The sequence below is a fragment of the Elizabethkingia argenteiflava genome, assembly GCF_009904105.1.
GTDB lineage: Bacteria > Bacteroidota > Bacteroidia > Flavobacteriales > Weeksellaceae > Elizabethkingia > Elizabethkingia argenteiflava.
The window spans coordinates 1-43,569 of the sequence record NZ_JAAABJ010000629.1; the positions used below are offsets into that span (position 1 = coordinate 1).

Here is a 43,569-nt window from a genome sequence, read left to right on the forward strand (position 1 = left end):
GCCTCTTTTTCCTTTGCTTAAATGAGGTAAAATCCATCTTTCTATTTTATCTTTGCTGATGAGTTCCAGATTATTATTTATTTGATTTGTAATACAAAATTGCTAATTTTCTCGGAACTCTTTTTGTGTAAATAAGTTTAAACAACTTCAATATTAATGAGTCCTCCATTTCCTTCTGCATCATATTTAGCAGGTGGGGTGGTGATAATTTCTATACTTTTTATATTATCGGAAGAAATAGTCTTTAAAAAATTTGTTAAATCGTCCCCCGAAAGTGGTATTATTCTATCATTTACCATTACAGAAACGTTGTTTTTGCCAACAACTGATATTTTCTCATCGATCACCCTCACACCAGGCATTAGACTTAGTGCTTGCATAGCATCGCCACCAGCAGCCGAAATCGAGTTTTCAACATTAAAAACCAATCGATCTATTTTTCTTTCAATCAATTTTTTCTTGGCAATGATTTCAACCTCTTCAATTTGTTTTCCTATCATTTTATTGATTGAATCTTTTTTTTCTTGAGCGAAATAAAAAATAGGGAGTACAAAGCCAAAGCATAATAATACTTTTCTCATTTATTGTGGTTTTTAATAGCACAAAAATTATGATTATTATCAATTTACGCAAAAGTATGATTCCAAAATTGATAAATCTAGACAAATTTTATTGCTTCGATATCTTGAGATAATAAATTAGATTCTGTGAATAGTTTAATTAAAACAAGGTCAATACCATGCTCTGTGGGGCAAAATGCATTTAATCCCAACCTATTTCTTATTTGTTTGACGTTGTGATTTTAAATGGAAGAATGATCCTACTGAGCTTATAAAGTTATAGAATGCCTATATCTATTTATATTTTAGGCCAAACACTTCTCACCGAAGCTATTCTTACTATTTGTTTTAGCTATCAATCCAGCTATTAATATTTAAATTATGTATTAAATTCATCAGATGTTTTTTAGAAAAGATCATATCTTTGTGCTGTTTCTTGATTAAGATGGAAAAGAAAAAAAGTTTATCAGACGTAGTCACCTGTAGGTTACAGGAAGATATCCAAAGCGGAAAATATGCTGTAGGAGATAAACTTCCGACCGAAAAAGAACTGATGGATCTCTATAAAGTAGGACGTTCCACTATAAGAGAAGCGGTGAAGCTATTGTCCATGTCTCGTATGCTTACCGTGCGTCAGGGATCAGGCACTTACGTGAATAAACGCCAGATACTAAACCCTCCGGATATACTCAATAAAGCAAAGTTTGATGAAATTAATGATGCGAGACGTTTGCTGGAGGCTGACTTGGTCTTACGGGCTTGTCGTTCTGCGACAGACGAACAGTTAAAAGCGATTGAAGCGAGTATCCAAGAAAAGAAAGATGCCATTCTGCTTGAGAGCAAAGAAGCCTGTATCAAATCAGATATTTTATTTCATCTTCGTATTGCTGAGGCAGCCAATCATAAAGTTTTATTCTGGGTTTACCAGAGTTTTACCGATATGATTACTGATTTTTTCAGGCTGAGAGAGCCTCATGGTATCAGTTGTTTTGCCATGAGCTATTATTTGCATGAAAAACTCTACCTAGCTATTAAAAGTAAAAAAGAAAAACAAGCTATAAAAATACTTCACAATATCTTAAATAATAATTTTTCTTTATGAGCATTCTTATTTTCTCTATTATACTCCTAGCAGGAGCTTATGTGGCTGGTCTGTTGGGATCTTTAACCGGTTTAGGAGGTGGTGTTATTATTATTCCGTTACTCACCTTGGGATTTCATGTAGACATACGATATGCCATCGGAGCGGCATTATTAGCTTCTATAGCGACTTCATCAGGAGCGGCCTCTGCCTATGTAAAAGAGGGTATTACCAATATCCGATTGGGTATATTTTTGGAAATTGCCACCACCATAGGAGCTATTATTGGTGCTTTTATTGCGATCTATATGCCCACCAATGCTATTGCTATTATCTTTGGGGTTGTACTGATCTTTTCTGCTGGTATGACCGTCAGAAAAAGGAAAGAAAAAGTCTTGTCGCAAGGGAGTAAGTTGTCCGAAAGACTCAAGCTTAATAGCAGTTATCCAGTTGATGGACAAAAAGTAAATTATCAGCTGACGCATGTGGCGGGTGGTTTTTCTTTAATGACACTTGCAGGCGTACTATCTGGTTTATTGGGAATAGGCTCGGGTTCTTTAAAAGTATTGGCTATGGATAGTATCATGAAGATTCCGTTTAAGGTGAGTACGACCACCAGTAATTTTATGATTGGCGTAACGGCAGTCGCTTCTGCTGTGGTCTATCTACAAAGAGGGTATATGGAACCAGGTATGGCTTTTTCAGTGGTCCTAGGCGTATTGGCAGGTGCGCGTACCGGAGCCAAAGTATTACCTAATATCAACGCGAGAATTTTGCGTATTATCTTTGCTGTAGCAATAGCAGGAGTAGCTTTAGAAATGATAATAAACGGCCTTAATCATAAATTCTAATGAAAAAATATTTTTCACAACAGTACTGGAAGGACCAGGATATACAGTTATTGGTAGGGAAAATTTTACGTGCAGGAGTGAGCATAGCTTCCCTCATTGTTTTAGTAGGAGGCATTATGTATCTCATTTCTTATGGAGGGGAGACATTGCCTGATTATAGTATTTTTAAGGGTGAAAGCATTGGGTATACCAATCTTAGTGGTATCTTCTTAGGTGTATTTGATTTAAAGGCCGTCGCTGTTATTCAGTTAGGGGTAGTGGCCCTTCTAGCGACTCCTATTTTTCGGGTGTTTTTTTCACTTATAGGTTTTCTCCTGGAGAAAGACAGGCTCTATATTGTTATTACGGTGATGGTGTTGGGGATTATATTTTTCAGTATTTTCAGTGATATAAAAGCTTAGCAGTAAGAAAAACAATAATCCGTATAAGAAACGGAGAGCGCTACAATAGATAAAATATTGAGAACATATAAATCAATAAAAAGCCTGCTAAAAGCAGGCTTTTATGTGATTATTAAAAGACTTAATTGAACAAATCTTTTACTTTTTCAAAAAAAGTTTTCTCTTTTCCCGTAGGTTTCGGGATCATTTCTTCGGAATTGATTTGCTCTTCAAAAAACTTTCTTTGTTCATTAGAGAGTTTCTGAGGGGTCCATACATTGATATGGATAAACATGTCACCTTTGCCATAACTATCGATACTCGGCAGTCCTTTATTGGGAAGTCGGAGTATTTTTCCCGATTGGGTGCCTGCATCGATTTTAACTTTTACTTTACTGCCTACAGTAGGTATTTCTTTAGAGGTTCCCAAGGCTGCTTCAGCAAAAGAAATATAGAGTTCCTGGTGTAGATTGTCTCCTTCTCGTTTGATGTGGCCATCTTCCTCTTCTTCTATCACCACTAATAAATCTCCCGGACTACCTCCGAAAGGAGCATCATTTCCTTTGCCGCGAACATTCAGTTGAATGCCATCTCTGGCACCGGCTGGAATATTAATGCTTATTTCCTCGTCATCCCTTATAAGACCTTGCTCATTGGCACCTGGTGGAATTTTGTCCGCTACTTTACCTACGCCATTGCAATTTCCACAAGTGGTTTGGGTTTGCATTTGTCCCAGCATGGTGTTCATTACCCTTACTTGTACACCGCTTCCTTGGCATGTAGGGCAGGTTTTAGCGCTTACACCAGGAGCTAATTTCATTTTTTTTACCTTGATGGTCTTGGTGGTACCGTTTACCATCTCTTCAAGGTTTAGTTTTATTCTGACCCTAAGGTTGCTACCTTTAGATTGTCGATTACCTCTGCTACCGCCAAAGCCGCCGAAATGTCCACCAAAGATATCTCCAAATTGACTGAAGATGTCTTCCATATTCATTCCTCCACCAAAGCCACCACCAGCGGCGCCAGCTCCTACACCTGCATGTCCGTATTGGTCATATCGCGCTCGTTTATTGTTGTCGCTTAACACTTCGTAAGCCTCAGCAGCTTCTTTAAATTTTTCTTCAGCCGCTTTATCACCCGGGTTTTTATCGGGGTGATATTGAATGGCCATTTTGCGATATGCTTTTTTTATCTCTTCAGCGGAAGCGGATTTGCTAATACCCAGTATCTCGTAGTAATCTCTTTTTGTCATTTTTTTTCTTACTTCAGAATTTAATTTAGATTAGGCTCCTACTACTACTTTGGTAAAGCGGATTACTTTGTCATGCAGCATATATCCGGTCTCTATAACGTCTACTATTTTAGTTTTGAGTTCTTCCGAAGGTGCCGGAATTTGCGTGATGGCTTCATGTTTATCCACATCAAAGCTATCCCCGGTTTTTACCTCAATAGTATTTAGTCCTTTTTCTATCAATTTATTTTTAAATTTTTGGTAAATAAGCTCTATCCCTTTAAGGTCTTCTTCATTACCGCTTTTTGAGAGTTCTTTTATCGCTCGCTCAAAATCATCCAGTATAGCAAGCATGGACACCATCAAATCCTGGTTGGCATACTTATAAAAGTCCATTTTCTCCTTACTGGTTCTTTTTTTATAATTTTCGAACTCAGCATACAGGCGGATATAACGATCTTTTTCCTCTGCCAGTTGGTCTTCTAGAGAGGGAGTTTCTGTCAAATTTTCAGTAGATGTTGTTTCGTTGTTCCCTATATTTTCATTTTGAGCGATATCCTCAGCTTGTATTTCTTTATTTTCGTCCATTATTGAGATATTTTTTAATCATCCTCACAAAGATGAAGCCAAAATATAATTTAGGACATTTCGTCATGTTTTTCTTTTTTTAGAGGGTAATAAAGCGTACATATCAGCAGGCTGAGAAAACCGATAATGCCTAGTATATTTAAAAGTTTGCTCTGAGGTGACAAATGCTCAAAGCCCTCCATAGAGTAGGACACTAGCCAGAAGAGGTTTAAGCCGCAAATGATTGTAGCTATGGTCCAGGCCGCGATTTTCATAGGTGTTTTTATCCTGAAATGATGCATGATTTTTTTTGAACTCACGCTAAAAATGAGTGGAATAATCGCGAAGCTCAATTGTAGGCTGAGTACTACTTGCGAGAACACCAGTAGGGATTCTGACTTGTCATCGCCATAAATAATAATGACAAAAATAGAGGGAATGATCGCCAGTAATCGGGTGATAAGCTGACGTAGAAAAGGTTTGATTTTAATATTCAGGTAGCCTTCCATTACAATTTGTCCTGCTAAAGTTCCTGTTACTGTCGAGGATTGTCCTGCTGCAATTAAAGCTATGGCAAAAGCGATAGGTGCAAACTGGTTGTTTAGAATGGGTGCCAGCATCTTATAGGCATCTGTGATGGAGCTCAGTTCTTGATTTCCGGAGTTGTGAAAAGTGCTTGCTGCGAGAATAAGAATAGCGGCATTTACCAGGAAAGCGAAGTTTAAAGAAATCGCGGAATCCCAAAAATTGTATTTAAGTGATTCTTTTATGCTTTCGTCATCATTATCAATCTTACGAGATTGTACTAATGAGGAGTGTAAATATAAATTGTGGGGCATTACTGTAGCGCCTATAATCCCTATAGAAATATACAGCTCTTCTGTACTCAGTTTTTTGGGTACTAAACCACCTGTTATAGAGCTAATGCTGGGTTGGGAGAGAAGAAGTTGGAAAATAAATGCGCCGGCAATAATAAAGATGAGACCTAGTATAAAACTTTCAATCTTTCGTACTCCCAATTTTTGTAGATAGAGAATTAATAGAGTGTCAATAAAAGTAATGAGCACCCCCCAGATCAGGTCGATTCCAAATAACAATTTCAGACCTAAAGCCATGCCTAATACCTCTGCTAAATCGGTGGCGATAATGGCAATTTCAGCCAACAAGTATAATATAAAGTTAATCTTTCGCGGATAAAGATCTTGATTAACCTGGGCAAGGTCTTTCCTGCCTACAATACCCAATTTGGCAGAGAGATTTTGTAACAGTAATGCCATAAGATTGGAGAGTAAAAGGATAAATAAAAGCTTATATCCAAATCGAGAGCCTGCTTCAAGATCGGTAGCCCAATTCCCAGGATCCATGTAGCCGATGCTCACTAAGAGTGCCGGGCCAAAAAAGCTGAATATCCGCCGCCAGCCAGTCAGTTTTTTTGTGTCTATAGTCTCGTGAATTTCATGAAGAGATTTATCTTTTATCATAAAAAGTTAGTTATATCTAACAAAAGTAATAAAATTAACCTAAATTAGGATATGTTTCATAATAAAAACCGCTCCTTTGGAGCGGTTTTCATGGCTTTAATACAACAATTATAAGATTGATTATTTAGCGAATCTTATTTTCATTACTCTGTCTACAGCTCTTTCTTCATTAGAAGCGCTAGCGTCTGTTGTCGCAAATTTGCTACCATAACCTTCAGCTCCTACAATCTGGTCCCCTACGCCTAATTTAGTCAATTCGGCTTTAATAAAATCAGCTCTGGCTTGTGAAAGTCTTAGGTTATTTTCTTCATTTCCTGTCTTATCAGTGTAGCCACCAATTTTAATTTTAACATCAGGATAGGCTTTTAAAATAGTAGCGATATTTTGAATTTGCTCTTCAGATCCAGCTTCTAACTGATCTGCCTTACCGATTACAAAACTAATATGGTCGAAACTGTACCAAGTGCTTTTCAAAGCTTCGTTGTCAGTGGTAGCATATTTTCCTGATTTTAAAAATTCTACCATTTTTTCTTCCATACCGCCTTTATAGCCTTTTAGTTGTATACCGTTTAAATCTATAGAGGTGGTCTCCTTAATGACTGCTGTAGCGCTATCTATTTTATCAGCTACTTTATTCACGCTATTGGTGATGGCTTGATCAATCTCTCCTTTGTTAGGAGGTGTACATTGTTTCCAGATAAACCAAACTACCAAACCTAATAAGATAAGTGGAAGGAGCCATTTCCATACTGAACTGCCAGTGTTTTTAGGATTGGGAGGGGTATAGCTAGTCCCAGGTTTGTTGGTTTTTCCTTCAGAACTTGAGAATGCGTGTTTTAGATCTTCTATTTTATCCGTTACCGTTTCTTTAACGCTTTCAGCTTTATCTCCCAAACCACTAAATATACCGCCTAATCCTAAAGCACCTAAGGAAAGCCCTGCAGGTAATAAGTTGCTCACCCAGTTTTTTTGAGTAGAGAGTAAATTTGAAAACTCAGATTCATTTAGATTGTTTTCTGTGGCATACTTACCAATTGTGCCCAAAGTAGCTGCTGAAGTCAGTCCCAATAAAGAATGAGCAGAGGATTCTTTAATACCTGCAAAATTAGATATTGAAGAGGCTATGCCGCTTATTTTATTTCCGAATAGAGAAGAGGTGATCCCTGAAACGACTGAATCATTTCCCGTGATAGATGAAGTTAGGTTAGATAGAATTCCACCTGAAGCCAATCCTTTTAATTGACCCAATAGTCCAGGGGATGTAGCTTTATCTGCTACGCTGCCTACTAGAATAGGAAGGAATGCACTAATCGCTTTTGATACGCCGGCTTCGCTTTCCCCAAGATGGGTAGCAGCTTGAGAGACTACAGAGGGGGAAAGATAGTTTTTTACAAGATCAATAATGTTTACAGACATAATAGTTTAGTTTAAAAATTATTAAACCAAAAATAAACATTTTTTTTAATATAAGCCCCCAAAGATGAAATTTTAAGATTTTTTTGAAGAGAAAAATACAGTTTTTTTTGAAAAAGCCCGTCTGTATGGATTTTTTCCAAAAAAAATAATATTTAATATTCACTAATAATAAAATATGGTGAATATTTTACTATTTTAAAGAATAAGTATTGGCTGAGAAATGTATAAATTAGGGAATACTATTTTGTTCGTGGTAAAAAAAAGCATAAAGCGCTCTTTATATAAAGAGCGCTTTATGCTTTGTAGATAGTTTTCTTAGTAAGCTTTGGCGAATAATACTCTTCTTTTAGAGGGTTTTCCAGTGATAAGAGAGGAGCCTTCCTCCTCCTCTCCATCAAGTGGAATACATCTAATCGTAGCTTTTGTTTCTTCTTTAATTTGAGCTTCTTCTTCAGCGGTGCCATCCCAGTGTGCTGATAGGAAACCTCCCTTTTCTTCCAATAAAAGTTTAAACTCTTCGTAAGTATCCACTTTTGTAATATGTGCATCTCTGAAGCTTTTTGCCTTATTGAAAATATCATGCTGTATTGTTTTAAGTAGATTTCCAATATAATCGGCTAATCCTTCGATGGGCACAATTTGTTTATTCATCGTGTCTCTTCGGGCAACCTCTACGGTTTTGTTTTCCAGATCTTTCGGTCCAATAGCTATCCTTATTGGTACTCCTTTTAGTTCATATTCGGCAAACTTCCAGCCGGGTTTATATTCATTCCGCTGATCGTATTTCACGTAGATTCCTTTGGATTTTAAATCGGAGATCACCTCATCGGCCACCCTTCCAATTTCAGTCAATTGCTCATCATTTTTGTGAATAGGAATAATCACCACAGGAATAGGAGCTAAATTGGGGGGTAATACCAGGCCATGATCATCCGAGTGTGTCATAATCAGGGCACCCATAAGTCGTGTTGAAGAACCCCATGAGGTGGCCCATGCGAACTCTTGTTTTCCTTCCTTGGTGGTGAATTTTACATCAAAAGCTTTAGCGAAATTCTGACCTAAGAAGTGCGAGGTTCCCGCTTGCAGGGCTTTTCCATCTTGCATCATCGCTTCAATGCAATAGGTTTCCTCGGCTCCTGCAAATCTTTCGCTCTCTGTTTTATATCCTTTTATAACCGGAATAGCCATAAAGCGCTCCGCAAAATCGGCGTATACATCCAACATTTTTTCCGTTTCTTCAATCGCTTCTTTTTCTGTTGCGTGAGCGGTATGCCCTTCTTGCCATAGAAATTCAGCTGTTCTTAAAAACAGTCGGGTTCTCATTTCCCAACGAACAACATTGGCCCATTGATTGATGAGTAGTGGTAAATCTCTATAAGATTGAATCCAGTTTTTATAGGTGTTCCATATAATAGCTTCAGAAGTAGGTCTTACGATGAGTTCCTCTTCTAATTTAGCTTCTGGATCCACAATAAGTTTTCCCGCGTGGTGCGGATCGTTTTTTAATCGGTAATGTGTAACTACAGCGCATTCTTTAGCAAAACCTTCAGCATTTTTTTCTTCGGCTTCAAATAAGCTTTTCGGTACGAAGATGGGGAAGTAAGCATTTTGATGACCTGTTTCTTTAAACATTCTGTCCATTTCATCCCGCATTTTTTCCCAGATGGCATATCCGTACGGTTTAATGACCATACAGCCTCTAACACCTGAATTTTCTGCCAAATCTGCTTTTACGACTAGTTCGTTGTACCACTTGCTATAATCTTCAGCTCTTGAAGTTAATTTTGCCATGTTTTGTATATCAATTAATTTAACTTTTATTGGAAAGGTTTATCTAAATAACAAATTGTATATTTATCCCATAATATTGGGTGAGATTGGTATAATTTTAGCAATCTATTTTGCAAATATATTGATAAAAATTAAGCTTGTAGTTATGATGAACAATAAAACGATAATTGGTATGCTCAGTTTGTTTAGATGCAATCTGTTAACAAGTTTGGCATTGATGGGTACGCTTACTTCTTGTGCATCTTACCTGAATGGTTATACTGAAACAGATGGAGCTTATTATGATCCTCAAAGGGATAGTGTACCCGACTATGGAACCTACGCTTCCTCAGAGCGTCAAATAGGAGATTATTATTCTTATGATGATGTACCGAATGGGCAGAGTGTAATAAGGCAAGGTCAGGATAATCAGAAGGCTCAAAAGGAAAGGTATAAAAATTGGAATGGAGTAAATACAGATTCAGATTGGGGTGAGTATACGGGTACTCAAACTTATGTCAGTCACAATTATTATGGAGGTATGTGGGGATCTTATTATGGTTGGGGCGGGTATTATCCTTACTTTTATAATCCCTATTGGGGGTTCGGTTGGGGTTACCCTGCTGTGTCTTGGCGTATAGGATTTGGATGGGCTGGTTATTATCCAGGTTGGGGTTACGACCCATTTGGGGGCTGGGGCTATCCTTATTATGGTGCTTATTATAGAGCAGGATATTACCGTCCGCCCTATAGAACCCGATATGTGGGTGGAAATCTTGGCGCAACAGCTTTTCGAAACCAGCAGGGTGTAAGGTATCCTAACCAAGGTAATTATAGAGTGCAGCGACAGTCTGTACCTCAGCGCTCATGGAATGATTCAGATTCAGGGATAAGAAGAGATAATGGTTTTAACCGCTCTATGGAGCGTCAGGCTGTACCCCAGCGTTCTTGGAATAATAGTAGGCCTTCTGATGGCGGGTTCCGTGGAAATAGTGGATTTAGCAGTGGAGGACAGAGAAGTATGGGTTCCGGTAATGGTTTTAGAACGGGTGGTAGAAGATAAAAAGTGAGAATAAAGAATAAAATGTTATATTTATGATGAATAAAGAAAATATAAAATGCAGAAAAAAATAGTTCTATTGATAAGCCTTTTTCCTGCCGTATTGTTTTTACATGCCCAGGAAAATACAGAAATTCGTAATGCTGCTACAGTTTACGGGAATAATATGACTTTGGGTACTAGCCGATACCTCGGAATGGCAGGGTCCATGGGAGCTATTGGCGGAGATATCTCTGCTACCAATGTGAATCCCGCTGGATTAGGGGTTTATATTACAGGAGATTTTCATGCAACATTAGGGATTAATTCCTATAAAAATACCTCTACCCTAAATCAGAATAGCTTAAGTTATAATAAAAACAACACCAATTTAAGTCAATTTGGAGGGGTGCTTGCTTTTCCGCTTTCCGGAAGTGATTGGAAATACCTTAATATAGGGATCAATTATCTCAATCAGAATTTGGACGATTATATAGAAACCCCAGGAGATCATGATATTTACAGGGATTTACAGGGGCAAGGCATCCGGGATAGAGTCAGTTTCGATGGGCATAGCTATAACCGAACGGGACATTTAACCAAAACCAATTTTGGTGTAGGGGGAAACTATAAGAATAAACTGTACGTAGGTTTGGGGCTTAATTTTCATGCTGTAGATGTTAGACAATGGGATAGTTATCGAATGCAGTTTGCTTCTGATCCTGATGATCAAAAAGTATTTTATAATAAGCAGTATTCACCTTATGATGAGTCTTCTGTAGGATTTTCAATGGCGGTTGGTGCAATCGGTAAACTGAATGATTTCTTTCGTTTGGGGCTCTCTATAGAATCGCCTACATGGTGGGATACTGAAAGGAATTATACGAGTTATTCTAATGCTGATCCTAAAATTTATAGCGATGATAGGGATTTTCGAACACCAGCTAAAGCAAGCTTTAGCGCGGCATTAATTCCGTCCAAAGATTTTGCATTTAATATAGATTATACATTGGGCATTTCAAAACCAAAATATACTTCTTCCATAGATCAAGGTTCTGTAAATGAATCTCTTAATCAATATTTTAATAGCTCTTCCAAAAATCTTTCTGAGTTTAGAGTGGGCGCTGAATACAGAGTTGCAGGGCTGCGGCTGAGAGGAGGCTATTCTTTTGCCAATAATCCTTTTGATCAGCAGGAAATACCGAGTATTCATGCGGGCAATAAGATTGAGAATGTAAACTATAATAATCTATATGTTGGTAAAAGAAATATTTTAGGTTTAGGAATCGGATATGATTTCCGTTCCTTTTATGTAGATGCAGCCTATCAAAATATACGATATGATTACGATAATCCATTTTTTAACGGCGAATATTTTACCACCGATTCTAGTATTTCATCTAAGGGGGTTAATTTTAAGGAATCCATCGTTTCTACAGTAAAAAACCAGCAGAATAATATATTTATTACAATGGGCTATAAATTTTAGTTTTTTAGCTCATCTCTGATCATAAAAAAGGCTTACCATTTTTGGTAAGCCTTTTTTATGATGTCAGGTATGCATCCTTATCTCTGTAAAGGTTTTATAAATGCATATCCATATGAGGTTACATAATCTCAAGAAAAAGAGTAAATAAGCATATTTGGCTTCAATTCGAAAATGTGGAATTAATTTAACTAAAATGCGCTAAAATATGTTGTTTTATTAGTATAGTTAGGTGATAAAATTCAGATATATGATGTGAAAAAATAAAGTATTTAGTTTATAATTTATAAAAATAAAAAAATAAAATATTATTTTTTATTTATAATAGAAAATAAATTATTAATTTTATTGAAAATAAAAAATAAAATGCAGAAAAGAATAATTTTATTACTGAGTCTTCCTGCTGCAGTGTTTTTGCATGCTCAGGATGCTGCGGAGGTTCGTAACGCAGCTACAGTCTATGGAAACAATATGACCACAGGTACAGCCAGGTCCTTCGGAATGGCAGGAGCAGTGGGAGCTTTAGGGGGGGATCTTTCTTCCGTACAGATCAACCCTGCAGGTTTAGGTATTTATACTAAGGGTGATCTCCAAGTAACGGTGGGACGGTATTCTTATAAAAATACCTCTACAATGATAGACCATGATTATTCTTATAACAAGAAGAAAAAAACTTTCGATCAGTTAGGTGGAGTAATTGCACTCCCTCTAAAAGGAAGTAAATTGAAGTACCTGAATGTAGGTGTAAGCTATGTAAGAAAAAATATAGATGATTTTGTAGCTTCACCAGGAGACAAGAATGTTTTTATAGATAACTCTTGGACGGGTTCAGATGGAAAACCTGTTCTAGATAAACTAATTTATGATGGGCATAAATATGACAGAGTGGGGCATTTATCTAAAACAAATATTAGCATTGGAGGAAATTATAACGATAAGCTTTACTTAGGCGTGGGCTTTAATTATCATAAGGCAGATCTCTCTCAGTGGGATACTTATCGTATGAAATTTGGTTCACAACCCAAATCAAGTGTGATTTATGATAAGCAGAGTACGCCTTATGATGAATCTTCCAAGGGATATTCTGTCGCTGCTGGAGCCATTTTTAAACTGACTGATGGGTATCGCCTCGGGATAGGTTTCGAATCTCCGATATGGTGGAATATCGAAAGGCAGGCTACTCAGTATTTAGAAAAAGGCAAGAAAAAGGTGAGTGATGATAGGGATTTTAGGTCACCTGCAAAGGTCAATTTAAGTGCTGCTTTAATGCCTGTTAAAAACCTTACCTTAAGCGCAGATTATTCCCAAGCAATTACAAAACCTAAATATACTTCGCCTATAGAAAAGGGTAGTATGAAGGAGGTTGTAAATGAATATTTTAATACTTCAGTTCGATATGCTTATGAATTTAGAATGGGTGCAGAATATACAATTGATAACCTTAAGCTTAGAGCCGGTTACGCCTTTGCTGAGAATCCGGTCAAAGAAAGAAATATAGCAACGTTAGGCCGGGATAAATCTATTACCAACGTACGCTATAATAATCTGTATGTGGGTAAGGAAAATATATTAGGCTTTGGTGTGGGATACACTTTTTTCCGTTCCCTCTATATCGATGCTGCTTATCAGAATCTTCGATATGAATATGATAATCCGTTTTTTGATGGAGTGTATTACGCCAGAACCTCCAATAATAGTCGCGTAAAGGTTGCGAATAAAGAATCAGTAGTTACTTCGGTCAAGAATCAGCAGCATAATATATTCCTTACTTTAGGTTATAGATTTTAACCCGAATACCTCCAATTCCGTTCTTTAAAAAAACAAAGGAATGCTTAGCATTCCTTTGTTTTTTAGCCTGTTAATGATGATGAAAGAGATGTCCTATATAAGCCACGCTGATTCCCAAAAGGACTAATATTATTTTTTCTATATCGAGTGTATGATTTTTATTGCCTTCAAAAATAATAACAGAGGATATATGTAGGAATATACCACTTACAATGGCAAGAATATAAGTCTGAGATGCTGCGGTGAAATAGTGTCCCAGCAACATGCCCAGAGGAGAGGCTAAGGCGAATAAACCAATCACGATCCAAGCTATTTTTCTATTGGAGTTATCGTTAAGGAGAAAAGCACCCATTACAAATGATATCGGGATATTGTGAACCAAAATCCCCTGGAGATAAGGGCTTATTTCCTGAGGCATTTTGCTCAGGGGAATACCTTCTATAAAGGCATGAATAAACATGCCGACGATTAAGGCGATAGGGAAGATCTGTTTTTTGTCTTCCTGATGATGGAAATGCCCATGCTCAAAACCTTTGGTGAGGCTTTCCAGGATCAATTGCAAGATGACACCCCCTAATATCCATATGCCGATGGCGTGTGTATTGCTTTCAAAAACTTCTGGAAAAATTTCCAGGACCGTCATGCTAAGTAAAAATCCCGCGCTGATAATGAGTAAGCGCTTGGCTAATTTTTGTTGTTTTCCAAAATAGTAACCCAAGCCAATACCAGATAGTACGCTGAGGACAAGAAGTAGATAAATCATTTATTTTTTTTGAAAGAGAATAATACAGCGTGCAGTGTTTTCAGTGAAGGGGTTAAGTTGATAATCCCCCCACCGATCGATAAAAGAAAGGTGGTGCTTTTCTGCTAAGGATATTAGCTTCTCAAAAGAGTGTAGCTTTACTTTTTCTTGGTAGTGAAAATCTTTGTCTTCAGTCTTAAATCTAATGTTTTTTATCACCCTATTATCTTCTATTCTCTTTTGAATATTAAAGGTAATATTTTCTTTAGTTGTCTGATATTCGGGTTCTAATGTGTTTTTCACATAATCCGCATTCAGAAAATCAAGAACAAATAATCCTCCCGATTTTAATATTTCTGCAACCGATTTAAACACTTTTTCATCGTCTTTATCATCTTCAAAATAACCAAAACTGGTGAAAAGATTCATTACGCATTCTACCTTGTCACCCGGAATGGGTTCTCGCATGTCGTGTACTTCAAAATGCAGATCCTGGGTTTCAAATTGTTTATTATATCGGATACTGGCTTCAGAAAGATCGAGCCCCAACACTTGGTATCCCTTTTTATTGAGGTACACAGAATGTCGCCCTCGACCACATGCCAGATCTATAAGAGCCGAATTTTTAGGCAGCTTAATTTTATTTAATAGTTTATCGATGAAGTTTTCAGCTTCAACATAATCTCTGTCTTTATATAAAATATGATAATATGGTGTATTAAACCAGCTTTCGAACCAAGCCATTGTTTTGTTTTTTTTAGTAGTGGCAAAGTTAGAAAAAATCACTAATATTGCAACAGTGTCGCATTATTTTTTTATTGAAGGATGAAATGGGGAATAAGAGAAATACAAAATCCAAGCAACAGGTTTTAGAAATTCTTAAAACTGAAAAAGGAGCTTTATGTCATGAAGTCTTTCAGGACAGGCTACGGGATTCTGTGGATAGGGCGACTATTTATAGGATTCTCAATAGTTTTTGTGATGATGGTATTGTCCATCGCATTATTAGCGATGAGGGGAAGCAGTATTTTGCTTTAAGCCAAGTATGTTGTGCAAAAGAACACCGGCATCATCATTTTCACTTCCGTTGTTTAAAGTGTAAAAGGGTTAGTTGTATGCCAGAAGAATTAATGATCGATTTCCCGAAATCTTACCACGTGGTCCAATTGAATGCTTTTGCATCGGGATATTGTCCAAATTGTGTAGAAAAAGAGGAATAGCCTTTTTAAAATGTGTATTTTTGTGGGATATTTTATGTTATGCAAGAAGGAGATCTGGAAATACAGGTGAAAACTTTTTTCGGGCTGGAAAATATCCTCGCGGAAGAAATCAAAAAATTAGGTGGAAAAAATGTAGAGATAAAAAACCGCGCTGTTAATTGTGTGGGAGATTTAGGTTTTTTATATAAATTAAATTATTCTTTGCGCACAGCGCTGAAGATTTTGGTTCCGGTGTTGACGTTTAAAGCCTTTAACGAAAATAAATTTTATGATAAACTTTTTAAATTTCCATGGGATGATTACTTAGATCCCGATCAAACTTTTGCTATAGATGCGACTGTATACTCCGAGCGTTATACTCACTCTCAGTTTATGACGTTTAAAATGAAAGATGCTATCGTAGATTACTTTGTGATGAAATATCGCAAACGTCCTTCAGTGGATACCAAAACTCCGGATATTAAATTTCATTTGCATATCGACAGGGAGTTGGTAACGGTATCTCTGGATAGTAGCGGAGACCCTTTATTTAAAAGAGGATATAGAAGAGAACAGACAAAAGCGCCTATTAATGAAGTGTTGGCGGCAGGGATGTTACAGTTAGCAGGTTGGGATGGAAAAGGAAATTTCTTAGACCCCATGTGTGGATCCGGCACTTTACTCATAGAAGCTGGAATGGTGGCCATGGATTTACCCGCACAGATCTTTAGGCGAGATTTTGGCTTTATGAAATGGAAAAACTATGATGCAGCATTGTTCACAAAAATCAAGGATTTCCGCGTTAGCAGAGTTAAAGCCTTTGAAGGCAAAATCTTAGGATACGATATAGATGAAATTGCTTTAGAGAGTGCGGGGGTCAATATTAAAGCAGCTGAAATGGAGGATATTATTGTAGTAAAAAAGAAAAACTTCTTCGATTCTAAGAAAGAGATTTTTCCGCTTTTAATCGTTTTTAATCCTCCTTATGATGAACGTTTGACCATTTCTGACGATGCATTTTATAAAAAAATAGGAGATACTTTTAAAAATCATTATCCTAATACATTGGCCTGGTTGATATCAGCAGATCTTGAAGCTGTTAAGAAAATAGGTTTACGCCCCTCTCGAAAAATTAAGCTCTTCAATGGAAAATTAGAATGTCGCTTTTTGCAATATGAAATGTATGATGGCAGCAAGAAAACGCATAAACAAAAAGCTTGATGACCGTAAATCTCTGTTTCATCCTCTCTATAATTATTTCGAAATATGAAAATATCCATTATTGTAGCTATTTATAATAGAAGAGATGAGCTTTTTGAACTCCTCAATAGCTTTTCTCATCAGACATATAAGGATTTTGAGGTTATAATTGTAGACGATGGATCCTCTATTAATTTATTACCCACGGTAGAGATATTTCGATCCATGTTCAATATTCAGTATTTTAAAAAAGAAAATACAGGGCCTGGGCTTTCACGCAATTATGGTGCACACCGGGCAGAGGGTGAGTGGCTAGTATTTTTGGATTCTGATGTTATCGTAGAAAAAGATTATGTGGAGCAAGTACTTAAAAATATTGAGGAATATCCTACAGATGCTTTTGGAGGAGCTGATAAAGCGCATAAAGGCTTTAATCTTTTGCAGAAAGCAATATCTTACTCCATGACCTCCGTTTTTACCACCGGTGGAATAAGGGGCCGCAAGAAAGCGGTGGGGAAATTTCAACCCCGTAGTTTTAATATGGGAGTAAAAAAGTCTGTTTTTTTAGAGATAGGTGGATTTTCAGATATGAGAATAGGCGAAGACCCAGACCTGTCCATGTCTCTATGGGAGCATGCTTATCAGACTACTTTTTACCAAGGGATAGCTGTATACCATAAACGCCGTACAAAACTATGGAAGTTTTCCAAGCAAGTCTACCAGTTTGGAGTGGCCCGTCCTATTCTCAACCAGCGTCATCCTTTATATACTAAGATAACCTTTTGGTTTCCCAGTATATTTACACTCGGTTATGCCATAGGTATTATTCATTACTTTTTTGAAGGGAATGGTTTGATTCTTATTTTATATGGACTATATACCTTAATAGTGTTTGCTCATGCCAGCTGGCTACATCGTAATATTTCCATCGGGGGATTGGCTATCGTTACTACTTATATACAGATGTTTTCTTATGGCTATGGTTTCTTAGAGTCTTGGTTGAAAATTAATATAGGTAAACAAAATGCGAAAAAGGCTTTTCCTGGTCATTTTTATGAATAAAATCAACAGAAGAGCATGATTATATGTTAAATTAATAAGCCTCCTAAAGTTAGGTGAGCTTTTTATAAAAAAACTCACCTAACTTTAGGAGATTGAATCAAAAATACCGAATTAATATTTAACCAATTTTTTATTTCGGTAGTATATATTAGGCCAGGATGCTTACTTTTTGTTGAATTAATTCGTAGAGGGTATTTTTCTCATTTTCAGGTTTTATATTCACAGCTCGTGTTCCCTGAAAGTGTAGACAGGTAATAAAACCTTCCTGAGCGGCGTCTAGGCATGTTGCTCTTACGCAATAGTCCAGAGCAAGGCCGGCCACTTCCACGAGTTCTATATCATGGGATCTAAGAAAATCGGTGAGTCCTGTTTTGGTAAGTTGGTGATTGTCCTGAAAGGCACTATAGCTATCGATTTCCGGGTTTGTACCCTTTTGGATGATGTGGGAGGCTTTTGGGTAGTGGAGTTGAGGATGAAACTCTGCACCCCAGGTGCCTTGTACACAATGATCGGGCCACATAAACTGAGGAATACCGTTAAGAATGATACTTTCTCCCACTTTTTTGTTATGATGAGAAGCAAAGCTTTTATGATGGGGCGGATGGTAATCTTGTGTGAGGATAATTTGGCTATAAGTATCATCCTCCATAAGGCTATTAATGTAAGGAATAATTTCATGTGCTCCTGATACGGCCAATGTGCCTCCTTCACAAAAGTCATTTTGTACATCTACTATAATAAGTGCTTTTTTCATGTTCGTCATTTAATTACCAAATTTATGGTAAATTTGGTATAATAAAAGAAACAATATGGACTTAGATAAAAAATGTGTATTTTATAACAGTATAGAGGTGAAAAGAGGAAAACGAAATATGTAGTAAAAATCCAGATCGGAGGAGATCCTCTAAACATGGGTTTTTCCTGAAATTATATTAAAATTAATTTTATTAGTGTTTATACGTGATTTTGCAGTACACAAATAGGATAAAAATTTAGAAAAAATATTCAAAAGTAAAGGAAAGATGTTGGAGAATTTTGGAATCTAAAAATAAGTTTAAGGCTGAGGAGAAAATTTTCTATTGATGTAGGGTATTTGATAAAGCGGCTTTATCGGTAAGAAATCTTAAGAAAATTTTAGGATTCATTCCCAATATAATCATCCTTAGCACTCTAGCTTTTGTTCTTTTAGATTAACTGCTTTTAAAAACTTCGCCAAACAAATTTTCGAACAATTTATATAAAACGTGAAAGTCTCCAGAATATTTTAACGGAGAATAAGAGGAGCGCTATTTACAACATCTTACATGAGAGTATCAATGCTTAAGAGGATTATGGATATAGAAAATTTTTCAACATATATACAAAAGCTTTTTCATATTAAAGAGCAGGAGTTTTCGGTTTGCAGGTCCTTGGTGAAATTAAAAAAAATACCCAAATCCAGGCTCCTCATAAGAGGAGGAGAGATTAATAAAGAACTTTATTTTGTAGAGCGTGGATTGTTGCGTCAATATTTTACAGATAAAAACGGCAGGGAGCATATCCTTTATTTTGCACCCGAAAACTGGTGGTTAGGGGATCGAAATAGCTCTTATTTTAACGAGCCTACCCATTTTACCATTGAAGCTGTAGAAGATACAGTAGTGGTGGAAGTAGAACCTGATTTTTTTATTAATATCAGTAAAACTTATCCCGAGGCGATTGCTAAATCCGAATTTTTATTACACCGTCATATTCGTCAGCTTCAGAAAAGGGTTTCTCTCTTGTTAGGAGCTACGGCAGAAGAACGCTATTTGGACTTTCTAAAAACCTATCCTAATCTTGTAATGAGGGTGCCACAGTGGATGATAGCATCTTATTTAGGAGTTACTCCGGAGAGTCTTAGCAGGGTACGTCGGGCGTTGGCAAAGAAGAATTTTTTGCCCGATTCATAAACTTAAGAAATAAAAAGTATACTAGGATTTATCCCTACTGATGAGAGTTTAAAATTTGACTCCAAATGAATATAAGAAAAATAATTTCTGAACATATTTATTTTATTATTTAAGGGATTATCTACAGATATCAAAAGCTAGAAGGGGGGTACTTCACTTAAGTTTTAAGCTTTTTAGGGACTTGATTCCATATAAAAAATATTTATACTTCTTTAGAGACTTATTTTATTGCAGTTAAAGTTGATGAATTTTAGGGTAGCATACGCAGATCAAACAATGCTTTTATTGCCTTTCTGGGAAATTAAGTTCCTATCAGTAGACGTTTACCATTTTTAAATTTAATTTTGATAGCCTTATTGCCGCTAATCGTGTAAGCGGTCCCTCTTACTCCTATTCTATACCCCCAACCTAAATATTCTCCATTAAGAGAATATTTTTCAACTTTAATCGCTTTAATTTTATCCCACTCGTAAAATTTTTTATTAAAAAAAGGGAAAAAACTAATATAAATTCCCTCTTCTTTCAGGGTTGTTTTTAAATTAATTGAAGTGAAAAAGAGTAAGAAACAGATATAAAAAATAATAAATATTATAAGTCCAGCACTGCTCAATGGTTTGTCCCCAGCATTTCTTTTAATATTAATTGTCTATAAGCTTCTGGCAATAATAAAATAAAGGGGATGAATAAGAGTATCTTCCACCATATATTTATCTTCTGTTTCTCTTCAAAAAATATTTTATTTTTCATTTAGTAGCGTTAAATGAATACAATATTATAAAATATAAGTAATGTTTTGATTGTATAATTTGATTTTATGTTGTATTTATTGTTTTTTTTATAATGATTTGTGTAATTTTAAGCAGATGAGAAAAATAAAAAACAGGTGCTATATTGGATTTTTCTATTGTTTTGGAGAGAAGAAGTTATTTTTTTTAACGTATTGTATTGTAGCTTCTAAGAGTCGCTGGTCACTTTTTGATGGGATAAACTTTTTATTGAGCACCGATTAGATTGAGAATGATTGTATGCTGTTAATTTTTAAGGGATAAAACTGTAGAAGTAGTTAAACCCATCTAAAAAAAACATTAATGTAAAAATAATAAGCATCTCTTTAATAAAAAATCAATAGTTTATAAAAAAAACATTAAATTCGGAACCAGAATCTGGTATAAGATTAAACAAAATCAGGAATAGATAGAAATGAACATCTCTTATGATTTACAAATCTTATCAGGGGTAAAGAGTTATTTAAACCTTTAGAATCATCTATCAAAAAAGAGACTGTTTTGTCCTGAAAATTCTAGGTTCAGTCATGCAAATATGAAAAAATATTTATGGTTTTGTTTTATTTTCATTCAAGTTTACAGCTATGCTCAACGGAGAGATATCTCAAAAATTAAAATAGTTGATGCTATAACATCAAAGCCAATAGAGAATGGAAAAATTATATTGTATTCCCAAAAAGACACGCTACTATACTCCTCTTTTGTAGGAGGGGCTTTTCTACTGGATTGTAAAAAGTACTTACCGAATATTCGTGTTTTTTCGGTTATAAAAGAAGGTTATGATGTTTATACGTTAAATACGTCGCCGAATTTATGTTTATCTCATGAGGATTATCTTGTAAAATTGGTTCCTTATGGAAAATTAATAGAAGAAGTAAAGGTAAAAGCGCCACTCATTAAGCAGGATATAGAGAAAATAACCTATAATGTCTCAAGAGACCCGAAGAGAAAGTCCCTAAATCTTGTAAGATTTTTACCCAATCTTCCCTTTGTTAGCCTTTCTCCAGATGATGAGCCTCTTTTTAAAGGGAAATCAAATTTTATCATCTTACTCAATGGTTTACGAACTCCCTTATTTTCAGAAAAAAACTTACGCGAGTCTTTAAAATCTCTTTCCGCATGGACGATTTCGAAAATTGAAATTATGACAGATCCCGATCAGTGCTATGCAAGCGAGGGATATGTTGCGGTTATTAATATTATTACTTTTAAGAATCCTTCAGAAGTCTATTATGCAGCCTTCGATCTTAGTGCAGGCACTTTTATGTTCAGTGTCAATGGGGCTGTAAATTTTAGGAAAAATAAATTTGGTTTTATCATGGAGGGAGGAGGAAATATTGAGAGAGCCTCCTTATAGCCAGCAAAAATATAATACAATAAGTGATAACTTTTTTATATCTTCCAGTGGGCATAAAAAGATTAGCCTACGACCCCAGCATGCTAATCTATTATTGAGTTATGAAATCACCCCCTTTAGTTTGATCAATATTGATGTGGGCATTTCGGGCCTCACCTTGAGAAGTCGATTCAACAATCACACCGACTTAATTTATAAGAATAAGCCTGCTGCTAGTACCTATAGCTATGATCTTGATGAACAGGAGAAGGAGCAAGAATTGAATTTAAATATAAATTACCAGAGAAAATTTAAAGAAAATAAAGATAAGATTTTAACCTTTTCCTATTCTATTAATCAGAACCGTTCAAACAATACTTTGGTAAACCTTTTGGTTAAAAGCCATAATTTTAACGGAAAGAATCAAAAACAGTTTTCTCTGAATAAGCAATTAAATAATGCTGTACAAATAGATTACGTTTATCCGCGGGGTAATTTAAAAATTGAATCGGGGCTAAGATTTACCCATAGGGATCTCTCCAATGATTTTTCTTCTATCATCATTAATCCATCCACCGGAAATATTGGAGTTGATACTTTAAATACGGGAGATATGAATTATAAATTATCTGTTTTAAGGACTTATCATTCCTATCTTTTTAAATTAGCACCATTTTCTTTTAGAGCTGGGGTAAGAGATGAATATACTTTTTTGCAGGCTGATTTTATGACGGGTGCTCCGATTAAACAACAATATACGAACTGGCTCCCCTCTATGAAAATAAATTATAAGGTGAGCAATAGTATATGTATGCGGCAATATTTAAACAGCATGTCCAGCGCCCAGGAATTGCGCTATTAAATCCTTTAATCTTAAAAAAGGATCCGTACTTTTCGAATACAGGTAATCCCAATTTAAAACCTGTGCTTATAAATAATATAGGATTTGAATACAGTAGATTTAAAAAGACTGCTATTGCTTTGGGACTTAATTATATTTTTTCTAAGAATACCATTCAAAGGATTACACAAAACCGAACGACTCCCTTATATTAACAAGTTTTGCCAATATTGGTCGGTATAAAAAATGGGGTCTGGATGCCAGTATTGAGCTTCCGATAACCTCTAGTCTGGATTTTTCTGTGAATGGTTCTTTATATTATGTAATGGTAAAAAATGAAAGGTTTGCTCAATCTGAAGCGAATAAAGGCATTGAGGGATTAATTTATAGTTATCTAACCTATAAATGGAAAACATTTGAATTTATGGCAACTTAGGTTACGTGGGTGCTAGCATTAGTATACAGGCAAAATCAAATCCCTATTTTTATTCATCATTGGGGGTTTCAAAACCAGTCTTCCAGCATCAGGGCAGTATATCTTTAAAAATTAACAATCCTTTTCAAAAGTATCGAATGATAAATACTGATGTGAAGAATCATGAAATCATACAGCTGGGGCAACAAAAAAAAATATTTAGAGGATTTTATTTATCCTTTAACCACCGATTTGGTAAACTTAAGAAAGAAGTGAAAAAAAATGAACGTAGTTTACAGGTGGATGACACTGCCAGAGAAACCGGTACAATAAATTAAGATAACTGAAGAGGATTATTTCTTTCAATATCTAAATAAAAAAGCAGAACATTTCTCTAAATTTTCGTGCAGAAATTCGCCAACGAAAGCTGGACTTGTTTTTCATTTATCAAGTTAATCTCTTTAAATGATCTTGAATCTAATTAAGATCAGGTCTCAAAAAAGGTTGAACCATACTTTTAAGGGTAAGGCGTCAAAAGTGCATTTCCGGAACAGTGTCGTCTGCATAGAGCTTTCCAGCTGTTGCCGCTTTTATTTCTTCCAGTGTTACCCCTGGCGCTCTTTCCAGAATCTTAAATCCTCCTTCTGGGAGAATTTCGTAAACGCCCAGTTCTGTAACGATTTTCTTGATACATCTTACACCGGTAAGGGGTAGGCTGCATTGGGGGAGTAGTTTGCTTTCTCCTTTTTTATTCACTTGTTGCATGGCCACAATAATATTTTTAGCAGAAGCGACCAAATCCATAGCTCCCCCCATTCCTTTTACCATTTTTCCCGGAATTTTCCAATTGGCAATATCTCCATTTTCAGAAACTTCCATCGCACCAAGGATAGTTAAATCGACTTTTTGCGCTCTAATCATTCCAAAGCTCATAGCCGAATCAAAAGTGACCGAACCTGGGAGGGTGGTAATGGTTTGCTTTCCAGCATTGATCAGATCGGCATCCTCTTCTCCTTCGTAAGGAAACGGCCCCATTCCTAATAAACCATTTTCCGATTGTAAAACTACGTTTATTCCTTCTGGAATATAATTGGCTACTAAAGTAGGAATACCAATCCCGAGATTAACGTAACTATTGTTTTTGATCTCTTCTGCGATACGCCTTGCGATTTGTTCTTTAGTTAACGGCATAACTTAATTTTTAGATCTTAGGGTTCTTTTTTCAATTCTTTTTTCATACTGTTCTCCTTGAAATATCCGATGAACGTAAATCCCCGGGGTATGTATTTCATCGGGTTTTAAATAGCCTACCTCTACCAGTTCTTCCACTTCTGCAATGGTAATCTTGCCGGCTGTAGCCATGATAGGATTAAAATTTCTGGCCGTAGATCGAAAAACAAGATTGCCAGCTGTATCGCCTTTCCAGGCTTTTACAAGTGCAAAATCGGCCTGAAAGGCATATTCTAATAAGTAATCTTTTCCATCGAAATTGCGAATTTCTTTTCCTTCTGCTACTTCCGTTCCGACTCCTGCAGGGGTAAAAACAGCAGGCATACCATAGCCAGCAGCCATGCATCGTAGTGCTAAAGTTCCTTGGGGGATAAGCTCCACTTCGAGTTCCCCGCTGAGGAGTTGGCGTTCAAACTCTGCATTTTCACCTACATAGGAAGAAATCATTTTTTTTATCTGCCGTTGATGTAAGAGGAGTCCTAATCCAAAATCATCGACACCCGCGTTATTTGAGATGCAGGTGAGATTTTTTACGCCACTTCTTACCAATTCGGCAATGCAATTTTCGGGAATACCACACAAACCAAAGCCCCCAAACATGAGGGTCATTCCATTTTGGATGCCCTCACAGGCGGCTTTTACATTTTTTACACTTTTATTCATCATGGTATTCTAATAGTATTTCAGGTTTATATCGGGTTTTATTTTTAATAAAGTTTGATATATTAGCTCAATAACATTTTTAACATCTTCTTTGCTTACCATTTCAACTGTGGTATGCATATAGCGTAAAGGTAATGAAATTAGAGCAGAAGGTACGCCTCCATTCGAGTGAGCAAAAGCATCTGTGTCTGTGCCGGTTGTACGGCTGGCGGCAGCTCTCTGGAAAGGTATTTTTTGATGGCGGGCTGTTTCAATAATTAATTCACGGATGTGGTGGTGTACGCTGGGAGCAAAGAAGACGACGGGACCAGATCCACAGTTTTGGTGGCCTTCTTTCTTCTTTTCTATCATAGGTGTGGTGGTATCATGGGTCACATCTGTAACAATAGCGATATGAGGCTTAATAGTATCTGCAACCATTTCGGCGCCATATAATCCTACCTCTTCCTGTACCGAATTGGTAATATACAGTCCAAAAGGTAGTTTCTTTTTATTTTCTTGAAGCAGACGGGCTACTTCTGCAATCATAAATCCTCCGATCCGATTATCCAAGGCTCTACACACAAAATATTTGTCGTTAAGTTCAAAGAAAGTGTCGGGGTAGGTGATCATACACCCCACGAAAATACCCAATTTTTCTACCTCTTCTTTAGAAGAGGCTCCACAATCGATAAAGATGTTATCGAGCTTTGGTGTGGGTTCATTCTGATTGGAGCGGGTATGCACGGCAGGCCAGCCAAAGACCCCTTTTACCACACCCTTTTCACCATGTATATCCACTACTTTTGAGGGGGCGATCATTTGATCCGAACCTCCATTTCGGATGACGTATATAAAGCCGTCATCTGTAATATAATTAACATACCACGAAATTTCATCGGCATGGGCTTCAATCACTACTTTAAACTCGGCCTCTGGGTTGATAATACCGTAAGCCGTTCCGTAATGATCAACTTCAATTTTGTCTACATAAGGTTTTATATACTCTGTCCATACTTTTTGTCCCTTATGTTCAAAACCCGTTGGTGATGAAGTGTTTAAATAATTTTCTAAAAATTTAAGTGATCTCTTATTGAATTTCATTTAATTGAGGTATGATTTTTGTTCTTTATTACTTCTCGTAAAGTTATGAAAAAATATAGAATTTTAAGTTTAATTTGTTTCTGCATGGCGATTTTGGGGTATGCTCAAAAAGATAAAGAGAACTTAGGTATAGGTGACTTTAAAGATGAAAAGGCGATCCAAATGCAGGTAGATAAGGATGGGCGTAGGTATTATTGGGACGATCAATTACAGGCCAAAATTTATACAGAAGAGAATGGGGATAAGCTCATTGAAATGGATGAAATTAAACTCATTAATAAACCGAGATTCAATAATCAGTTAGACCGGCAATATTATAGTTTTCTAAATAAAAAATTGGTAAAGGTTTACCCTTTATTTGTTAATGCCTTAGAGCAATATAAAAGTTTACAGGCAGATTTGGAGCATATTCCTATAGAACAGAGGAGGTCTTTTACCAAAAAAAGGCAAAATGAACTAGCGGATCGTTATGAGGCTAAATTAAAAGATTTGACCACCACCGAGGGGCAGGTGTTTGCTAAATTGATGAACAGAGCTACAGGTAAAAGTGTCTTTGAAATTATCAAAGATTTAAGAGGTGGATGGAGTGCTTTTTGGTGGAATTTAAAGGGGAAGGCCGCAGATATTGAGTTAAAAAAAGAATATAATCCTTACCTTAATCGGGACGATGAATTTATAGAATGTTTACTTCAGTCTGCATGGAATTATGGTTACCTGACCCCATATTCCGGATATAAAGATTTTAAAATTAAAAAATCTACCGATTAATCCCTCGTGAGCGCCGCATTTTAGATGCTCTTTTCTATCTTTGTGTCCAATTAAAGATAGAAAAATATGAAAAAATTGTGGCATCGGTTTGTGGTGTGTACATTTGTGGCGGCCTCTTTACAAATGTATGGTTGGGGGCTTACAGGTCATCGTATCGTGGCTGAAATTGCCGAAAATAATTTAAATGCTCGCGCTAAAAGGCACTTGAAAAAGATTTTAGGAAAGGAAAGTATGGCATATTGGGCCAATTGGCCAGACTTTATAAAATCCGATACCACAGGCGTTTGGAAATCTACTTATACTTGGCACTATGTGAATATTGATCCTCAACCGGATTTTGATACTTTTAAATCGGTGCTTTTTGCGCAGCCGGCACCCACCCTCTATACACAGATCAAAAAACTTTCGGAGCAAATTAAGCATAAAAAAACCTCGCTTCAAGACAAAAAAATTGCATTAATATTTCTCATTCATATCATGGGTGATATGGTGCAGCCTATGCATGTGGGCAGAGCAGGCGATTTAGGAGGGAATAAAATAACGGTTTCTTACTTTGGGAAAAACACCAACCTTCATAGCGTATGGGACGAAGGCCTAATAGATTCCTTAAAATATAGTTATACAGAGTTTGCCAGGCTTTTAGATATTAGATCGAGAGCAGAGATAAGAAAGATCCAAAGCGGAACATTAGAAGAATGGCTATATGAGAACCATCGGCTGGCAAATCGTATCTATGCAGATACCCCAGTTGGATCTAAACTGAGTTATGCTTATGGTTATAAATATGATAAAATATTAGAAGAGCAACTCCTGAAAGGAGGTCTAAGACTGGCTAAAATATTAAATGAATTACTTTAAAAAAAAATGCTGAGCTTTCTCAAATACCAATTGGTCTACGGTAAGGCAAAAGGGATTTGGAGCTGAAAGGGGAAACCATTCAGCTCTTTTTATTTCGGGCACCTGAATTTTTAAATTATCAAAATCTTTAATTTTAACCCTGTAATAAATCGTAAGAAGCTGTTCGTTCTCTTGATATAGGGATCTAAGGAAAGTTTCCTGAGTGTAAAAATGTTCTATAATTTCTATTTTAACGTTCAGTTCCTCCATAAATTCACGATGTAAACAATCAAGAATGCTTTCTCCAAATTCAAGGCCTCCACCTGGAAGCTTCAGGAGGTCTTTTCCGCAATAAGATTCAAAAAGGGTTAATATATTTTGATCTTCTATGCAGAGCGCATAGACCCGAATATTATATCGATCTATGGTTTCCATGCGTTGATCATTTCGCGTTTTCCCTTAGGCCCCTCTAATTTTTCGACTTTCAAATTAAGATTTTTTAAAATTCTCTGCAGACTCCCTTTACAAGAGTAGGTGGTAAACAATCCTCCTGAGGACATTTTTTCAGTAACCATTTTTATCAAAGGTTCTTCCCATAAGTCTGGCTGTACACGTGCGCTGAAGCAATCAAAATAAACCAGATCAATAGGAGGTAGTTCAATAGACTGTAATTTAAAAAAATCAGCTTTTATTTTTTGAAGTTGGAAGTTTTTTTGAATATTTTCCAATTTTTCCCATTCTATATGATGGATTTGCATAAAAGCATCTTTTACCATTTTATTTTCAAAAAAATCACTATAAGCCAGGGGGTAGATTTCATCTGGGGAGAGAGGATATTTCTCCATAGCATAATAGTTTACAGCCTGATAAAAATCAGATGTTAAGAACCTGTCTAAAGTAACCAACGTATTAAGGCCGGTTCCAAACCCTAGCTCTAGAATATTTATTTCACATTTTTTAACCCGATTTATTCCATTTTTAATAAAGATGTGTTGTGCTTCTAATAGTGCTCCGTGGTGAGAGTGATAGGTTTCGTTTAAGTTGCTTACATACAATGTTTTACTTCCGTCTCCTGTTGTTTTAAGGCTTCTTAGCATCAAAAGTTTTTCACAAAGTTAAGATAATTTCTGCTATATATAAAAAATGTTATATTTGTAAGAATAATTTTGATAAATATAATAATGATAATCCAGAAAACTTCGAATTCAAGAATCCAGAATTTAGACAAAGATAATATTTCATTCGGGTCTACCTTTATTGATCATATGCTGGTGTGTGAGTATGAAAATGGAAAATGGGGAGAGGTACGCATTATGCCCTATGGATCATTTTCCTTTAGCCCTGCCATGATGTGCCTGAATTATGGGCAAGCTTGTTTTGAGGGAATGAAGGCTTATAAAGATCAGAAGGGACAGGTTTTTCTTTTTCGTCCAGAGAAAAATTTTGAAAGAATAAATAAATCTGCTAAACGTTTAGCAATGCCCGAAGTTACTCGGGAAATGTTTGTCGAAGGTTTGAAGGCGTTGGTAGATATTGACCGAGCATGGATCCCTCAGGGAGAGGGTTTTTCCCTATATATTAGGCCCCTTATTTTTGCTACTGAAGAAGCTTTAATGGCCCGGGAATCCAATAAGTATATGTTTGCGATTATAGCCAGTCCAGCTAAGGCTTATTATAGCGCTCCGGTTTCTGTATTGATTTCCGATTACTATTCCAGAGCCGCCAATGGTGGCATTGGATTCGCTAAAGCAGCGGGGAATTATGCTGCCGCTTTTTATCCCACACAGTTGGCAAATGAGGCGGGATACGAACAAATCATATGGACAGACGATGCTACCCACGGTTATTTTGAAGAGAGTGGGACGATGAATGTCTTTGTGCGTGTGGAGGATACTATCTATACACCACCTGTGTCCGAAAGAATTTTGGACGGAATAACCCGTGACAGTTTTATTGAACTGGCTAAAAGAAGAGGAATGGAAGTCGTGGTAGATAAAATACCGGTGCAATTTGTTATAAACGCCCATAAAGAAGGTACACTTAAAGAAATATGGGGGGTAGGAACCGCAGTTGTTTCTAATCGATTTAAGGCGATGGGATACAAAGGAGAACGCTTAACTTTACCTCTACTATCAGATGAAGAGAGTTATGCTGAAAACTTGAAAAAAGAATTGATAGGTATTCAATCGAATCAGCAGGAAGACCCTTTCGGATGGAGAGTATTAGTAGAGGAGGGGGTTGCCCATAAATAAGAAAATTCGTTTGCTAAAAATAAAAAATAAGAAGCTCCTGAAGCTTCTTATTTTTTACCCCATATCATTCTAAAATGATTAGACATGTCTTTTAGTAAATAAACTTCTGAAAGTTTATTCTTAAATAAATCTAAGGTCTCTGGTCCTAGCTTTTGGTTAATTTCTAAAAAAATAAAGCCATCCTGAGAAAGAAGAGAGAGGCTATCGTTTGCAATTTTTCGGTAAAAAGCCAATATATCTGTTGGCGGTGCAAAGAGAGCCATATCCGGTTCAAAATCCTTTACGGTTTTGTCGATATCTGGAGCTTCATCTACTCCTATATAGGGAGGATTACTAATCATAACATCAAAATTCCCCGAAAGTTGCATATTCAGATAATCTCCATGTATAAAATGCATATCTAGACCTTGTAGTAGCGCATTCTGCTTCGAAATTTCTAATGCTTTTTCAGAATAATCCAATGCATAGAGGGTCGCATTTTTCAGATGTTTGGCTAAGGTAATAGCTATACAGCCGGATCCTGTACCGATATCTAAAATTTTTAATTTCTTGTTTTGGGGGAGTTTTTCCAATGCTAACTCAATAAGTTCTTCGGTCTCCGGTCGCGGGATTAAAACATTTTCATTCACAAAAAAAGTTTCTCCGTAGAAGTGAGATTTCCCCAGAATTTGTTGATAGGGTGCACCCGATTTTAAAGCCTGAAGGGCCTGTTCAAACTTTAGATTAAGTTCAGGACTAAGCTCCTCATGGAGATGAAGTTTAAGTTGAATGCTATGATAGTTCAAGAATTCTTCCGCAAAAAAAGTAAATAATTTATAAATTTCGGCTTCAGAATAGATTTCTTTTAGCGTGTGCTGATAAAGTTTTTGTAAATGATATATTTTCACAATTTAGCGGGTAAAAATAAAATGATTTTCAGTGGATAGCTGATCATTAAAAATGTAACCTTCAAGATGGAATGCTTTTACATCCTCTAGCTTTTCAATTTTTTGTTGTGCGCAAAACCTAGCAACAAGCCCTCTCGCATGTTTGGTATACACTACAATGGTTTTATATTGTCCATCTCTTTCCTCATAAAAGTCAAACTCGATAAGGGGCGCTTTTAATTGTTTTTTATCGATGACTTTCGCATATTCATGACTAGCTAAATTAAGGATAAAATCATTGTTTTTTAGTTCACTATTGAGCGCTTTGGTTACTTTATCTGTCCAGTAGTGATAAAGGTTTTTATAAGTTTCGAATCCGAAACCACAGCCCATTTCTAAGCGGTAGAGCATGATTTGATCCGAAGGTTTTAACCATCCATACAGTCCGGAGAGTATTCTTAAATTTTTTTGTAAATAATCCACCGCATCTTTATCCAATGTTTTTACCTCTAAACCTCTGTATACTTCACCTGCAAAAGTAAAAAGGGCTGCGGCAGAGTTTTCGGCAGAAGGCTTTGGAGTCCAGTTTTGGTTGCGTTCCCAGTTTTCGCGCGCCAGCTTATCCGAAATATGCATAAGCGTTTTAAGGGAGTGAGGATCTTTTTCTTTTAAGTACTGCTGGATATGGGTGGCCTCTTCTATAAACATAGGAGAGGAAGCTTTTAGTAGTTCTGTTGAGTTACCAATATTCATCAGTTTTGCCGGGGAGATGAGTATTTTCATATTTTTTTAATCTTTAAAATCACCTTTTTCATTTCTTATAACTTTCGGGACTTCCTCTGTCAAATCTACAATGGTAGAGGCTTTGTTATCCCCATATCCGGAGTCGATGACAAGATCTACTATATTTTTATATTTTTCTGCGATTAACTCTGGATCGGTGGTATATTCTAGAACATCATCATCATCTTTAATAGAGGTAGATGCAATGGGGTGGCCTAATTTGGAGACGATGAGTTGAGGTATAGGATGATCCGGAACGCGAATTCCTATTGTTTTTTGACCCTTATAGGCTAGTGGCAAAGTTTTATTGGCGTTTAAGATAAACGTAAAAGGTCCTGGTAAATAATGTTTTAGTAACCTGAAGCAGGCCGTGTCAATAGGTTTGGTAAATTCCGATAAATGGCTAAGATTGTTGCAAATAATTGAAAAATGAGCTTTTTCTAATTTAACACCCTTTACCTGTGCTAGTTTTTCCATGGCTTTAATATCAAAAATATTGCACCCCATAGCGTAAACAGTATCGGAAGGATAAATAATAAGCCCTCCATTCTTGAGGGTCTTGATTACTTCTTGAATAAGATGTTCTTGAGGATTTTCAGGGTAAATTTTTAAAATTTTTGCCATTCAGCAAAGTTACACATTTTTATCAGTGAGCGGTGGATGATTTTCTAAGTCTATTTAACTCTTGTTAATACTATAATATTATGCGATGCGGCGAAATCAATTATTCAATATCACTCAACCCTGTAAATAACATAGAGTTTTCTATAGAAGACGATCTTGGATAGTTTACATCATATTACCCTCAAACAAAAAGCTAAATTCAATACATAGGTATACAAAAGAGTGACGAATTCTGATCTTTACAAAAACATTCAGAGGGATATGAGCACCATCCAAAGGCACTGAATGGGTGCTATAATTTAAAATATAGATATTTTCGTCTGTCTTTAGTCAGCTAGCCTAAGCCTATTGATCGTAGAAAGTACTCGTTTTTTCCATATTTCGGGCTGAGTAGAATATCCTGCAGCAGCCATAGCTTTTACCCATGCGGAATAATTGTTTGATCCTTTTAGCTTTGTATAATATTTTTTTCGGCTAATCATTTCACAAAAGGCTTTATAACTATGCTGAGCAGAAGCAAAGCTTCTATATTTAGATTTGCTTACAGTATTTTTTCCAACGATTCCAAAGTGATTGTGTAAGATTTTACTGTTTTTACTGGTGCCATTACCTGATTCTAATATTGCTACCCCTAAGATGATTGAACTTGGAATACCATATTCTTTTGAAAGTGTCGTAGCTAAGTCTTTATGTTTTTTGATATAAGAATGCTGGGCGTTAGCATGTAAGGAAATAAAAGTAAAAACTAAACTTATGAGAACAACTTTAATCTGAATAAAATATTTCATAAATATTTAAATTTTATTGCGAAGTTATACTTTCACCCCTCTATGCTCAAATTTTTAATGTTTTTTAACTTCTTTTCAAGGTTCTTTATATTCAAACTGTCTTTTTTTGTTAAAAATTTTAACATTTATTTTGTTATTTGAGACATCGATTTCGATAAATTCCTGAACTTCAAGGCATTTTCTATCCGAGCATCCTGAGGTCGTATAAAGATCCGGTTTTATTTGTATAATAGGTGTATCTTGTTTAAAGTTCTGAATGAAAGATGCATATTGACTTTTAAGTAACTTTTCCAAGCGGTACTTTATAACGGGATGTTCAAAAAAATCTATATTTAGCGGATATTCATTTTCAAAATTTTTGATAAAATAAAGTTCGGGCTTCTGGCTGTTTTTAGGTGTTATTTTCATGCTATGGTGGAATACTGATGGAAGATAATTTCCCTTGAAACCTAGATTTGAGGAGATGGTTGACTGGTTGGATTCGTAATTAATCTTCATGTTTTTACCATGGAAGTTTAAGTAGAGTTTGTCTTTATGTTTTTTATATTCAAAAGGGACAACCAGAACATAGCCATTATAAAAACCCTTTGAATCTATATTGTAATAAGCGATTCCATTTTTATCGTAGGCGGAAAAATTAATATCGTAATTTTTAGCGTGTCTGGATTTGGCAATATTGATTTCGTGTTGAATGTTAAGATTGTTTTTTGCTGTAAATCGACCAGTGATAATCTGATCGTTCAGCCCATGGATGACGTCATCTCTTAGAAATTCCACTTCTTGAGGTGCTGCTTTACACATTGTGAGAGTCGTATACACGATCAGTAAAAAAGCGATATGCTTAACGGTTCGCATCATTGGGTTCAGTATTTCAAAAATGCTATTTTTCTTGAAGGTAAGACTTTTTTAGCAAGATAAAAAGCCGAAAGTATAACTTTCGGCTTATGATAGAGAAGTACTCTTTTAAATTGCTGTAAAGCTGAGGTTTTGTTCTTGCAGTATTTTTTTCTCTTGCGCTTTATAAAAGCCACTTACAAGTTTTTCGTGAATAGCCTCAAACGCGTCTAGGGTAGCGCTGATTTCAGCATCGGTATGGGAGGCTGTAGGAATTAATCTTAAAAGAATCATCCCCTTTGGAATCACAGGGTATACCACAACAGAAGTGAATATGCCGTGATTTTCTCTTAAATCCTTTACTAAAAGCGTAGCTTCAATAGGTGATCCTTGCATCATAACAGGAGTGACACAGGTGTTGGTATCCCCAATGTTAAAACCTCTTTCTTTTAGCCCATTTTGTAGTTTATGGACGTTTTCCCAAAGTTTAGCTTTTATTTCCGGGCGATTCCTTAGCAGCTCTAATCTCTTTAGACCTCCTATTACCATCGGCATGGTGAGAGATTTGGCAAAAATTTGTGAGCGCAAGTTGAATTTTAGATATCTAATGATGTCTCTATCCCCAGCAACAAAAGCTCCAAATCCCGCCATTGATTTTGCAAAAGTAGAGAAATATACATCGATTTCATCTTGGCATTCCTGTTCTTCTCCTGTGCCGGCACCTCTGCGGCCTAAAGTACCAAAACCATGTGCGTCATCTACGAGTAAACGAAAATTATATTTGGATTTAAGTGCACAAATTTCTTTAAGTTTACCTTGTTGTCCTCTCATTCCGAAAACCCCTTCGGTAATTACTAAAATTCCGCCTTTGTTCTCATGCGCCACTTTTGTAGCTCGTTGCAGATTTTTTTCTAAACTTTCCAGATCATTGTGTTTGTAGGTAAATCTTTTACCTGCATGCAGCCTCACCCCGTCTACAATACAGGCATGAGAATCCACATCGTAAACGATAACATCATTTCTGCTAACAAGAGCATCAATGATAGAAACCATACCTTGATATCCGAAATTGAGGAGATAGGCATTTTCTTTTTGAACAAATTCTGCTAATTCTTTTTCCAGTTGTAGATGTTGATCTGTTTCCCCTGACATTGCTCTTGCTCCCATAGGATAGAACATACCGTATTCCGCAGCAGCTTTAGCATCAGCCTCTTTTACTTCTGGATGATTACACAATCCCAGATAATCATTGGCGCTCCAAAAGATTACCTCCTTCCCTTTAAATATCATTCTGGGGCCAATAGGGCCTTCCAGCCTTGGGAAAATAAAGTAACCCTCACCATAATCCGCAAACTGTCCTAATGGGCCGGGATTTTGTTTAATTCTTTCAAAAATGTCCATTTTGATTGTAGTTTTTATGGAATAAAGCCCCCCGATTTTTTATCGGGGGTATAAATATATTGAAAAGTTATTTAATGTACTCGGTTTTGAAAACCTCTTCGTAGTTGTGTACGCAGTTGCGGTTAAAACCTTGTGATTCCATCCAACCATCATTATACACCTTAGTAATATAGCGGGAGCCGTGATCTGGAAAAATTACCACAACAACATCCGCTGCCGAAAATTTATGGGTTTCCGAATATTGTTTTAAAGCCTGTATTACAGCTCCTGTGGTATACCCCCCTAATATTCCCTCCTTTAAGGCGATGTCTCTGGTAGTATAGGCAGAATTTTCATCGTTCACACGAATAAATTCGTCTATTTGATCGAAAAGTAAAGCTCCTGGAATAAGATTTTTACCCAGACCTTCAATTTGATATGAATGGATTTCGCCGAGATGAATTTCGCCAGTTTCGTGGTAAGTTTTAAGAATAGAACCATCTGCATCTACCCCTATAACTTTTATATTGGGATTCTGCTCTTTTAAAAACTTTGCTGAACCTGATAATGTTCCTCCCGTACCACAGCAGGCAAAAAGGTGAGTGATTTTGCCTTCGGTTTGCTCCCAAATCTCAGGACCAGTATTTTTATAGTGAGCCTCAATGTTTAATTCATTAAAATACTGGTTGATGTAGATAGAGTTAGGAGTTTCCGTTGCTACTCTTTTGGCTACTTCATAGTAGGATCGAGGATCATCTGCTGCAACGTTGGCAGGGCATACATAAACAGTTGCTCCTAAAGCTTTCAGATAGGCGATTTTCTCGGGCTTTGTTTTATCGCTTACCGCTAATATACATTTATAACCTTTTATAATGCTAACCATTGCGATAGAAAATCCTGTATTACCAGAGGTGGTTTCTACAATGGTAGCTCCAGGTTTTAAAAGCCCCTTCTCTTCCGCAGCTTCTATAATATGAATTGCAATTCTATCTTTTGTAGAATGCCCAGGGTTATAGGATTCTAACTTAGCATAAACCGTAGCTGGAATGTTGTTCGTTACTCGGTTTAATTTCACCATAGGGGTATTACCAATTAAACCAAGAATGTTATCGAATACATTAATCATTATATATCATTTTTCTCTAGTAACAAGTACATGCAAAAATATAAAATATTTAGTTTTAATAATTAAAATTAAGCTAAAATTAAACTGTATAAAATCACAAAACAAAAAAAAGCTTATAAATCATAGAGTTATGAGTAGAGCCAATATATGGTGAATGAAGCCCTATAATACTGCTTTTTTATAGTCTGTATTCCCCTAAAATTTACAACAAGTCTTAATTATGTAAAAATATGATTTTAAGAGTTCGCTAATTCTTTACTTTTAATAAATTCTAGGTTTTAGTGTAATCGAGGAAAAAAAACCGTAAAAAATATTTTAAAAATCTTAATTTCGCAACAACTTAAATTTTTAGCATGAAGAAATGGACCTTTAAACGGTGGAATGTTTTTTTAGGATGGGGCGTTTTTGTTATCGCAGCCATTACTTACCTGTCTACAATAGAGCCTGAGCTTAGCTTCTGGGATTGTGGAGAGTATATCTCTTCAGCCATTAAATTACAGGTGACGCATGCTCCAGGAGCAGCTCTTTTTCAATTAATTGGGGCTGTAGCTGCAATATTTGCTTTCGGAGAAGTTCATCACTATTCAATAGTCATCAATGCTATGTCTGCGTTGTGTAGTGCTTTTACTATATTGTTTTTATTTTGGACGATTAGCCACCTAGGGGTAAGTCTTTTGGGGAAAGCAATGAACCAATTAACAAAAATACAGGCTATTGGGATATTCTTTTCGGCAATTATTGGAGCCTTATCCTTTACCTTTAGCGATACGTTTTGGTTCTCGGCGGTAGAGGGAGAGGTTTATGCCATGTCCAGTATGTTTATTGCCTTGCTATTATGGCTAATCTGCAAATGGGAAAACGAATTTAATGAACATGGAAATGAAAGATGGATTATTCTTATCTTCTTTATCACTGGACTTTCTGTAGGCGTTCATATGATGTGTATGCTTACCGTGCCGGCAATTTGTCTGATTTACTATGCTAGAAAATATAGCTTTTCTTGGAAAAGTTTTTTCATCGCTAATGTGGTGACATTATTTATTTTAGGAATGGTTTTTAAGGGTATCTTCCCTTTTATTATGACCATTTTTGCAAAATGTGAAATAGCTTTTGTGAATGGATTTGGATTGCCTTTTCATTCGGGAACCATTTTTGCATTTTTAGTACTAGTAGCTCTATGTTACTTTGCCATTAACTATGCGCGTAAAAAACGGAGCAATATTTTACAGACCATTGTTCTCAGCATCATATACATGATTATAGGATTTTCATGTTGGATGGTGATTCCCATACGTGCCGTCGCCAATACTTCAATTAACCTAAATGATCCAGATAATGCTATTGGAATGTTGGATTATTACAATCGCGTTCAATATGGAGACTGGCCTACCTCTTATGGAGAAAACTATACCGCATATCTGGATTACAATGGTATAGATAAAAATGAGGAAGGCGGCTATAAAACAAAAAAAACAGGTGAGATCTATGAGAAAGATGAAAAAGCTGGACGTTATGTGCTGGCGGGCCAAAGGGAAAACATCGTATTTAATAAAAATCACGTAGGTTTTTTTCCAAGGATGTTTAGCAGTGATAAGGATGTGATGTCCAATTATATCAGCATGTATGGAGCGCCCGATTTTACTTTTAACTATAGCAATCCTGATGTGACTCAGGATAATAAAGCTCATCAAATCTTTGAAGAACTGCGGAAAAAATATGAGAATGGCTCTATAACCCTGGAGGACTATATGCAGGTGAAAAACTTTAATCTCATTAATGTAAAGAAACCTTCTTTCAGCCAAAATTTAGATTATTTTTTTAGCTTTCAGAACGGATATTATTTTGTGAGATACCTTTTGTGGAATTTTGTAGGGAGACAAAATGACTTACAGGGGCAAATGGAAAATACCAATGGAAATTGGATTAGTGGTATTCCATTTATTGATAATATGATGCATGGAGATCAGAGCCATTTGTCGGCTTATTACAAAAATGAATCGACAGTAGGCTTCTTTTTTCTGCCTTTTATATTAGGATTAGTAGGCTTCTTTTTTCAATTGAATAAAGATTTTGGGAGATTTTACGCCATACTCTCTTTGTTTATCATTACCAGTGTAGGAATTATATACTATACAGGTGTTAAGCCTTTTGAGCCTAGAGAAAGGGATTACGCCATGGTAGGTTCATTTTATGCGTTCGCTATCTGGATAGGTCTGGGAGCGGCTGCTATTTTCTATTTTTTGGATAAAAAAATAAACCGAACGACTCCTCATTGGCTAGTAGGTGTTCTGTTATTAGGAATTCCTTTTATGATGGGCTTTCAGAATTATAGACCTCATGATAGAAGCCATAAATATGCAGCTTATGATTATGCTTATTCATTTTTAAAGTCTTTACCTAAGCAGTCGGTTGTCATTTCTTATGCCGATAATGATACCTATCCGGTTTGGGGTATCCAACAGACAGAAGGATTTCGCAATGACATTAGGGTTGCCCACCAGGCGCTGCTAACAACCCCCTGGTTTATCAGTCAGATGATGCGTAAGGTAGATCATTCCGAGGCTTTACCTTTATCTATGTCTTACGACTATTATAAAGAGGGTGTTAATGACCAAATATATGTGATGTCTAAAGAAGACTGGGATACTATTTATAAAAATCTAGCAAGTCAGGGAGCCTCACTCAATGTATTAGCCTCCTTTAGGAAATTTCTGGTACAAGATACCATGACCGTAAAAGAAGCCATAGCATTCTTAAAAATGAAGTCTGAAGATAAAGACACCGTGTTAAAGTTTATCTTTGGAGAAGATAAATATGAAAAGCTCAACTTTTTGCCTGTCAATAAGTTTATTTTGCCAGTAAATGTTGAGAATGCGGTGAAAGCGGGAATTATAAAAGCTCAGGATGCACATCTAGCTCCAGATCATATAGATGTTGAGTATAAGAAATCTTCTATTATGAAGAACAATGTTTTCTTGTTAGACTTACTAGCTACTTTCGATTGGAAGCGCCCAATAAGCTTTTCTGCAGGAGGGCTATACGATGCCTCTAATATTTTCTACCTAAATGATTATTTACAATTCGACGGTTTTACTTATCGATTGATACCGATTAAGACAAAAGATAATCAGAGGGGAGATGTCGGACGAGTAGACGCTGAGGAGCTTTATCAGACTATAAAGAATTACAAGTGGGGCAATTTCAAAGATCTTTACAATCATTATGATGAAACGGCGACTCAGAATATTATCAGCTATAGACTGAGTGCCTCCCGAGCGGCTCAGGCATTAGTAGAGAAAGGAGATAAAGAACGAGCAATAGAAGTGCTAAATTTAGCGTCTAAAGAAATTCCTGTAGAGAAGTATGCGGATCCGCGTTCATTAGCCGAAATAGTATATGCTTACATACTTGCTGGTGAAGAACAGAGAGGCCTCCAACTGGCCGAGCAATTAAAACAAAATATCCTCAAAGACTACGATTATTTTGTGGGTCTTAATTCTCATCAGCAGAAATTTGTCAGAAAACAATTGTCCATCCAACCTTATTTTTATTCTTTGGTAATTAATAATGTGAGCGATGCCTATGAGAAGATAGGCCAAAAAGATAAAGCTTACCAATATATCGTTAATGCTATTACACCTATAGACAAAAGATTTTCGGATTTCATTAAGATGTTAAAGCAATTAGATAAAGAAAAAGCTTACCAGAAGTCAGATGAGGTGCAAAAGTTCATGCCTTTTTACGAATATATCTTTAATGTAATGAAGCCTTATGATTCGACTTATCCGAAGGAAAAAATGGATCAGATTACCAGTCAAATTATTAAAGTCACCCAATAGGGCTGAAAAATAAAAAGATTGTTCTTAAACTTTACAGAGCCTATAAAAAAACTACCGAATTTCGGTAGTTTTTTTATAGGCTCTGTAAAACAAAAGTTGCCACTTTGGGATAGCTTTTATACTATACAAACAAGCGTTATAGGATAATAGCGATAGACCATATGCCTTTATTCTCTCCAATCTCTGGTTAATATCTGTTTCTTTTGCCTTGGGTTTGATATCATCATTGACAAATGTTTTTAAAACCTTCAGTCCTATTCTTCTGGACGCTAATATTAATCATCTTTTTATTATTTTAATTTACAACTGTAAAAAACATACACATTATTATGAACTTCAACCTAATTCTATAATTATGTCGAAATTTATAAATTTTTGATTGATAACATCCAATATTTGTAACTATTGGAATACTTTTTTTTGGACTGATGAGAAATTTTATCAATATTTGTTTCTGTAAAACAATAAATAACTGTTTTGATTTGTACACACCTCAGAAAAATATAAAATGAAAAGAATAACTTTCATATTTTGTATTATTTGTTCAATTTTTTCTTTCTCACAAACGAAAAAAAATGATTCAATTCAGAAATTATTAGAGAAAGAAATCCGAGAAGTTGAAATAAAAGCAAATAAAAAACTTGTCGAAATAAAAGGAGATCGATTGGTTTTTAATGTGGGAAATTCTATTGCAGCCACAGGTGGAGATGCAATGGATGCTTTGAAGGTTACTCCAGGTATAAGCGTACAGCACGATAAAATTTCTATGATTGGGAAAAATGCAGTGTTAGTTATGATAGATGATAGATTCATTCAATTTTCAGGAGATGAGTTGATGATTTTTTTAAAAACCATAACATCTGATGATATAAAAAGTATTGAAGTTATCACCAATCCGCCTGTAAAATATGATGCATCGGGGAGCAGTGGAATCGTCAACATAAAATTAAGAAAAGCTAAAAAAAATAGCATTAGGGGTAACTTAAAAACCGTATATACCCAAGCCACCTATCCTTTAGGTAACTTGGGGGGAGGATTAAATTATCAGAAGGGAAAATTAACTTTGGTATCAAATATCAATTACAGCAATGGAAGTATTGCACCCTATCAGGAATATTCCATCTATTATCCGCGTTACATCTGGTTTGAGACAAATCATAAAAGAAGTTTTCAGAATAATTTAGCTGCTAGAGTTGCCTTAGACTATCAAATGAATCCCAAGACGACTATAGGACTGCAATATTCGGCAGCGGTTAATCAGCCGCTGCGTACGGGTAGGAATACCTCATATATTACAAATAACAGCGGTGTTTTAGATTCCTTGATTGTTACGCCTTCTCGTTTATCAGAGGAAAACAAAACGCATTCTTTTAATTTCCATACCCTTACAAAAATGGATACCTTGGGCACTCAATATTCAATAGATGTGGATTATTTTAACTTTAAGTCCCAATTAGATAACCATTTCAATACCCGTACACACTTACCCAATGGTATTTCTGTACCTAATCGCTTCACCGCTGCCAATAATTTAAGCCGTCAAAATATAGACATATATTCTGCTAAAATTGATTATGAAATGCCTTTGAAATGGTTTGATCTTGCTTTTGGGGGGAAAGCTTCCTTTATGAACAACAACAGTACAGTTTCTTATTTCGATACGACCAATGAGACGCCTTTTATTGATCCATCCAAGAGTAATATTTTCAATTATAAGGAGCAAACACAGGTTTTGTATATATCCGGAAATAAGAAAATTTCTGAAAAATGGGATTTTCAGGCAGGGCTAAGACTTGAAAGTACACAGACTAAAGGTTATTCCGAAACCCTCCATCAAACCCATAAAAATAATTATATTAAGTTATTTCCTACTATTTACTTAACCTATAAAGCAAATGACAACAGTACCTGGGCATTAAATTATAACAGGAGGGTGGATAGACCTCCCTATAGGTTATTAAATCCGTTTAGATATTACTCATCCTCCTATAATTATTCCGAAGGGAATCCCTTTTTACAAGCCTTCTTTACGGATAACCTCGATATATCCTACACGTATAAAGATTTCTACTCATCTGTGTACTTTAGCTATCTCACCCATGGGTTTGACCAGGTTACCTATGTTTCAGCCCATACCATCTCACAGGTTGTAATACCCTCCAATTTTTATACTCAAAAAACAATTGGACTGCTGGAGAATTATGTTTTCAATAAAGTTAAATGGTGGGAAAGCAACAACCAAATGACCCTTTCTTATTCAGAAACATTGTCGGAGATAGAAAAAATCGTACCCAGCATTAGCCATTGGGCTTTTACATTTAATTCCAATAATGCATTTATTTTAAACAAAGGAAAAACTTTTAGAGCCGAGTTAAATTTTAATTATATGTCTCCCGCAACCGCCCGAAGTTATAAGATTTCAGGCTTTTATTATATCGATCTAGGGATGAGACTCTCCCTGTTTGCAAAAAAACTTCAAATAGCGATAAATGCTTTAGATATTTTTAAGACAGATAAAAAAACATTTATTCAAGTGGTCAATGGAGTACGGCAGGAAAACTACGACTATAGAGATACTCAAAAAATAAGAATTTCGTTAACCTATACTTTTAGTAAGCCTTTAATAGAAAAAATACAACAACAAAGCAATGAAGAGGAAAAAAATAGAGTGAAATAACTTTTATATATCTGTGAGCATTTAATTAAGTTATTTAGAGAATATGAGTAGGGGATTTCTTTTTTCCCTTAAATGAAATACTGGGTTTAAAATTGCGATTTTGTATTCCATTTCGTTAGAAGAAAATTCGGCAATGTCAAAGAATATTAATCGCAAGAACAATTTATAAAGATCCATATAATTTATTCTTCGATGAGGCAGTAAGTTCTTTAGATGCTAAAAATGAAAAAACTATTAAGACCATTATTTTAAAAATAAAACAATGTTTATAGTAGCTCATAGATTATCTATTGTGAAACATTCCATAGCCTCAGTTTTAATTTATGAACAATACCTCTGAAAATATAGGTTGCATCGAACCAGCTGGGAAAAACCCATCTTTTGAAAGGAATAGAATGCTTAATCTTTTTTCTATTGTTTCTTTTTGTAGATTTGAGTAATTGCAGTTCGTTGCATCTTCATTCAGAGTATATTAACTCTCCATTGAAGCTTTCGGACTGTGTCTGTATTATCTAATTTTAAATTAGACTCATGATGAAATTTAGCAGAAAAACAATGGTGCTTTTTTTTGTAGGAATATTATTGGCCTCCTGTAAAAATGATGCAAAGACCTCAAAAGTTGAAGACCAAAAAGAAAATACAACACAGGAAAATAAGA

The 43,569-nt window shown here is 35.9% G+C and carries 41 protein-coding genes and 1 pseudogene; 20 read left to right on the forward strand and 22 right to left on the reverse strand.

The genetic code is table 11. The annotated features are described in order from the left end of the window. Nucleotides 1-137: 137 nt before the first annotated feature. On the reverse strand, nt 138-581 hold the full coding sequence (locus GNY06_RS10955) for a TonB-dependent receptor (protein WP_166520097.1): 444 nt from the start codon (nt 579-581) through the stop codon (nt 138-140). Between the two features lie 424 nt (nt 582-1,005). Between GNY06_RS10955 and GNY06_RS10960 the strand changes: the two genes are divergently transcribed. Genes GNY06_RS10960 through GNY06_RS10970 form a run of 3 tightly spaced genes read left to right on the forward strand, consistent with a single transcriptional unit; the run spans nt 1,006 to nt 2,893 of the window. Next, nucleotides 1,006-1,662: a FadR/GntR family transcriptional regulator gene (locus GNY06_RS10960; protein WP_166520098.1), complete on the forward strand. Its 657-nt coding sequence runs from the start codon at nt 1,006-1,008 to the stop codon at nt 1,660-1,662. Then, on the forward strand, nt 1,659-2,492 hold the full coding sequence (locus tag GNY06_RS10965; RefSeq protein ID WP_166520099.1) for a sulfite exporter TauE/SafE family protein: 834 nt from the start codon (nt 1,659-1,661) through the stop codon (nt 2,490-2,492). The genes GNY06_RS10960 and GNY06_RS10965 overlap by 4 nt, the downstream gene beginning before the upstream one ends. Next, nucleotides 2,492-2,893 (forward strand): DUF1634 domain-containing protein, encoded by a 402-nt coding sequence (locus GNY06_RS10970; protein WP_166520100.1) that lies wholly within the window; start codon nt 2,492-2,494, stop codon nt 2,891-2,893. The genes GNY06_RS10965 and GNY06_RS10970 overlap by 1 nt, the downstream gene beginning before the upstream one ends. 121 nt (nt 2,894-3,014) lie before the next feature. Here GNY06_RS10970 and dnaJ read toward each other — a convergent pair whose 3' ends face one another. The 5 genes from dnaJ to proS all read right to left on the reverse strand — a co-directional run bounded on the left by dnaJ (nt 3,015) and on the right by proS (nt 9,358). Further along, nucleotides 3,015-4,124 carry a molecular chaperone DnaJ gene (dnaJ, locus tag GNY06_RS10975; RefSeq protein WP_166520101.1) on the reverse strand — a complete coding sequence of 370 codons (1,110 nt, stop codon included), beginning with the start codon at nt 4,122-4,124 and terminating at the stop codon, nt 3,015-3,017. Nucleotides 4,125-4,154: 30 nt separating this feature from the next. After that, complete coding sequence (locus GNY06_RS10980) at nt 4,155-4,691, reverse strand: nucleotide exchange factor GrpE (RefSeq protein WP_166520102.1); 537 nt, start codon at nt 4,689-4,691, stop codon at nt 4,155-4,157. Nucleotides 4,692-4,741: 50 nt separating this feature from the next. Next, on the reverse strand, nt 4,742-6,151 hold the full coding sequence (locus GNY06_RS10985; protein ID WP_176590017.1) for an Nramp family divalent metal transporter: 1,410 nt from the start codon (nt 6,149-6,151) through the stop codon (nt 4,742-4,744). A gap of 120 nt (nt 6,152-6,271) precedes the next feature. Further along, a complete protein-coding gene (locus GNY06_RS10990; protein WP_166520103.1) occupies nt 6,272-7,567 on the reverse strand; it encodes an OmpA family protein in 1,296 nt (431 codons plus the stop codon). Nucleotides 7,568-7,882: 315 nt separating this feature from the next. After that, on the reverse strand, nt 7,883-9,358 hold the full coding sequence (proS, locus tag GNY06_RS10995) for a proline--tRNA ligase (protein WP_166520104.1): 1,476 nt from the start codon (nt 9,356-9,358) through the stop codon (nt 7,883-7,885). A 145-nt stretch (nt 9,359-9,503) separates the two neighbouring features. Between proS and GNY06_RS11000 the strand changes: the two genes are divergently transcribed. The 3 genes from GNY06_RS11000 to GNY06_RS11010 all read left to right on the forward strand — a co-directional run bounded on the left by GNY06_RS11000 (nt 9,504) and on the right by GNY06_RS11010 (nt 13,650). Further along, nucleotides 9,504-10,400 (forward strand): vitellogenin ii, encoded by an 897-nt coding sequence (locus GNY06_RS11000; RefSeq protein WP_244614418.1) that lies wholly within the window; start codon nt 9,504-9,506, stop codon nt 10,398-10,400. Between the two features lie 55 nt (nt 10,401-10,455). Then, the gene (locus GNY06_RS11005; RefSeq protein WP_176590018.1) at nt 10,456-11,865 is read left to right on the forward strand and encodes an OmpP1/FadL family transporter; all 1,410 of its coding nucleotides are present in this window, start codon (nt 10,456-10,458) and stop codon (nt 11,863-11,865) included. A gap of 363 nt (nt 11,866-12,228) precedes the next feature. After that, a complete protein-coding gene (locus GNY06_RS11010) occupies nt 12,229-13,650 on the forward strand; it encodes an OmpP1/FadL family transporter (RefSeq protein WP_176590019.1) in 1,422 nt (473 codons plus the stop codon). A 70-nt stretch (nt 13,651-13,720) separates the two neighbouring features. Here GNY06_RS11010 and GNY06_RS11015 read toward each other — a convergent pair whose 3' ends face one another. Next, nucleotides 13,721-14,413 (reverse strand): ZIP family metal transporter, encoded by a 693-nt coding sequence (locus GNY06_RS11015; protein WP_166520105.1) that lies wholly within the window; start codon nt 14,411-14,413, stop codon nt 13,721-13,723. After that, complete coding sequence (locus tag GNY06_RS11020; RefSeq protein ID WP_166520106.1) at nt 14,414-15,136, reverse strand: class I SAM-dependent methyltransferase; 723 nt, start codon at nt 15,134-15,136, stop codon at nt 14,414-14,416. It abuts the gene before it with no gap. Nucleotides 15,137-15,183: 47 nt separating this feature from the next. On the opposite strand from GNY06_RS11020, the gene GNY06_RS11025 reads away from it, so the two are divergent. Genes GNY06_RS11025 through GNY06_RS11035 form a run of 3 tightly spaced genes read left to right on the forward strand, consistent with a single transcriptional unit; the run spans nt 15,184 to nt 17,853 of the window. Beyond that, nucleotides 15,184-15,612, forward strand: a complete 429-nt coding sequence (locus tag GNY06_RS11025; protein ID WP_244614419.1) for a Fur family transcriptional regulator — start codon at nt 15,184-15,186, stop codon at nt 15,610-15,612. A 39-nt stretch (nt 15,613-15,651) separates the two neighbouring features. Further along, nucleotides 15,652-16,812, forward strand: coding sequence for a THUMP domain-containing class I SAM-dependent RNA methyltransferase (locus tag GNY06_RS11030; RefSeq protein WP_166520107.1), 1,161 nt, complete (start codon nt 15,652-15,654; stop codon nt 16,810-16,812). A gap of 45 nt (nt 16,813-16,857) precedes the next feature. Beyond that, nucleotides 16,858-17,853: a glycosyltransferase gene (locus tag GNY06_RS11035; RefSeq protein WP_166520108.1), complete on the forward strand. Its 996-nt coding sequence runs from the start codon at nt 16,858-16,860 to the stop codon at nt 17,851-17,853. Between the two features lie 148 nt (nt 17,854-18,001). Here GNY06_RS11035 and pncA read toward each other — a convergent pair whose 3' ends face one another. Continuing rightward, complete coding sequence (pncA, locus tag GNY06_RS11040) at nt 18,002-18,607, reverse strand: bifunctional nicotinamidase/pyrazinamidase (RefSeq protein ID WP_166520109.1); 606 nt, start codon at nt 18,605-18,607, stop codon at nt 18,002-18,004. Nucleotides 18,608-19,184: 577 nt separating this feature from the next. Between pncA and GNY06_RS11045 the strand changes: the two genes are divergently transcribed. After that, the gene (locus tag GNY06_RS11045) at nt 19,185-19,784 is read left to right on the forward strand and encodes a Crp/Fnr family transcriptional regulator (RefSeq protein ID WP_166520135.1); all 600 of its coding nucleotides are present in this window, start codon (nt 19,185-19,187) and stop codon (nt 19,782-19,784) included. Between the two features lie 301 nt (nt 19,785-20,085). On the opposite strand, the gene GNY06_RS11050 is transcribed toward GNY06_RS11045, so the two are convergent. Then, nucleotides 20,086-20,394, reverse strand: coding sequence for a hypothetical protein (locus GNY06_RS11050; protein WP_166520110.1), 309 nt, complete (start codon nt 20,392-20,394; stop codon nt 20,086-20,088). Nucleotides 20,395-21,104: 710 nt separating this feature from the next. On the opposite strand from GNY06_RS11050, the gene GNY06_RS11055 reads away from it, so the two are divergent. The 5 genes and pseudogenes from GNY06_RS11055 to GNY06_RS14700 all read left to right on the forward strand — a co-directional run bounded on the left by GNY06_RS11055 (nt 21,105) and on the right by GNY06_RS14700 (nt 23,499). Further along, nucleotides 21,105-21,926, forward strand: a complete 822-nt coding sequence (locus GNY06_RS11055; RefSeq protein ID WP_166520111.1) for a hypothetical protein — start codon at nt 21,105-21,107, stop codon at nt 21,924-21,926. Further along, a complete protein-coding gene (locus GNY06_RS14695; protein WP_166520112.1) occupies nt 21,877-22,767 on the forward strand; it encodes an outer membrane beta-barrel protein in 891 nt (296 codons plus the stop codon). Before GNY06_RS11055 ends, GNY06_RS14695 begins: the two co-directional genes overlap by 50 nt. Next, on the forward strand, nt 22,713-22,961 hold the full coding sequence (locus GNY06_RS15310) for an outer membrane beta-barrel protein (RefSeq protein ID WP_166520113.1): 249 nt from the start codon (nt 22,713-22,715) through the stop codon (nt 22,959-22,961). Before GNY06_RS14695 ends, GNY06_RS15310 begins: the two co-directional genes overlap by 55 nt. Further along, a pseudogene (locus tag GNY06_RS15315) lies at nt 22,943-23,182 on the forward strand (outer membrane beta-barrel protein); the annotation flags it as partial. The gene GNY06_RS15310 and the pseudogene GNY06_RS15315, both read left to right, overlap by 19 nt. 5 nt (nt 23,183-23,187) lie before the next feature. Next, a complete protein-coding gene (locus GNY06_RS14700) occupies nt 23,188-23,499 on the forward strand; it encodes an outer membrane beta-barrel protein (protein ID WP_166520114.1) in 312 nt (103 codons plus the stop codon). A 193-nt stretch (nt 23,500-23,692) separates the two neighbouring features. Here the strand turns inward: GNY06_RS14700 and GNY06_RS11080 are convergent, their stop codons facing one another. The 3 genes from GNY06_RS11080 to GNY06_RS11090 are packed head-to-tail and all read right to left on the reverse strand — an operon-like array spanning nt 23,693 to nt 26,137. Beyond that, nucleotides 23,693-24,352, reverse strand: coding sequence for a 3-oxoacid CoA-transferase subunit B (locus tag GNY06_RS11080; RefSeq protein ID WP_166520115.1), 660 nt, complete (start codon nt 24,350-24,352; stop codon nt 23,693-23,695). A gap of 3 nt (nt 24,353-24,355) precedes the next feature. Then, nucleotides 24,356-25,057 (reverse strand): CoA transferase subunit A, encoded by a 702-nt coding sequence (locus GNY06_RS11085; protein ID WP_166520116.1) that lies wholly within the window; start codon nt 25,055-25,057, stop codon nt 24,356-24,358. A 6-nt stretch (nt 25,058-25,063) separates the two neighbouring features. Next, nucleotides 25,064-26,137, reverse strand: a complete 1,074-nt coding sequence (locus GNY06_RS11090) for a zinc-binding metallopeptidase family protein (RefSeq protein ID WP_166520117.1) — start codon at nt 26,135-26,137, stop codon at nt 25,064-25,066. Nucleotides 26,138-26,182: 45 nt separating this feature from the next. Between GNY06_RS11090 and GNY06_RS11095 the strand changes: the two genes are divergently transcribed. Continuing rightward, a complete protein-coding gene (locus GNY06_RS11095) occupies nt 26,183-26,905 on the forward strand; it encodes a DUF4294 domain-containing protein (protein ID WP_244614421.1) in 723 nt (240 codons plus the stop codon). Between the two features lie 66 nt (nt 26,906-26,971). Further along, entirely contained in the window at nt 26,972-27,763 is a 792-nt protein-coding gene (locus tag GNY06_RS11100; protein ID WP_166520118.1) for a S1/P1 nuclease, read from the forward strand. On the opposite strand, the gene GNY06_RS11105 is transcribed toward GNY06_RS11100, so the two are convergent. After that, complete coding sequence (locus GNY06_RS11105; RefSeq protein WP_166520119.1) at nt 27,755-28,177, reverse strand: NUDIX hydrolase; 423 nt, start codon at nt 28,175-28,177, stop codon at nt 27,755-27,757. The genes GNY06_RS11100 and GNY06_RS11105 overlap by 9 nt on opposite strands. Further along, nucleotides 28,165-28,839, reverse strand: a complete 675-nt coding sequence (mnmD, locus tag GNY06_RS11110; RefSeq protein ID WP_166520120.1) for a tRNA (5-methylaminomethyl-2-thiouridine)(34)-methyltransferase MnmD — start codon at nt 28,837-28,839, stop codon at nt 28,165-28,167. Before mnmD ends, GNY06_RS11105 begins: the two co-directional genes overlap by 13 nt. 84 nt (nt 28,840-28,923) lie before the next feature. Between mnmD and GNY06_RS11115 the strand changes: the two genes are divergently transcribed. Next, nucleotides 28,924-29,994 carry a branched-chain amino acid aminotransferase gene (locus GNY06_RS11115; protein WP_166520121.1) on the forward strand — a complete coding sequence of 357 codons (1,071 nt, stop codon included), beginning with the start codon at nt 28,924-28,926 and terminating at the stop codon, nt 29,992-29,994. Nucleotides 29,995-30,041: 47 nt separating this feature from the next. Here the strand turns inward: GNY06_RS11115 and prmC are convergent, their stop codons facing one another. The 7 genes from prmC to GNY06_RS11150 form a co-directional block, all read right to left on the reverse strand. Beyond that, entirely contained in the window at nt 30,042-30,881 is an 840-nt protein-coding gene (gene prmC, locus GNY06_RS11120; RefSeq protein WP_166520122.1) for a peptide chain release factor N(5)-glutamine methyltransferase, read from the reverse strand. Between the two features lie 3 nt (nt 30,882-30,884). Then, nucleotides 30,885-31,643: a peroxide stress protein YaaA gene (gene yaaA / locus GNY06_RS11125; protein WP_166520123.1), complete on the reverse strand. Its 759-nt coding sequence runs from the start codon at nt 31,641-31,643 to the stop codon at nt 30,885-30,887. Nucleotides 31,644-31,649: 6 nt separating this feature from the next. Beyond that, nucleotides 31,650-32,267, reverse strand: coding sequence for an L-threonylcarbamoyladenylate synthase (locus GNY06_RS11130; RefSeq protein WP_166520124.1), 618 nt, complete (start codon nt 32,265-32,267; stop codon nt 31,650-31,652). Between the two features lie 326 nt (nt 32,268-32,593). Further along, nucleotides 32,594-33,055: a glucosaminidase domain-containing protein gene (locus GNY06_RS11135; RefSeq protein WP_166520125.1), complete on the reverse strand. Its 462-nt coding sequence runs from the start codon at nt 33,053-33,055 to the stop codon at nt 32,594-32,596. A 75-nt stretch (nt 33,056-33,130) separates the two neighbouring features. After that, nucleotides 33,131-33,913, reverse strand: coding sequence for a hypothetical protein (locus GNY06_RS11140; protein ID WP_244614422.1), 783 nt, complete (start codon nt 33,911-33,913; stop codon nt 33,131-33,133). A gap of 105 nt (nt 33,914-34,018) precedes the next feature. After that, nucleotides 34,019-35,290: an aminotransferase class I/II-fold pyridoxal phosphate-dependent enzyme gene (locus GNY06_RS11145; protein ID WP_166520126.1), complete on the reverse strand. Its 1,272-nt coding sequence runs from the start codon at nt 35,288-35,290 to the stop codon at nt 34,019-34,021. A 67-nt stretch (nt 35,291-35,357) separates the two neighbouring features. Continuing rightward, complete coding sequence (locus GNY06_RS11150) at nt 35,358-36,395, reverse strand: PLP-dependent cysteine synthase family protein (RefSeq protein ID WP_166520127.1); 1,038 nt, start codon at nt 36,393-36,395, stop codon at nt 35,358-35,360. Between the two features lie 353 nt (nt 36,396-36,748). Between GNY06_RS11150 and GNY06_RS11155 the strand changes: the two genes are divergently transcribed. Beyond that, complete coding sequence (locus GNY06_RS11155; RefSeq protein WP_166520128.1) at nt 36,749-40,234, forward strand: glycosyltransferase family 117 protein; 3,486 nt, start codon at nt 36,749-36,751, stop codon at nt 40,232-40,234. A gap of 508 nt (nt 40,235-40,742) precedes the next feature. Beyond that, nucleotides 40,743-42,911, forward strand: coding sequence for an outer membrane beta-barrel protein (locus GNY06_RS11160; protein ID WP_166520129.1), 2,169 nt, complete (start codon nt 40,743-40,745; stop codon nt 42,909-42,911). The last annotated feature ends 658 nt before the right edge of the window (nt 42,912-43,569 follow it).

What these genes read in the sequence shown, in the direction of transcription:
- GNY06_RS10955 (WP_166520097.1), bottom strand. Translation starts at nt 581, where the DNA reads ATGAGAAAAGTATTATTATGCTTTGGCTTTGTACTCCCTATTTTTTAT.
- GNY06_RS10960 (WP_166520098.1), top strand. Translation starts at nt 1,006, where the DNA reads ATGGAAAAGAAAAAAAGTTTATCAGACGTAGTCACCTGTAGGTTACAG.
- GNY06_RS10965 (WP_166520099.1), top strand. Translation starts at nt 1,659, where the DNA reads ATGAGCATTCTTATTTTCTCTATTATACTCCTAGCAGGAGCTTATGTG.
- GNY06_RS10970 (WP_166520100.1), top strand. Translation starts at nt 2,492, where the DNA reads ATGAAAAAATATTTTTCACAACAGTACTGGAAGGACCAGGATATACAG.
- dnaJ (WP_166520101.1), bottom strand. Translation starts at nt 4,124, where the DNA reads ATGACAAAAAGAGATTACTACGAGATACTGGGTATTAGCAAATCCGCT.
- GNY06_RS10980 (WP_166520102.1), bottom strand. Translation starts at nt 4,691, where the DNA reads ATGGACGAAAATAAAGAAATACAAGCTGAGGATATCGCTCAAAATGAA.
- GNY06_RS10985 (WP_176590017.1), bottom strand. Translation starts at nt 6,151, where the DNA reads ATGATAAAAGATAAATCTCTTCATGAAATTCACGAGACTATAGACACA.
- GNY06_RS10990 (WP_166520103.1), bottom strand. Translation starts at nt 7,567, where the DNA reads ATGTCTGTAAACATTATTGATCTTGTAAAAAACTATCTTTCCCCCTCT.
- proS (WP_166520104.1), bottom strand. Translation starts at nt 9,358, where the DNA reads ATGGCAAAATTAACTTCAAGAGCTGAAGATTATAGCAAGTGGTACAAC.
- GNY06_RS11000 (WP_244614418.1), top strand. Translation starts at nt 9,504, where the DNA reads ATGATGAACAATAAAACGATAATTGGTATGCTCAGTTTGTTTAGATGC.
- GNY06_RS11005 (WP_176590018.1), top strand. Translation starts at nt 10,456, where the DNA reads ATGCAGAAAAAAATAGTTCTATTGATAAGCCTTTTTCCTGCCGTATTG.
- GNY06_RS11010 (WP_176590019.1), top strand. Translation starts at nt 12,229, where the DNA reads ATGCAGAAAAGAATAATTTTATTACTGAGTCTTCCTGCTGCAGTGTTT.
- GNY06_RS11015 (WP_166520105.1), bottom strand. Translation starts at nt 14,413, where the DNA reads ATGATTTATCTACTTCTTGTCCTCAGCGTACTATCTGGTATTGGCTTG.
- GNY06_RS11020 (WP_166520106.1), bottom strand. Translation starts at nt 15,136, where the DNA reads ATGGCTTGGTTCGAAAGCTGGTTTAATACACCATATTATCATATTTTA.
- GNY06_RS11030 (WP_166520107.1), top strand. Translation starts at nt 15,652, where the DNA reads ATGCAAGAAGGAGATCTGGAAATACAGGTGAAAACTTTTTTCGGGCTG.
- GNY06_RS11035 (WP_166520108.1), top strand. Translation starts at nt 16,858, where the DNA reads ATGAAAATATCCATTATTGTAGCTATTTATAATAGAAGAGATGAGCTT.
- pncA (WP_166520109.1), bottom strand. Translation starts at nt 18,607, where the DNA reads ATGAAAAAAGCACTTATTATAGTAGATGTACAAAATGACTTTTGTGAA.
- GNY06_RS11045 (WP_166520135.1), top strand. Translation starts at nt 19,185, where the DNA reads ATGGATATAGAAAATTTTTCAACATATATACAAAAGCTTTTTCATATT.
- GNY06_RS11055 (WP_166520111.1), top strand. Translation starts at nt 21,105, where the DNA reads ATGAAAAAATATTTATGGTTTTGTTTTATTTTCATTCAAGTTTACAGC.
- GNY06_RS15310 (WP_166520113.1), top strand. Translation starts at nt 22,713, where the DNA reads ATGTATGCGGCAATATTTAAACAGCATGTCCAGCGCCCAGGAATTGCG.
- GNY06_RS11080 (WP_166520115.1), bottom strand. Translation starts at nt 24,352, where the DNA reads ATGCCGTTAACTAAAGAACAAATCGCAAGGCGTATCGCAGAAGAGATC.
- GNY06_RS11085 (WP_166520116.1), bottom strand. Translation starts at nt 25,057, where the DNA reads ATGATGAATAAAAGTGTAAAAAATGTAAAAGCCGCCTGTGAGGGCATC.
- GNY06_RS11090 (WP_166520117.1), bottom strand. Translation starts at nt 26,137, where the DNA reads ATGAAATTCAATAAGAGATCACTTAAATTTTTAGAAAATTATTTAAAC.
- GNY06_RS11095 (WP_244614421.1), top strand. Translation starts at nt 26,183, where the DNA reads ATGAAAAAATATAGAATTTTAAGTTTAATTTGTTTCTGCATGGCGATT.
- GNY06_RS11100 (WP_166520118.1), top strand. Translation starts at nt 26,972, where the DNA reads ATGAAAAAATTGTGGCATCGGTTTGTGGTGTGTACATTTGTGGCGGCC.
- GNY06_RS11105 (WP_166520119.1), bottom strand. Translation starts at nt 28,177, where the DNA reads ATGGAAACCATAGATCGATATAATATTCGGGTCTATGCGCTCTGCATA.
- mnmD (WP_166520120.1), bottom strand. Translation starts at nt 28,839, where the DNA reads ATGCTAAGAAGCCTTAAAACAACAGGAGACGGAAGTAAAACATTGTAT.
- GNY06_RS11115 (WP_166520121.1), top strand. Translation starts at nt 28,924, where the DNA reads ATGATAATCCAGAAAACTTCGAATTCAAGAATCCAGAATTTAGACAAA.
- yaaA (WP_166520123.1), bottom strand. Translation starts at nt 31,643, where the DNA reads ATGAAAATACTCATCTCCCCGGCAAAACTGATGAATATTGGTAACTCA.
- GNY06_RS11130 (WP_166520124.1), bottom strand. Translation starts at nt 32,267, where the DNA reads ATGGCAAAAATTTTAAAAATTTACCCTGAAAATCCTCAAGAACATCTT.
- GNY06_RS11135 (WP_166520125.1), bottom strand. Translation starts at nt 33,055, where the DNA reads ATGAAATATTTTATTCAGATTAAAGTTGTTCTCATAAGTTTAGTTTTT.
- GNY06_RS11140 (WP_244614422.1), bottom strand. Translation starts at nt 33,913, where the DNA reads ATGATGCGAACCGTTAAGCATATCGCTTTTTTACTGATCGTGTATACG.
- GNY06_RS11145 (WP_166520126.1), bottom strand. Translation starts at nt 35,290, where the DNA reads ATGGACATTTTTGAAAGAATTAAACAAAATCCCGGCCCATTAGGACAG.
- GNY06_RS11150 (WP_166520127.1), bottom strand. Translation starts at nt 36,395, where the DNA reads ATGATTAATGTATTCGATAACATTCTTGGTTTAATTGGTAATACCCCT.
- GNY06_RS11155 (WP_166520128.1), top strand. Translation starts at nt 36,749, where the DNA reads ATGAAGAAATGGACCTTTAAACGGTGGAATGTTTTTTTAGGATGGGGC.
- GNY06_RS11160 (WP_166520129.1), top strand. Translation starts at nt 40,743, where the DNA reads ATGAAAAGAATAACTTTCATATTTTGTATTATTTGTTCAATTTTTTCT.